This window comes from Trueperella abortisuis, from assembly GCF_030811095.1.
Classification (GTDB): domain Bacteria; phylum Actinomycetota; class Actinomycetes; order Actinomycetales; family Actinomycetaceae; genus Trueperella; species Trueperella abortisuis.
Window position 1 is genome coordinate 1,087,536 of sequence record NZ_JAUSQL010000001.1, and the last position, 57,671, is coordinate 1,145,206.

Consider the following 57,671-nt stretch of genomic DNA (forward strand, 5'->3'; position numbering starts at 1 on the left):
CGCCCGGCCCGCGGGGTAGCCCGTCGGCAAGATAGGCCCGTGCACGGCGCTTGGCAGGCACAGGATCGGTGGCCGTCAGGAGGTCGGCCAGGTGGGTGACCCCGATTCCGCCTAGCCGGGAGAGGATGGCGTGGAGCAAGTCGACGGTGGCGTGCGCGTCGTCGAGAGCCCTGTGGCTGGGCTGAACCTCGGCTCCACAAACGCGGGCCAGTGTGGAGAGCTTATAGTTCGGGGTCTCGTCCTTGGTGAAGACCTTGCGCGCTAGCTTGACCGTATCGATCACCGGGTGGGCGGGGAAGTGGTAGCCAAGCTCCCCGCAGGCGACCTTGAGGTGAGAGATGTCGAAGCGCGCGTTGTGGGCCACGAAGACGGCCGGTTCGTGGCCCACGAAGGCGAGGAACTGCGCCATGACCTGCGCGAGGTCCGGGGCAAGAGCCACCATCGAATTTGTGATTCCCGTCAGCCACGTGATGTGCCCGGGGATGGGCACGTGGGGGTTGACCCGCGAGGAGAACTCGCCGATGATGTCCCCGCCGCGCACCTTGACGGCACCGAACTCGGTGATGGAATTGAGGCCGGGCCCGCCGCCCGTCGTCTCGAGATCCACTACCACAAAGGTCACGTCGAAGAGGGAGGGGCCCAGTTCGTCAAAGGCGAGCTGGACGGGCGTAGGCGGAGCCATCCCCTCGCGATGCGGGCGCGCGGGGGTGAGGTCAAGGGAGCGGCCGGGCCGTGAATCAGTCATGAAACCATCGTAGAATCGGCTTCCGACAATTAAACGCGCGTGCCGTCGTCGTCGTGGCGATGCGACCACGGGGCGCTGAAGTAGACGCCCGCCGCCGCGGACACCAGCCCGATCGTGCCGAAGATGAGCCACCAGTCGCGAGAGAAATACAGGACGTTGGCGAGCCCGAGCACCAAGAGAACCGCCACCGCCGCCGTCACGAGGAAGAAGAGCCTGGCCAGCTGCGGCTGGGAGGCGGGGGCGACGGGCTCGGCCTCCGGCAGGTCAGCGGGGTCGAAAGGATCCTCGTCAACCTCCTCCGCCGGGGTCCACGTGCGAAACCCCTCCCGCGGGCCCTGCTCCATCTCCCGCTGGAGCCTGATCCACTCGCCATCCCAGTCGTGGTTATCCTCTTCACGCATGTGCTCACTCTACAGCCTGAGGTGTGCGGTAGTCCCAAGCGGTGAATGCAACACGTAGGAGGGGGGTTGTGACGAGGGCGCATGAGGATGAGTCACGCATGCCGCCTGGTCAGGATTGGATAATTGCAAAGGCCCGCATCCTGCCGGAGGAGACCTATCTCAACCGTTGCCAGCCTCCTTGGAAATCGCACTTTGGCCTATCGGGCTAGGCCTAAGTGCGCGCACCTCGTCCACGTTTGACGGTAGGATTGGTTTGGGCAGATATTTCCCCGCTTTAAGGAAGGTACCTATGACTATTCGCCGCATCGCATTGCTGACCGCAGGAGGCTACGCCCCCTGCCTCTCCACCGCCGTGGGTGACCTCATCGAGCGCTACACTAAGGAGCTCCCGGACGCCGAGATCATCGGGTACCAGCATGGCTATCACGGCCTGCTGACGGGCAACTTCGTGGTCTTCGACGACGAAGCGCGCGCCAAGGCACACATCCTGACCAAGTTCGGCGGCTCGCCGATCGGAAACTCCCGCGTCAAGCTCACCAATTCCCAGAACCTGATCGATCGCGGCCTCATCAAGCCCGGCGAGAACGCCCTCGAGGTGGCCGCCGAGCAGCTGCGCAAGGACGGGGTGGACGTGCTCCACACCATCGGTGGAGACGACACGAACACCACAGCCGCTGACCTGGCCGCCTACCTTCACGAGCACGACTACGAGCTGACCGTGGTGGGCCTGCCCAAGACGATCGACAACGACATCGTCCCCATCCGTCAGTCCCTCGGCGCCTACTCGGCCGCCGAGCAGGGCGCGCTATTCGCCCAGAACATTGTCGGAGAACACCGCGTCAACCCGCGCATGCTCATCATCCACGAGATCATGGGCCGCGGCTGCGGCTACCTGGCGGCGGAGACCAGCCGCTACTACCGCCAGTGGATCGAGGAGCAGAAGTGGGTACCCTCCGCTGGCCTGTCGAAGGAGCGCTGGGACATCCACGCGCTCTACCTGCCCGAGATCACCTTCGACCTCGATGCCGAAGGCTCGCGCCTGCGCAAGATCATGGACGAGCAGGGCAACGTCAACATCTTCCTTTCGGAGGGCGCGGGCGTGAACGAAATCGTCGAGGAGATCTTGGAAGACGGCGGCGAGGTTGAACGGGACCCGTTTGGCCACGTCAAGCTCGATTCGATCAACCCGGGCGAGTGGTTTGCGAAGAAGTTTTCCAAGATCATCGGCGCGGAAAAGGTCATGGTTCAAAAGTCGGGCTACTTCTCCCGCTCGGCGAAGTCGAACGAACGCGACCTGAAGCTGATCGGCCAGATGTGCGACCTCGCCGTCGAGTCGGCGATCAAGGGCGTCTCCGGCGTCGTCGGCCATGACGAGGAGAACGGTGATGTGCTGAGCACTATCGACTTCAAGCGCATCGCTGGCCACAAGGCGTTCGACGTGACCCAGCCCTGGTTCGCGGAGCTCATGGAGGCCATCGGCCAGCCGTGGCAGCCACAGCCTAGCGCTGAGTAACGACGCACGGGGAAGGCGGGGAGCACGCAGCTGCCCGCCTTCGCCATGCCGGACTCCGGACCGAGTTCGCCCCGCACGGGATTTTGCCTAGAATCGTTCTATGTTTGAAGACGCAGATGAGATGACACGCGAGATCCTGTCGGCATGGAAGAAGCGCCCGGCCAAGCACCAGCCGGCCTACCCGGATGCCGCGTTTCTGAGCACGACCGTCGACTATCTGCGATCCCTGCCCCCGCTGATCTTCGCGGGTGAGGCAGATTCCCTCACTGCGGAGATGGCGCGGGCCTCCCGCGGTGAAACCTTTGTGCTCCAGGGCGGGGACTGTGCGGAGTCCTTTGCGGACGCCACGGCGGACCGCATCCGCGCCAAGATCCGCACGATCTTGCAGATGGCGGTGGTGCTGACGTACTCGGCCTCGGTGCCGGTGGTCAAACTCGGCCGGATAGCCGGTCAATACGCGAAACCGCGTTCGAACCCCATGGAGAGTCGCGATGGCCTCGAGCTACCCTCTTACATGGGCGACGCCGTCAACGGGCACGCCTTCACGCCCGAGTCGCGCACGCCGGACCCGCATCGCCTGGTGGAGGCCTACCAGCATTCGGCGGCCACCCTCAACTTGATTCGCGCCTTCACGGGCGGCGGATTCGCGGACTTGACGAAGGTCCACGAATGGAACCGTGGCTTCTCCGCCAATCCGGCCTACCACCGCTACATGGCGATGGCGCGCGAGATTGACCGCGCCATGCAGTTCATGCGGGCCGCGGGCGCGTTCACCGATTCGCTGAAGACGGTCGACTTCTACTCCTCCCACGAGGCGCTCCTGCTCGACTACGAGGACGCGATGACCCGCATCGACTCGCGCACCGGGTTGCCCTACAACACCGGCGCGCACTTCCTGTGGATCGGGGAGCGCACGCGCGACGCCGACGGCGCACACGTGGAGATGCTCTCCCACGTGCAGAATCCGATCGGCGTGAAGATCGGCCCGAACGCCACCACGGATGAGGTGCGCGCCCTCGTGGACAAGCTCAACCCGGAGGGCAAGGAAGGGCGCCTGACGATCATCACTCGCCTCGGCGCCGACAAGGTGGAAAGCCACCTGCCAAAGATCATCGAGGCGGTTTGCGCCGACGGTCGACCCGTGACGTGGATGTGCGACCCGATGCACGGCAACACCATCTCCGTGGGTGGCTTCAAGACGCGCCGGCTTGACGACGTGCTCGACGAGGTGCGCGGCTTCTTCCGGGTTCACCGTGAGATGGGTACGATCCCGGGCGGCCTCCACATCGAGCTGACCGGTGACGACGTCACCGAGGTGCTCGGCGGCTCGGAGGCTGTCGTGGCGGACAGGCTGGGCGAGCGCTACGAAACCCTGGTCGATCCCCGGCTCAACCACCAGCAGTCCCTCGAGCTGGCCTTCCTCGTCTCCGAAATCCTACGTGAGGACTTCTAACCCGGCCTCGCTAACCCGGCCTCGCTAACCCGGCCTTGCGCTAGCCCGGCTCCTTCTAGACGATCGTGATCGTGATGACGGATCCGGGCTTGACCTTCTCCCCGGCGCCGGGCGACTGAGCTCGCACGGTCCCGAAGTATCCGCCGAGGAAGCGCTCGTAGGCGACGACGAACCCGGCCGACTCGAGGATCTTGGCCGCCTCGCCCTCCTGTTTGCCGAAGACGTTGGGTACCTCGATCAGTTCCGGTCCCTTGGATACCGTTAGCGCGATGGCGTCGCCGCGATAGCGGGACTCGCCGGCTGCGGGGTCTTGGCTGATGACGACGCCGGCCTTCACGGTGTCGGAGTATTCCTCGGTCACGGAGCTGGCGAGCCCGAGTTCTTTCAGACGCGCGTTGGCGGAGTCGAGCGTGTCGCGGGTCAGGTCCGGCACCGAGATAGGCTCGCGACCGAGGGAGACGGTCAGCTTCACCGGGCTCGAGTGCGGCACGGACTGGCCCGCTTCCGGGGTCTGGGAGATGATGGATCCTTCTGGGACTGTCTCCGAATAGGCTTGCGTGGGTTCGGAGGTGAGGCGTGCGTCGTTAAGGATCGTTGTCGCCTCCTCCTTCGTCTTGCCCACGACGTCGGGCACGTTGACGTGTTCGACGCCAAGGGAGACCGTCATGGTCACGAGCTTGGAGGGATGGATGGGCTCGCCGACGTCGGGGTCGACGCGGATAATGAATCCTTCTTCGATGTCGTCGGAATAATCCTTGGCCACCTCGTAAGTGAGCCCGGCGTCGGTGAGGGCCGTCTCGGCGTCCGCCTGGGTGAGATTGATGACGTTGGGGACGTTGACACGCAGGCCGGGGCCCTCGGTGTAGTACCACCACAGCCCGTAGCCGGCGCCACCGATGAGTGCGATGAGGACCACGAGCAGGATGGGCCAGCGCCGGCGGCGCGGCTTGCCGGGACTAACCTGAGTGTGGTGACGACCCTCCTCGAGGATCGCGGTGCGCGAGACGGCGGGCGGGATGCTGGCCGGCTGAGCGTTCATCGCGGATCCCGCCGCGGCGGTCGAGCCAACCGAGCGCCCCTCGGATTGCGATGCCGGGGCAGCTGGGGCGTCGTCGTCGGGTATCGCTGACGTGCCGCCCGAGGGGATCCGCGCAGGCTCGGTGGGGAAGACGGGGATGCGCCGGATGAGCGTCTCCTCGGGCAGGGATGCGATCACGTCGGTCAGCGCATCGAGGGCGGCCCGGGCGTTGATGGGGCGCTTGGATGGGCTCTTGGCGGTGAACAGCGCAATGAGGGAGTCCACGGCGGCGGGCATCCACTCGGCCTGGTCGGCCAGGCGCGGCATCGTCTCGTTGACGTGCTTGAAGGCCACGTTCATCGCGGTCTCGCCGCGGAAGGGCAGTTGGCCGGCGATCAGCTCATAGAGCATGACGCCCACCGAGTAAATATCGGCCGTCTTCGACGTGGTGCCGTCAGAGATGAACTCGGGAGCCACGTAGCCGACCGTGCCAAGCATCGAGTTCGTGTGGGTTGAGGTGGCGTCGCTCGCGGCGCGGGCTAGGCCGAAGTCGGTGAGCTTGGCCTGGAAGCGGGGTTCGAGCGACGTCGTGACGAGCGGCTCGGTGAGCAAGACGTTTTCGGGTTTGATGTCGCGGTGAATGATGCCGGCGTCGTGGGCGACAGCGAGCCCTTCGAGAACCTGGCGGGTCAGTTCGAGGCTGATGCCGAGCGGGAGGGAGCCGTATGTGTTCAGCTCCGAGCGCAGGTCCGGCCCGGACATGAGCTCCATCACGAGGTAGGGGCGGTCGCCGGTGGGCAGGGAGGCGACCCCCTGGTCGTGTACGGCAACGATGTACTGGCTCGACAGTCCGGCGGCGGCTCGCGCCTCCGAGATGAAGCGGCGCACGAAGTCGGGCTGCTCGGCCAGGTGGGCGTGGATGACCTTGATCGCGACCTTGCGCTCGAGGCGCCGGTCCGAGGCCTGGTAGACGGTCGCCATGCCGCCGCGCGCGATACGCGCACTGATAACGTAGCGCTCGTCAATGACCTCGCCGAGGAGTGGATCAGGTTTCACGCTTCCTACCTTAGCGAAAGCCGGTCACTCCGAAGAAGAGTGACCGGCCGTGTCTTTCGCCGATGTTAGAAACGGGCCATCGCGGCCTTGACCTTCGCGACGTACGCGACAGTGTCGGGGCGCATGCCGTACTTGCGTACGCCGCCCAGGCCCTGGTAGTAGCCGGCGATGCCCTGGTCGAGGTTCGCGGCGGAGCTTTGCAAGGAGCGGATGATCGCCACGCCCGCAACGACGTTGTCGTAGGGGTCGAGCAGGTCGAGGTTGCGTCCCACCAGCTGGGAGGCCCACTGGCCCGAGGACGGGATGACCTGCATGGTGCCGACCGCATTGGCGGGGGATACCGCCGTGGCGTCGAAGCCGGACTCGACGAAGGCGTGCGCGAGGGCGAGCTTGGGATCCACGCCTAGCTGCCGGGCGACGCTGACGATCATCGACTGGACCTCGGCGCGCGAGGGCTGGTCGCGGTTGATGAGGGCGTACTTGTTCTCGTTTGCCGCGTTCACCGTAGAGTCGGCGTAGGTGTAGCCGGGGAAGTTGTTCTGCACCAGCTGGGGCCTGGCCGACGACGTCGACTGACCGGTCACCTGCTGAGGTGCGGCCTGCGGGGCTGCTGCCGGGGAGGCGGCGCCGATGAGGAGCTTTTGGCCGACGCCGATCCGGTTCGGGTTAGAGATGCCGTTGGCGGCGGCGATGGCCGCGACGCTCGTGCCGTGCTTGGCCGCAATTGCCGAGAGTGTATCGCCGGCGCGGACCACGTAGGTGGTGGCGGGGGTGGTCTCGGCCTTCGGGGCTGAGGCCGGGGCCGGCGTCGTGGACGCGGCGGCGGGGGAGGCTTGTGGCGTCGTCGACGTTGCGGCAGAAATGGTCAGGCGTAGGCCGACGTGGATGAGGTTGGGGTTGGCGATGGAGTTATCGGCGGCGAGCTTGGCGACCGTCGTGCCGTGGGCGGCGGCGATCTGGCCTAGCGTATCGCCGGCCTTGACCACGTAGATCGTTGAGGTTGCGGCCGGCGCGGAGGCTGGCGCGGAGGTCGGCGCGGAGACGCTGGTGGCGGCGCTCGGAATCCTCAGCTGCTGGCCGGGGAAAATGAGGTTGATCGAACGCAACGAGTTGGCCTGTGCGATGGCGTTGACCGTGGTGCCGGAGCGCTTGGCGATCGAGTAGAGCGTGTCACCGGGCTTGACCTGGTAGGTCATCTCGGGCTGCTTGACAACCGGGGACTTGAAGACCGGGCTCTGCGGCGCCGGGGCAGTGGCGGCCTGCGCGGTTGGCGCAATGAACGTGGCTGCAGTGGTTGCTGCGAGTGCGGCACCGGAGCGCCGAATCCATGAGGACATGGAACCTCCATACGTTCGTTACAAATGCGACGATTGTGTAACGAGATGAAATTGTTACTGATGATTCATCTGAGACAATAGTCGACTTGCCGGCGTGTTGCCACCCAAATTTCAGAAAGTGGGCTATATTGTGCCCGTGTTTGATGAGCTTGAATTTCTGTCCGTGCCCGAAATTGGCCATAAACTGGGGATTCGCCAGCAGGACGTGCGCGCAATGCTGCACGATCGTAAGCTACTTGCCGTGCGCCGCGGACCGAATCGCGCCCTCGCGATCAGCGTTGACCAAATCGTAACCCGAGATGGGCTCGACACGGCTCTGCCATCTCTGCACGGCACGCTCACCATGCTCGCCGACCGTGGTTACGACGACGAGGAGGCCTTCGCCTGGCTCCACGCCCCGGAGGCGGAGCTGGGCACCACGCCGATCGAGGCGCTACGGCGCGGGCACCACAAGGCCGTTCGCCGCGTCATCCTCGGCCTCGGATAACCGCGGTTCGGCCTCGGATAACCGCGGGATGAGTCGAGGACTTCGCGCCTAGAAGCGCCGCTCCTCGAGGTTGCTCATCGCCGCGCGCAACATCGGCGCCTCGGGTAGCTGCGCGGCAGCTACCAGGGCCCGCTCCTCATAGTCCCGGATCATCTTCTCGTGCGCCTCGAAGGCTCCCGATGAACGCACAATCTGACGTACCTGCTCGACGCCGTCCTCGCTCAGGTCGTAACCGAGGGCGGCGTCGATGACGGCGCGGTCGGCGTCGGTGGCCATCTCCCGTACGAGGGCGAGCAGAACAGTGTGTTTGCCCTCGCGGATATCGCCGCCGGCCGGCTTGCCGGTCTGTTCGGGGCTACCGAAGATGCCGAGCTCGTCGTCGCGTAGCTGGAAGGCAATGCCAAGCGGGCGGCCCACGGCCGAGAGGGCATCAATGCCCGCGGGGGAGGCGCCGGCGAGCGCGCCGCCGATCATGAGGGGAAGCTCGACGGAGTAGCGGGCGGACTTGTGGCGCAGGACGAGCAGGGCGTCGTTCAAAGCGGTGCTGAGGTCATCGGTGAGTGCGCTCGTTTCGGCGCGCAGGTCGAGGTACTGGCCGTATGCGGTCTCGGCGGTCATCTCGTGAAAGAGCTGTCGTGCGCGTGCATGGGCTCCGGGGGAGGTGGCCTCGGCCCGGTCGATCTCGAGGGCTGCCAGGGAGAGGAGAAAATCGCCGAGGAGGATGGCGGCCTTCACGCCGAAGATGTCCGCGTCACCCGTCATGGCGAGGTCGCGATGCGTGGCGGCGAAGGCGCGATGGGTGGCGGGCTTGCCGCGCCGAGTATGGGACTCGTCGATAACGTCGTCGTGAACGAGGGCAGAGAGTTGGTAGAGCTCGGCTGCGGTTCCGGCGTGGACGGGATGGCCGCTGCCGCCGAAGGCCTCATGCCCGGCGGCGATCAGGAGGGCGCGTGTGCGCTTGCCGGAGGCGGCCAGTGTGCGTGCCGGGGCGAGGAACTCCCGCCAGGAGCCGGTTGCGGCGGGGTCGTCGATGAAGGGCGCGGATTGATCAAGCGCGCGGATAAGGCTGTCCGAGACGGCCGAGCGATAACTCTCCATGCCCTGAGCCTAACGGCACGGCCGAAAATTAACCACATCCTGCTATCGCGCGTAGGCTATCCACATTTGTGGGTATACCCGGCCGGTGGAGGGGGACGAGTCGTCAATACTTGCGCTATGGACACAATACGACTGAACCACCCTCATGAAATCCTGGCACTGTTCCCCTACCTCTTCGGCTTCACTCCGAAAGACTCGATCGTGCTGGTCGCCCTCAAGGGCTCACACGGCATCCCAGGCGGACCCGTCGCTCGCGTGGACGCGCCCACAGTCCAGGCCGGTCTGATCGACCTCGCCCTCGAGTTCATTGACACGTTTTGCGTGCAGGACCTCTACATCGGCTGGTACGGCGCGAACCTACGCGACATGCTCGATGACCGCGAGTCGGTCGACATCCTCGACACCGTCGGTCTTGCCAGCCAGCACTTCGTCGCCATGCGCACGGGTGGGACGGGCATGGTTAACGTGGGCTTGACCGACTACGAGTCGTGGGTGACGTGCATCGACGCCCGCGCAGGCGTCTGGGAAGAGCTGGCAGGCGCGGACCTCGTCAGGCCTTTCGGCGAGCTCCAGGCCGCCCCGGCCGTCGCCCAGGCCGTCTTCGACGGGGTAGCACCTGTGGGCAATCAGCCGCTGCGCTCCCGCGAGCGCCTCGCCTGGTCCGAACGCAGGGAGGCGGTGATGGCCTCGCGGGCCTGGCGGGCGAACAAGCGCCGCGGGGTTCGCCTGTGGCAGGAGGTGCTCGATCAGCTGGCCGCCGGGGCCGACTACGTCAGCGCCGTCGGAACCGAGGAGAAGGCCGGCCAACTCAATGCCGCGCTCCGCGACGTCCTGCTTCGCGACCAGCTCATCTTGTTCGGCGTGGACGAGGGCACCGTCAAGATCGGCGGCATCTCGGCCCGGCAGCTAACGAAGAAGCTCGCCGCCGTCGGGGAACCATCCCCGACGCGTATCGCGTTGATGATGGCCCTGTTCGAGTATCTGGCCGAGCGTTCCGACGACGACGACGCGGCGCCGTCCGCGATCGCCGGCTACCTCGCCTGGTGGCAGGGAGATACCGAGCGCGCGATGAGCAACGCGGCTCAGGCAATGAACTCCGACCATCACTACCCGCTCGCGAAGCTCGTTCTTCACGCCTTGCACGTCAACCTGCCCTCGCCGAAGGACATCGCGTCCAAGCCCAGCCGCGAGTGTGAACCGTCTTGGAATACGGCCGAATAAACGTGTACATTTACGAATAAATGTGACAAGGAAGGTGCGCCATGCCGGTAATTGTTCCTGTCAGCCGCGGTGAGCGCGACGATGCGCTCGCCAGCGCGATCGACCTGTGTAGGCGCGAAGACCGCCTGCTTATTGCTCTTCTTCATCGTCCCCTTGGTCACTTTGACCAGGAGAGTATCGACGCGGAGGTCGACGAGCTTACCGATCGCCTGGATAGCGCCGACATCGGTTTTCGGATCGAGGTGCGCGTCGATGAAAAGGATCTGGCCAGGCAGATCTCGGATCTGGCGCAGGATGGCTCCTCGCTCGTCGTCGTCTCGCTTGCGCACAAGCCCGCCGGCGGAAAGCTGATCCTCGGCTCACAGATTCAAAAGCTTCTTCTTGAGTGCCCGTGTTCGGTGCTTGTGGTGCGAGAGCAGCCACATGAGGGGAATATGTAAGCTCTTTGTGCGTTGTCCTTGGTGGCGGAATAATGATTTATCACTATTGGCGCTATAATGGGCGAGTTGTACTACGAAAGGTTGCATGTGGCCGCATCAAAGTCTCAGGCTGTTACCCCCTCTTCTGCATCGGGAGAGGTCTCGGTTGATGTCGCTGCGTTGCCGGAGATGAAGGTCGCCGAGCTACGCACGCTGGCAAAGGAACTCGGACTTCATCTGAACTCACGCGCGGTCAAGGCAGTACTCATCGAGGCGATCAGCGAGGCCGTATCCGCCGCGGGCGCGGCTACCGCTAAGGATAAGGCTTCGAAAGAGGCCGAGCCCGCTGCGAAGGCGGCGCCCGCCAAGAAGACCCAGACCGCTGCGAAAGAGGCGGCGGCGAAGCCCGCCGCGGAGGAAAAGGGCGCTGGCGAGGGCACCTTGAACGAGCTTACGGTGGGCGAGCTGCGCACGAAGGCCAGTGAACTCGGCCTGTCCCGCGTGTCGAAGATGCGCAAGGCGGAGCTGATCGAGGCCATCCTTGCGGCAACGCCCGCCGAGGCCCCGGCCGCGCCCGCGGTCACCCAGGAGGAGGACGACCTCGACAAGAGCCCGGCCACCCCGGACGAGCCGGAGATGGACGAGGAGGATCTGGACGACCAGCTTGACGATCACCTCGAGCTCGATGATGACCTCGACGCCGATGACGAGGAGGATTCCGCGGACGAGGACTCCGAGGACGAGGACGAGGACGAGTCGGACGCGGAGGATTCCGCGGATCAGTCCGTCGTCATCACCGCCAACGCGGCTAAATCCTCCAGGGGAGCCTTCGTGGTGAAGGACTCGGATGACACGGACGAGCCGGCCCAGCGCGTGCTCGTTGCGGGCGCGACAGCCGACCCTGTCAAGGACTACCTCAAGCAGATCGGCAAGGTGCCGCTGCTGAACGCGGCGGAGGAGGTCGAGCTCGCTCAGCGCATCGAGGCGGGCCTGTTCGCCCAGCACATCCTCGACACAACCGAGATCGAGGACCGTAAGCACCGCCGGGAGCTGGAGATCATCGCCCGCGACGGCCGCAACGCCAAGAACCACCTCCTCGAGGCGAATCTCCGCCTCGTCGTCTCACTCGCCAAGCGCTACACCGGGCGCGGTATGCTCTTCCTTGACCTCATCCAGGAGGGCAACCTCGGCCTGGTGCGCGCGGTGGAGAAGTTCGACTATGCCAAGGGTTTTAAGTTCTCCACCTACGCCACGTGGTGGATTCGTCAGGCGATCACGCGCGCCATGGCTGACCAGGCGCGCACGATCCGCATCCCGGTCCACATGGTCGAGGTCATCAACAAGCTTGCGCGTGTGCAGCGTCAAATGCTTCAGGATCTCGGCCGTGAGCCGACAACCGAGGAACTCGCGCGCGAGCTCGACATGACCGAGGAGAAGGTCATCGAGGTGCAGAAGTACGGTCGCGAGCCAATCTCGCTGCACACGCCGCTGGGCGAGGACGGCGACTCGGAGTTCGGCGACCTCATCGAGGATTCCGAAGCCGTGGTCCCGGCCGACGCCGTGGGCTTCACCCTGTTGCAGGAGCAGCTCCACCAGGTTCTCGACACGCTCTCGGAGCGCGAGGCCGGCGTGGTCTCGATGCGATTCGGCCTCACCGACGGCCAGCCGAAGACCCTCGACGAGATCGGCAAGGTTTACGGCGTCACGCGCGAGCGCATCCGTCAGATCGAATCCAAGACGATGTCCAAGCTGCGCCATCCCTCGCGCTCGCAGGTGCTGCGCGACTACCTGGAGTAGTGCGGGCCGGGCACCCCACGCGATGTTACGCGCCTGGAGCGGGCCGCTTGCTGTACTTGCTGTACGGCGGCGCCCAGCCCCGGGCGCGTCGCCATTGGGCGGGGTAGACGGGTAGCGCCTCGCGGTTGGTGGCGGCGTCGGTGTACCGCTGGCCGCGGTCCTCAAGCTCAACGTAGCAGCGGAGCAGGCGGGCGCAGGTTTCGGCGTCGCTCATGGCACGATGGCGAGTGGCGGGGGAGAGGCCGAGCCGTTCGGCTACCCCGCGCAGTGAGTGCGGCCCTGGAGGCAGGTAAATGCGTGACTGATCCATCGTGCACACGCACGCATCCTCGTCGGGACCGCCCGCATATCCGGCGCGCGTGAGCTCTCGAGTCAGAAAGGCTCGTTCGAAGGCGGCGTGGTGGGCCACGAGCACGCGCCCGGTCAGGAGGTCGACAACGTGTTGTGAGATTTCGGCGAAGCGCGGCGCGTCGGCGAGCACGGCGTCGCCCAAGCCGTGGATCTCGACCGCTGCGCTGGCGCGACCAGGGTTGACGAGGCTCTGCCAGCGCCCTTCCTCCACCAGGTTGTGATTGAGGAGGATAACCGCGATCTCGACGATGCGGTCGGCACTACGGTCGAGCCCGGTGGTCTCGACGTCGACGACGGCGAAGGAAGTCATGGCCCCATTCTCCCACACGGGCATTAGGCCGCCGGCGAACGGGGATGAGATAAGAGGAATAAAGTCGGGCACTCGTGCTTTGATCGTAGTGTGAATGCAATACTTGACACTCCAGTTCTTACCGCTGCTGACCGTTGCGACGCCTGCAACGCGCAGGCCTATGTGCGCGTTGAATTGTCGTCAGGCCAACTCCAGTTCTGTGCCCACCACTGGCGCAAGCACATGCCAGCGTTGGAGAAGGTGGCCATCAATATCATCGACGAAACGGATCGGGTCTAGACCCGCTTCGACAGGCCGGCGTGAGCCGGCCTTTTTCTTTGCCCGGACGGGCATCAATCCGGTCCGCGTGGCGCGTTCCTCCCCGCGAGCGTCCCTCACTGGCGGGGGTCGAGCGGCTATCATGCCAAGCGTGTCAAGTACCAAAAAGCAGGAATACAACGCCCGCCACCTGTCCGTTCTCGAGGGCCTTGAGGCTGTGCGTAAGCGCCCGGGTATGTACATCGGCTCCACGGATTCGCGCGGGCTCATGCACTGCCTGTGGGAGATCATCGACAACTCGATAGACGAGGCGACGGAGGGGTATGCCACCTCCATCCGAGTCACGCTCTACCCGGATGGTTCGGTGGAGGTGGAAGACGACGGGCGTGGCATCCCTGTCGACGAGGTTCCGGGCACGGGCGCCTCCGGCGTTGAGGTGGTCTACACGAAGCTGCACGCGGGTGGAAAGTTTGACTCGGCCAACTACGGGTCGGCGGGTGGCCTGCACGGCGTGGGCGCCTCGGTGGTCAACGCCCTCTCCCAGCGCCTCGACGTGGCGGTCAAGCGCGAGGGAAAGGTGTGGGAGATGTCCTTCAAGCGCGGCGAGCCCGGCGTTTTCGACGACGCCGCCGCACCCGCCCCGGACGCTCCCTTCACCCCGTTCACCACCCATTCCAAGCTACGCGTGACCGGGAAGGTCGCGAAGAAGACCACGGGTACGCGGGTGCGCTACTGGGCGGACCCGGAGATTTTCCCCAAGGACACCCAATTCAGCTACCAGCATCTCATCGAGCGCGTCCGCGAAAAGGCCTTCCTCGTGCCCGGCCTTGAGGTGGTCGTTCGCGATGAGCGCGGACTTCCCGAGCGCGCCGACGCGCCGGTGGAGGAGGTCTTCAAGTACGACGGCGGGGTGGTGGACTTTGTCGACCACCTGGCCACCGACCCGGCGGTCTCCCGCACCATGCACCTGAGGGGCCAGGGCACGTTTGACGAGACGGTTCAGGTTCTTGACAAGAACTCCGGACACTTGCGCCCGCGCGAAGTCGAGCGCGTGTGCGACGTCGACATCGCGCTACGTTGGGGCAACGGGTACGACACCCGCGAGGAGACTTTCGTCAACATCATCGCTACCCCCAAGGGCGGCACGCACTTGACGGGCTTCGAGCAGGGCCTGGTCAAAGTGGTCCGCGCCCAGATCGAATCCAAGTCGCGCCAACTGAAGGTCACGGCGCGCGATCCACGCATCGAGAAGGACGATATTCTGGCGGGCTTGACCGCCGTCGTTGCCGTGCGCTTCCCCGAGCCGCAGTTCGAGGGACAAACTAAGGAGGTTCTGGGCACGGCGCCGATCCGGGGGATCGTGGCGAAGGTGGTGGAGGAGGAGCTCGGGCGCGAGTTTTCCTCCACCAAACGCGACGCGAAGAGCGAGAACCAGCGCGTTCTGGAGAAGGTGGTGGCGGAGATGCGCGCCCGCGTGGCCGCCCGCACCCAGAAGGAGATCTCGCGTCGCAAGAACGCCCTCGAGACTTCCTCGCTGCCCGCCAAGTTGGCCGACTGCCGCTCGGACGATATTGAGCACACTGAGCTGTTCATTGTCGAGGGCGATTCTGCCCTCGGTACCGCAAAGCTCGCTCGCGACTCAGAGTTCCAGGCGTTGCTACCGATCCGCGGCAAGATCCTCAATGTCCAGAAGGCCTCCCACGCCGACATCCTCAGCAACCAGGAGGTCTCATCGATCATTCAGGTGGTCGGGGCCGGCTCGGGCCGCACCTTCGATCTTGACGCGGCGCGTTACGGCAAGGTCATCTTCATGACGGACGCCGACGTCGACGGCGCCCACATCCGCACCTTGCTCCTGACCTTGTTCTTCCGCTACATGCGCCCACTCGTGGAGGCCGGGCGCGTGTACGCGGCGGTGCCCCCGCTCCACCGGGTGGAGGTGGCCGGTCGCGGAGGGAAGAAGGGGGAGTATATCTACAGCTATTCCGACGCCGAGTTGCACCGCACCCTGGCGCGGCTGGAGCGGAGCGGGCGCACGTACAAGCAGCCGATCCAGCGCTACAAGGGCCTGGGAGAGATGGATGCCAACCAGCTGGCGGAGACTACGATGGATCCGAAGCACCGCACGCTTCGCCGGGTCTCGCTTGCCGATGCCGAGGCGCTCCGTTTCGCGGAGGATACCTTCGAGCTTCTCATGGGCTCAGAAGTGGCGCCGCGGCGTGATTTCATCGTTGAGGGCGCGGGCCACATCTCACGCGAGCAGATTGACGCATAGGAGTTGCGCGCCGCCCTTGGTAGACTGGGGCATATGCAGACAGGAAAGATCACGGGACGTTCGCTCGAGCAACGTTTGGCGGCTCCGAGCGAGCTGGCGGGGCCAAGCCCCCATCTGGGGCTGTCGTGGAAGCAGCTCGCCGCGGGTGATCTCGATGAGCTCGCGGATCTTTTGCGGGAGTCGGCGGATCCGGAGATCTGTGATGAGTTGCGCATCCTTCAGCAGGTCACGCCCTGGGTCAGGGCCGCCGAGGCCGACCGGAGGAACATGGACGCCATTGTGGGCCGCGACACGAACGGTCAGCTACAGGCGATGGGCTTTGTTTTCAACAACCCCCACCCGCTGACGGAGGCGCAGGCCAACATCTACGGCGTCATCCGCCCGCACTGGCGCAGGCGCGGTATCGGGCGGGCGCTGCTCGAGTGGCAGGACGGGCGGGCGCGCCAACTCATGCTTGCTAATGGTTACGACCTGCCGGCCTCGATCCGTTCCCGCGTGAGGGTGTCGAACATGGAACGACGTCGCCTGCTCGCCGCTGGCGGGTTCTCCCCGCACACGCGCTGGACATCGATGGATGTGAATCTCGGCGCTGAGCACGCCGAGTACGCGCGGGCCGCGAGGGAGCGCCTGGAGGCGCGCGGCATGGAGCTCGTCACGTTTGACGAAAAGCACTCGGGAGAGGTGTTGCGCCTGCACAACCGTATCTCGATGGTGATGGACCGCCGCCAGCCGATGTCGCAGGCGGAGTGGGATGAGTGGATGACGCCCGAGGATCGGGCCGCCTCCGTCCTCCTCACGGATGGCGCTAACCTGGTGGGCTATTCGCTGAATTCCGCGCGTGATCAGGCGATGTGCGTGAAGTTTTACGGGGTGGAACGCGACTTCCGCCACGAAGGTGTCGGAACGGATCTCATCGTGTCGCAGATGGGTGAGGCGCTGGAACGCGGGATCACGCGCATGCGGGTGCCGGTGATCTCCGAGTCCGCCCCGGCCACAGATTTCCTCACGCGTTACGGCTTCTTCGAAGGCTCGGCTCAGATCCTCTACTCGATTGATATCTGATGGCGGACTGGACGTGGACCGCGCTGAATGCGGACGATGCCCCTCACGTGTACGCGATCATCGCGGCGATCGAGGAGGCGGACGCCTCGGCCATTCGCACGACCCGGCGCGAGGTGGAGGGCTATTTCGCCGATTCCCACGCTTGGCGTGCACAGGGCGCATGGGAGGGGCAGGATCTCGTCGCCTTCGGCCTTGCCCGCACACCGGCCGGCAACGCGGGCGAGTCTCCGATTACCATCTCCGGCGGGGTGACGCCCACGTGGCGTGACCACGGGGTGGGCCATGATCTCTTGGAGCGTCAGCTTCTCACGGCCCGCGACCTCGCTTCCGAGCTGGGCCTGGACGAGGCTCTTGTCCAGATGTATGTGGATGCCTCGCAGGGCGCGCTGTTCGAGATGGCCATCCGCTTCGGGTTTCGAAGCCACTCGCGCTACGTCCAGATGCGCCGTAGCCTCGATATCCCTTCCCAGGTCTCGCCGACATCCTCCTACATACAGATCGTGAAGATGGGCGCGGACTGGATCAGGGATTCGCGTAAGGCTCACAACCGCGTGATGGCGGAAAACGAGGGGGCCGCGATGGGCGGCAAAGCATGGGCGAGGCGCCTGGAATCGATGGACGAGGACCTGTGCCTGGTCGCGCTTGACCTTTTCGGGGATCGCCCCCGGCTCGCCGGTTACGTGCTGGCCTCCCGTTTCTCCTCGGGGCTGGAGGACGCGCAGGACGCGGACGGCGTGCAGGACGAGGGCTACATTGAAGAGATCGTGGTGTTGCCCGAGTGGCGGGGCAAGCACGTGGCTTCCAACCTTCTGGCGACGGCGGTGGAGCGCTTCCGCGCGGCGGGCCTGAGCTACATTGGCCTCGACGTCACCGCTGACGGCACGGACACGGACCTCGTAACCGTCTTTGAGCACTTCGACTTCATCCGAGTGGCCGAGACGTACATCATGACCACCCGGGTCTAGTCTTTCATCCCGGCCTAGCCGATGGCCGTTACGACGGCGGCCAGCTCGGTGCCCGAGCCGTCGCGGCGCTCGTCGACGTCGGGAAGCGCCACAGGCTTGCCGTTCGAGCCGATCGCGCGTGGAGGTAGCTGGCCCACCCAGGCCAGCTGAAGCTGATCCTCGCCGCTGCGGAAGCGTTGCGTGCGAACGCCTCCGGTGCCGCGGCCCTTGGCGGGGTAGCGGTCGAGCGGGGTGACCTTTGCCGAGCCGGGCGCAGTGCCGGGCAGCGAGCCGGAGGAGCCGGCGATGGTGACGACGCCGTGGGCGGCAACGTCATTCGCGGGCACGACGCCGAGGGCGATCACCCGAGCGTCGGACACTCGGATGCCGGCAACTCCCTGGCCGGCACGACCCTGCGGGCGCACGTCGGCGGCGGGGAAACGCAGCAACTGGGCGTTGGAGGTTACAAGCACGATCTCGTCGTCGTCGGAGGCGGGGGCAGCGCCGATCACGGCGTCGCCGTCGGCGAGCTTGATGATGTCGATCGCGCCGCGGTCAGGGTAGTCGGGGTTGACGCGCTTGATCTTGCCCTGTGCTGTAGCGAGGGCAAGGATGGGCGGGTGATCGAGGTCGACGAGCCCGACCACGGTCGAGCCTTGGCCTGCGAGCAAGAGTTCCTTAACTGGCGCGCCGCCGGAGAGTCCCGGCGCTGTCTGAGTTTCGGGGATGGCGGGGATGTCGAGGACGTTCAGTCGGGTGACCGACCCATCGGAGGTGATCACCCCAATGGAGGACAGGTTGGTCGTCCTGACCCGGGCGACGACGGCGTCGTGACGCTGGCGCGGGCCGGAGTGGGAGGGCTCGGTGGCGGTCACGATCCGGGCGATGAGGCCGTCGCCGGACAGGAGCACCCAGCATGGGTCGTCCTCGACCTTGAGCGCGGAGGTGGGCTTGGTGGCATCGGACTCGAGCAGAACCGTGCGGCGCGGGGTGGCGAACTCGCGGGCGGTTTGGGCCAGCTCGGAGGAGACGAGGGCGCGTAGCTTGACGTCGGAGCTGAGGATCTCGCCGAGGCGCTCGATCTCGCTTTCCAGCTCGTTCTTTTCCTGCTCCAGCTCGATTTGGGAGAACTTCGTCAGCCGGCGCAGCCGCAGCTCGAGGATGTAATCGGCCTGGATCTCTGTCAGATCGAATACCTTCATGAGGCGATCCTTGGCTGTGGCGGAGTCATCGGAGGATCGGATGAGGGCGATGACCTCGTCGATGTCGAGGATCGCGATGAGGAGACCCTCCACCAGGTGAAGGCGGTCCTTGGCTTTCTGCAAGCGGAAGGCGGTGCGCCGGCGAGTGACGGTGAGGCGGTGGTCGAGGAAGACCTCGAGCAGGGCCTTGAGGCCGAGGGTGTGCGGCTGGCCATCGACGAGGGCGACGTTATTGATGCCGAAAGAATCCTCGAGCGGGGTGTGCTTGTAGAGGGCGGCAAGCACGGCCTCCGGGTTGAAGGAGTTCTTCACCTCGACCACGAGCCTGGTGCCGTGCTTACGATCGGTGAGGTTCTGTACCCCCGTGATGCCCTGCAGCTTCTTCGACTGCACCCCGTCCTTGATCTTGTCAATGACCTTCTCCGGGCCCACGAGGTAGGGCAGCTCGGTGAAGATAATGCCCTTCTTGCGGGCGGTGACGTTCTCGATGTGGGCGGTGGCGCGGGTGCGGAAGATGCCGCGCCCGGTTTCGTATGCCTGGCGGATCCCATCGAGCCCCACGATCTTGCCGCCCTCGGGCAGGTCGGGCCCGGGGATGTAGCGCATCAGCTCGTCGAGGGTGGCCTCGGGGTGGTCGAGGAGGAAGCGTGCCCCCGCGATGACCTCGCCGAGGTTGTGAGGCGCCATGTTGGTGGCCATGCCCACCGCGATGCCCGACGAGCCGTTGACGAGCAGGTTGGGGATGGCGGCGGGAAGCACCTCAGGCTGAAGGTAGGTGTTGTCGTAATTAGGCACCATGTCGACGACGTCCTCGTCAATATCCGCCGTCATCGCCAGCGCCGCCGGGGCCATGCGCACCTCGGTGTAGCGAGGAGCCGCGGGCCCGTCGTCGAGCGAACCAAAGTTGCCGTGGCCGTCGACCATGGGCAGGCGCATGGTGAAGGGTTGGGAGAGGCGGACCATGGCGTCGTAGATGGCCGAGTCGCTGTGCGGATGCAAGCGGCCCATGACCTCCCCGATCACGCGCGAGGATTTGACGTGGCCACGGTCGGGGCGCAGACCCATGCGATCCATCTGGAAAAGGATACGGCGCTGGACCGGCTTGAGGCCGTCGCGGGCGTCGGGCAGGGCGCGGGCGTAGATGACGGAATAGGAGTATTCGAGGAAGGATGTGCGCATTTCCTGCGACACGTCAATGTCAACGATCTGCTCTGTGCTGGCCATTATTCCATTATCTGGCCGTTCGGTTCGCGGCCGGCGAGCGCGCGCCCCGTGTTGCCGTGATGTTGGTGACCCGACTTCTCGCACAGGCGCCGGTTTTGGGACAATGGGGCAATGATCGATATGCGAAACGACCTCGATGCGGCGCTGTCAAGCTTGGTGGCGCCAGAGTCGCCCGTGCTTGCCGACATCCGCCAGGCTCTGGGCGAGGACGTCGTGCGCGCCTTCTATGTGCGGCCCGAAACTGTCTTCGACGCGGACTCGGTCTATGACAGGATCGTCGCCTTCATCGTCACAGCTACGCGCCTCGTCCTCGTCTACTCGGACACGAACTACGAGATGGACACTCGCGGCGAATATGTGACGACGGCGCAGTCGGTCCGCCTCGACAGTATCAGGGAGCATCACGTGGTTCGCCGCCGCGAGTTCCGCGGCAAGCGCGTGGGTCAGCTCAACTCCATCCTGCTACGCCTGCGCTGGGGTGCAGCCTTCTCTCAGGACCTCCAGCCCGGCGCGTGTGACGACCCCACCTGCACGAACGATCACGGCTACGTGGGCGTGGCGACAAACGAAGACCTGCAGCTCTTTCTCGACCGCCACGTGGACGCGACCCACTTCGCTGAAGGGGTGGCCTTCATCGATGAGGTCGAACGTATCCTCGGGCAACTCGCATGATCGTACCGCACAGGGAGAATCTCGCCGAGGTGTTGCCGGGCGTATTGCGCTCTCTCGGTCAGGCACGCCAGTCCGTGTTCAACCTCCCGGCCGCCCGGCGCGCGTGCGTGGTCATGGTCGACGGCCTTGGCTTTCACAACATCGACCAGCGTCGCGGGCATGCCCCCACCCTTCGCTCCCTCGACATGCGCGCGATTACCACTGTGGTGCCGTCGACGACGGCGGCCGGCATTAGCGCGCTCGCAACGGGCGCCATGCCGGGCCAGACGGCGATGGGCGGCTATGCCCTGCGGGTACCCGGCTCCGATGAGGTCTTCAACCTCATCGGCTGGAATACGTCCAGCGTTGATCCTCGCGCGTGGCAGTCCGTGCCCACGATCTTCGAGACGACGGACCTCGACGCGGTCAAGATCCACCCGCGCCGCTTCGTCGACTCCGGACTGACTCTCGCGGCCTTGCGTGGCGGGCGCACCGTCGTCGCCGAGAAGCTAGAGGCACGCGTGGATGGCGCGGTCGCGGAGCTGAAGTCCGGGGCCGACCTCGTCTACCTGTACTGGGGCGACATTGATTCAACCGGCCACCATGCCGGATGGGAATCGGAGGCGTGGATTGGCCAGCTCGAACACTTTGACTCGGAGCTCGGCAGGCTACGTCGCCTATTGCCGCCCGATACGCTCCTCGTGCTCACAGCCGATCACGGCATGATCGACGTCGCCGAGCGCTACGACATCGCATGCGTGGGCGAGCTTACCCGTGGAGTCGACGTCGTGGCTGGGGAATCCCGAGCGCTACACCTGTACACCGAGGAGCCGGAGGAGGTTTCTGGGCGCTGGCGGGAGGTGCTGGGGGAGCGGGCCTGGATCTACACGCAGGCCGAGGCTGAGGAAGCTGGGCTTTTCGGGCCGATGGGCGACTTTGCCCGCGAGGTCTTCGGCGACGTTCTCGTCTTCGCGAAAGACCGGCTCGCGATCGTCGACTCGCGCTACCAGAGCCAGGGAGCGATCGGACTGGTCGGTGTGCACGGCTCCCTCACCGAGCAGGAGATGATGATCCCGCTCGGCATTGATCTTATCTAGCTGTAGTTTTTTTGGAGGTTGTGACCGGTGTCGGGGCGCATCTGGCGGACGCCTTGCATCTCGGCAAAAGGTAGCCTTCCGGCGCCATTGGCGGGCTAACCGGGGCTAGTCGTCCTTCGAGTAGCCGAAAACGATCTCGTCCCACGTGGGCATTGCCGGGCGGTTGCGCCGCTTCTTCGGCTTGTCCGGCTTGGCGGCCTTTTGGGTGTCTGCCGCGACGCCGGGAAGGGCCTGCTGGCCGTCGCCTTCACTGGGGGCGTCGGGCTCTTCCTCCTCGGCGGAGGAGGTGGGCAGGGAGAGAATCGTGGCGTCCTGAGCCGCCTCGGGTTCGGAGTCCGCAGGGTGGGCGCCGTCGAACTCGGGCATGGGTTGGGCCTGGCCGCGCTTGGAGTTGAGGGAGGCGAGCATTGAGTCGATGTCCACAGCGCTGCCCGCAGCCGCCGGCTGGGCGTCGATGATGGAGGCCTTCCGCTCCGGTTCGGCTGGCGGGGTGTTGGGCTTGCGCCACGGGTTGGCAGGAGCGGGGATTTGGTTCTCGGTGAGCCAAGTTGCCTCGTCGTTGCGTGCCTGGAACGTTTGCGTCTTCGTGTTGACGGCCCATCTGGCCACATTGACGACGCCGCCGCTGGTGTAGGTGGCCGTCAAGATCCACGGCTCGCCGTGCTCGCGACGTGCATCCCATTCGACGTCGCTCGCTTCGACCCCGCGGCTGACCAGCCGGGAAGCGACCAATTCTTCGAGAGTCATGCCGCCGTCCTCGTGCCCGAGGCGGTACAGGCGGGCATTCTGGGCAACGTACTCACGCTCGGCGAAGATCGGGTAGGCGAGATTCGTCAGCTGCGAAGGGGGTAGAGAGGAGATTTCGGAGACTTCGGCCACCGTGCGCCCGGCACGGAAATAGGCCTGGATCTCGCGCGGGGTGATCGGCTTCGGCGTGTCCTCGCCCTGCGAGGTTACGTCGGTGCGCAGGGCCGCGCGAAGTTCGTCAGTGATCGGAAGTACGTAGCGGTTACCCTGTGAATCATTCAGGCTCAACTTCTGCCCGTCTTGAAGCCCCAACAATTCGAGCTCGATCATGTTTGCCTCCTCCGGTCCTGCAACAAGGGTGCCACCTGGCGACGAGAAATGGGGTCACAGGCGGCGGTGTGTTGGCGAATGTGAGCCAAATGGTCTCACGGATTCGCCAATTCAGAACCGGTGTTGTCAAACGTGGCAAGCTTTGGTAGAAAGTGCGTGAACATTGACCTATTCAAGGGGAGATCATGGCCACAGATTACGATGCGCCGCGCAAGCAGGATGAGGAGCTGAAGGAGGATTCCCTAACCCAGCTTAACGCGCGAAATAACAGTCACCAGTCTAACTCTGTTGACGAAGACGAAGTGGAGGCTGCCGAGGGTTTCGAGCTTCCGGGTGCCGACCTGTCTAACGTCGAGCTTTCCGTCGCAGTCGTTCCCGCGCAGGATGACGAGTTCACTTGCTCGCGCTGCTTCCTCGTCCACCACCGATCCCAGCTGGCATACGAGGAGGACGGCCTGCCCGTCTGCGCTGAGTGCGCGTCCTAGGAGGAGCGATCATATGTGGCTCTTCGGGAAGAAGAAGCACGATAGGCACGAGGCGGCGAACGCCGAAGATCCGGTAACGGCCGACGACGACGTCGAGTCGGCACCGCCTGCCACCGGCCCGTGGGATTCCGATGAGGTTGCCATCGGCGACAGGCTCGATGCCGGCTCCCTGTGGATCCCCGTCATCCCTGGGACGACCCTCCAATTCACCCTCGACCGGCGGCGCCAGCAGGTGCTCGGCATCGTCTACTCGAAGGACTCCTCGGCGCTCCAGCTACAGGTGTTTGCGGCTCCGCGTTCGGCGAAGCTGTGGGAAGAGGTGCGCCGCGACATGCGCACCTCCATTGCCCAGCAGGGCGGATTCTCTCAGGAGGAAGAGGGACCGCTCGGCCCCGAGTTGCACGCGCAAATGCCGGTGCCGGGATCGAAGGCAATGGCTCCGCACCGGTTCCTCGGGATTGACGGGCCGCGATGGTTGTTGCGTGCGACGCTGTACGGCAAGGCGGGTGCCGACGAGGCGGCGGCCAATGAGATGATCGAGATCGTGCGCGAGGTGGTCGTCAACCGGGGCCAGGCCCCGCACCCGCCACGTGAGCTACTCCCGCTCGAGATTCCGGAACAGGTCACGGCGCAAGAATGACGCGGCGGCGCGAACTGGTCGGCACGATCCGTTCCATCACCTATCCCGGCGCGGGGCTTGAGCGGCGCGTGCTGGTTCGTCTCGAGTGCGACGAGGGGCCGCTGACACTGTATTTCATGTCGAGGAAGAACCTCGAATGTGTGGATATCGGGACGAGAATTCGCGTGGCCGGCGCGATCACGTGCCATCGTGGCGTGCCGACCATGTTCAACCCCATCATGGAAGTGGAGAACGACGATGACTGAGCCTCACGCGACCGGCATGCGCGCCCTCGTCGAGGACGATTTTGACGTCATGGCTGCGGTGGGTGGTCCGCGTGGGATCGTGGAGGCCACGATCCCCACGATCCTCTTTCTCGTTCTCTACACGCTCACCCATGGCCTCAACCTAGCGGTGGGCGTCTCGGTGGTTTCCTCACTGGTTTTCATCGTGATCCGTGCGCTCCAGCGTATTCCGGTGACCCCCGCGTTCGGCGGACTATTCGCCATCGCGCTGTCCGCCTTCGTTACCTGGCGCAGTGGGGAGGCGTCGAACTTCTTCGTGTGGGGGCTGCTGACGAACGCCGGCTACGGCGCGGCCCTGCTCATCTCGATTCTCGTGCGCTGGCCCGCCCTCGGCCTGCTCATCGGCTTCCTGCGCGGGGACGCCACGGGCTGGCGGCATGACCCGGACCAGCAGGTTACCCGCCGTCGCTATCTGCTCATCACCTGGATGTGGCTTGGCCTGTTCCTGGCCCGGCTCGCCGTTCAGGGCCCGCTCTACCTCGCCCACGCCACCGAGGCGCTGGGGATCGCCCGCCTTTTCATGGGTGTTCCGCTCTTCGCGCTGATCGGCTGGTTCACCTGGCTACTCGTCAAAGGCTTACCCGAAGTTCCGGTAACTGCTACGGGCGCGGAGACCGAGGGCGGGGTGACCGAGGCGCCGGGCGCCGAAGCGCGCTAGAGGATTTCCTCGATATCGGCCAGCCCCTCCGAGGCGTTGGCACCCACGAGGAAGATGAGCTGGTCGCCGGCGTCGATGGACATGTCGGAGCTGGGGAAGAGCGGTACGCCGTCGCGCACGATGCCCGTGACCATGATGTCGGGCGGCAAGGCGATCTGGCCCAGGGCGTGTGCGGTAAAAAGAGAACCCTCGGAGACGGTGGCCAGGTACATTGTTGCCCCGGATTGAAACTCCATGCGGCGCACGAGCTTGCCGACTGTGACCGCCTCGGAAATGATGCCGGCCATGATCTGCGGCGTGGAGACGGCCACGTCCACGCCCCAGGATTCGTCGAAGAGCCAGGCGTTGGAGGGGTTGGACACGCGGGCGATGACGCGCGGCACGCCGAACTCGGTTTTAGCAAGCAGGGACAGGACAAGGTTGGCCTTGTCGTCCCCGGTTGCCGCGACGACGGCGTCGGTCTCCTCCAATCCGGCCGTTTCGAGTACGGAGAGCTCGCAGGCGTCGCCGAGGATCCAGTCCGCCTCCGGCACCGATGCCACGCGCATCGCCTCGGGTTTGATGTCGATGAGGGTCAACTCGTGCCCGGCCTCGCTCATTTCGCGGGCGAGCGAGCGCCCCACGGAGCCAGCTCCAGCTACAAGAATCTTCATGTCACCTAGCCTTTGCCGGATGGTTGGTCACGTGTTGGATGGCCTGCGCGTCAGCGAGCGCCGCGATGAAGCGCAACTCGTCACCGTCTTGGATGACCGTGGTGGCGGTGGGCAGGACCAGCTTGAGGTTGCGGGTGATGTAGGCCACGCGTGCCCCGGTCGCGGCCTCGATGTCGGCGATGGTGCGCCCATACCAAGACGTGTCGAGGTCGACGAAGAAGAGGGCCGTGCCGGTGGCAGAGTCGACGTGCTCGACGTACGGCCCGAGCGGGATGAGATTGCGCATCACCTGGTCGGCCGTCCAGGACACGGGGGCGACCACGTCGATGCCGAGCTTGTTGTAGACCCCGGCGCGTGAGGCGTCGTAGATGCGAGCCACGACGTTGTCCACGCCGAAGGTCTCGCGCACCACGCGGGCCGCAATGATGTTGGAGTTATCTCCGGAAGACACGGCGGCGAACCCGGCGGCGTCCTCGATGCCAGCCTGGCGCAAAGCGCCCCGGTCGAAGCCCACGCCGGTGACGGGCTGTCCCTGGAAGTCATCGGGCAGGCGTTGGAAGGCATGAGAGTTTTGGTCGATGATGGCCACCGAGTGCCCACGATCGGCGATGTTGACGGCGAGGCTCGCGCCCACTCGGCCGCAGCCCATAATGACGAAATGCACGACTTAGACGTTACCCCAAATGCGTTTACAGCGTAACCTAACCATGTGAACCTACAAGCCTCGCAACGCGCACAGACCATCGTTCGCTCGATCACCAGGTCGACGTCGGTGTCCATCATTGCGCTGGGCATGGTGCTTGTACCGCAGGTGGTCTTGCGTTCGGCGTCCTACTCGGAGCGGGCCACCGCCATCTTTATCGCTCTCGTGAGCGCGTTCCTGTCGCTGGCCGTGGCGCTGTTTTTTGCGGGGCTACTGCACAGGTACGTCCCCCAGAAGGCTTCTCATCAGCTCGCGGATTGGTACCTGGGCCACTGGGCTGGCCTGCTTGTTTCCGCCGCCCGGATCCTGGCCTATGCGCTGGTGATGATCCTCGGGGTCGGGCTCGCGGTGACGTCGGTGGACGCGCTCATTGACATCTCGTGGGACTGGGCTCTCGAATCGGTCCTCATCTTGCTCATATCAATCCCGGTGCTCGTGGGGAGGGTCCGGCACGTCCAGAGGTGGGGTCTCGTCTTCGCCGCGGCCGCCGTGTTGGGGATGGTCTTCCTCCTCGGCTACGGCCTCATCCTGGAGGCCACCGGTTCGATTGACTTTGAAAATATTCGCCTCGCCCAGGAGAACTCGCTGACCTCCGACCGCGTGACTGGCCTGACCAACTCGTATGTGGAGTCCGCGTTGGCGGGTGCGATGGTGGGCGCGATCGCGACCCTCATCTCGGAGCGGGTCATGAAGGATTCCAGCGAACGTCGGGTGAGCAGGCGGCGTTTAGGCGCCTTCATGTTGATTGCCTTCCTCGTCATCGCGCTCATGTTCTACTTCATCGTGACGTTGCGTATGCCCGGCCATCGTGAGGCCCTGCCGTCCTTGACGATGTCCTACGCCTTCTTCGGGCCGGTGGGCCGGATGGTTTACGTGACGCTTTTTGCGCTGCTCGGCCTGGCGGTGGCCACCGCCGCCTACGGTGAGCTGCCCCGCCTGTTGCGCGAACTCGCCCTCGACGGCCTGTTGCCGCGCAAGCTCGCCGCCGCCGACGCCGTGGCTCCGCGCCGTGCCATCGTGGCGCTTATCGCCGCCCTCGCCGCGAGCGTGACCCTCGTTTTGGATTCGGTCCGCTCGATCGCGGCTGTCTTCGTCTTCATCGTCTACATCATCATCGCCTTCGTCAGCGTCGCGATGGTCTCCCGCTCGCGCACCATCCTCACCGACTCCACCGACGGCGAGGAGCGTAGCGTCGCGCGGGGACTGGGCTGGCTCTTCGCCCTCTACGGGGTGGCTGCACTCGGGGTGGCCGGCCTCCTCGTCTACGCCCAATCGAGGTGGGCGTTAGCCGGCGTCCTGGCCCTGTCAGTGCCGGGGCTGTTCCTCGTGGTCTATTCGCGCGGGCAGTCGAGGGTGCGCGAGCAACTTGAGTTGGGAGACGCGAGCGAGGGGCGCCATCTTCCTACCCGCGTGCACGGCGTGGTCCTTATCGATCGGGTGGACGCGGCGACGATCTCGGCGGTGACGTGGGCGCGGGCGATGCGCCTGTCCTCGCTCACGGCGGTGTGTGTGGATATCGACCCGAGGCAGACCAGGCGGATCCGCGAGGCGTGGGAGGCCTCCCTTGTGCCGGTGGACCTGACCATTCTGGGCGAACCCAAGGGGGCCTGGCGCGGGCCGGTGGTTGACTACATCCGCTCCCAGCTGGCACAGAGTCCGCACGACATCATCGACGTCATCATCCCCCGCGTCATTTATTCCAGCGCCTGGGAGCGCTTCTTCCTGCGCCATTCCACCCCGCGGGTGATCTCAGATCTGCGTTTTGAACCGCGGGTGATGATCACGGAGGCGCCCTACAGGCTAGGGGAGGCGGAGGCATGATCCTCGACATCACCGACATTGGCCACGGCGGCGTCGGGATCGCCCGACACGAGGGCCGGGTGGTCTTTGTGCGTGGGGCAATTCCCGGTGAGCGGGTGAAGGCCGAGCTGACCTCCAGCCGCTCACGCTACGCCACGGCCGTGGTGCGCGAGGTCGTTCAGGCCAGTCCCGAGCGAGTAACCCACCCGTGGCCCGAGGGCGCCGCCGGGGTCACAGGCGCCGCCGACTTCGGCCATATCACCCTCGCCGGCCAGCGCTCGCTCAAGGAGCGTGCGCTCCTGGGTAACCTCCGCCGCATCGGAGGCCAGGAGCTCCTCGAGACGGCACTCGGTCTGGGCCTGTCGGTTGCCGCCGTCGACGACACGGACGGTTGGGGCTCGCGCACCCGCTTCGACGTCGTAAAGCTTGAGCGGGGAGTGGGGATGTACCGCGAGGGCACGAAAGAGCTCGTGCCGATTACCTCCATGCCGTTGGCGCTACCGGAGCTCGAGCGGCTCATTTTTGACCCGGCCTGGGATCGGGAAATCGCCCCCGGCACGCGTGTGCACGTGGTGGGCCCGGCGTCGGGGGAGGACGTCGTGGTAGCCGACCGCGTCTACACTGCACCCGGGCGCAAAGGGGAAAGCCACATCTGGGAGCGCGCCACCACGGAGAGGGACGTCTTCGACTATCGGGTCTCGGCGTCCGGGTTCTGGCAGGTCCACGCGCGCGCCCCGCACACGCTGCTACGCGCCGTCATGAAGGCGGCCGGTGTCCAACCCGGCGAGTCTGTCCTCGAGCTGTTCTCGGGCGCGGGGCTCTTCACCGTGCCGCTGGCTAAGGCCGTGGGGCCCACGGGTCGCCTGCGGGCGATCGAGGGCTCGCAGCGCGCCGTCGCCGACGCGAAGGCCAACCTTGCGGGCATGCCGTGGGCGAGCGTGCGGATGGCAAGGATCGACGAGCGGACCGTGCGCGAGGTGAGCGCCGACGTCGTCGTGGCCGATCCCCCGAGAGCCGGGCTGGGCAGGAAGACTGCTGGCGCACTGGCCAAAAGCCCCGCGCGGATCGTGCTCGTCTCCTGCGACCCGGCCGCGATGGCCCGCGACGTGGCAGAGCTGGTGGCGGGTGGAAGGACAGTGGAATCCATGGCGGCCTTCGACATCTTCCCGCACACGCACCACGTGGAGACGGTGGTCTCGATTCAAGGACAGCCCGCAAAGGCTTGAAGCCGGAACGCGTGATGGGCCGCGGGGCGGAGACCTCACCGTCGTCTGTACACCTTAAGAACTCCATTATTGAGAGCCACGCCGCGCTCGCGCCGTTATGATGATGGTGGAGGTGCCATGGGCAAACGGAAAGACGTCACAATCTACGACATCGCACGGGCCGCCGGGGTCGCGCCGTCGACGGTCTCTCGCGCCTTCAACTCCCCCTCGCGCGTGAGCGCAAAGACGCTGGCGAACATTCATGCCGTCGCCCGCAACCTCGGATTTCACACCGAGGGCTCCACATACTGGGACGACGACGGCCCCACGGCTCTCGGCATTGTCGTGCGAAACACCGGCAACCTGGTCTATTCAGATATCATTACAGGCTTCCAGACGGGTGCGGCACGCGAGGGATACTCGGTCATCGTCGTCGCATCGGACTCCAACACGCGCCAGGAGGAGAGGGCGATCGACACCATCGTTCCCCACGTCGCGGGCATTGCCTTTCCTGCCACCCGGCTCTCACAGCGCGCAATTGCCCGATATGAGCGCACCTTGCCCATCGTCCTCGTCAACCGGGTTTCTCCCGGACACAACTGTGTGGTGGCGGATATCGCGGGTGGCATGACGGCGACGTTCGAGCACCTGACCTCCCTCGGGCACCGTGAGCTCCTGTACCTGTCCGGCTCCGATGAATCCTGGGTCAACGCGATGCGTTGGCGGATGATCCGTGAGATTGCGCCCCACTATGGCCTGAGCGTCTATCAGCTCAAAGCACGTGGCTCCGGCGTCGACAGCGGGGCGGCGGTGGCAGGGGAGTGGATCAACCGTCCCGTCAGCGCCGTCATCGCGTTCAATGACTTCGTGGCGATCGGATTCATGCAGGCGCTTCAGCGCGCCGGCTACCGCGTCCCCGGAGACGTCTCCGTCATCGGCATCGACAACTCGGCCATCTGCCGCCTCACCCTACCGGCCCTTACGTCGCTGTCCTCGGGCGGAGCGCTCATCGGTGAGAAGGCAGCCGAGCTGCTGATCTGGCAGGCAAGGAACCGCTCAAATACGAAGCGCGGCCTGCACAAGGTTCCCGCAGAACTGACTGTGCGGGAGTCCACCGGCCTTAACGAACCGACGAACTCCCGCACCGCCTATGCTTGAGCTAGGTCTTTACCAGCCCTGCTCCTCCTTGAGACGCAGCCAGCGGTCGCGGACGGCGTACGCGTTGAGCTTGGACTGACGATCGCGGGTGAACATGCCCTTCTTGTTTCCGCCCACGCGCATGATGCCCGGCGTGGTCTGGAAGTCGGCAAAGTTCCACATCTGCTCGCCCTGGACCTCCGGGTAGTCGTCGAAGACCCGCATGAACATGGCGATGTTGTCCTTCTGGAACTCCTCGGACCACGGGCGGCGGAAGAAGTCCTTGTTGCCGTTGAGCGTGTCCGGGCCGAACTCGGTGAAGATGATCGGCTTGCCGGGGTAGTCGGCGATCCACTGGTCGAGCTCGGAGCGGAGGGCGGCCTCGGCGTCGGCGAGGTCGCCGGTATTGACATACCAGCCGTAGTAACGGTTGAGCATGATGACGTCGAAGAGGTCGGTGATCTGCTCGACGTCGGGGGTCGAGAGCATGACGTTGACGTAGCCGACCGGGCGGGTCGGGTCCGCCTCGCGCGCAACCTGCGCAAGCGGCTCGAAGTAGGTGCGCGATGCGGGCGTGTTGGTCTCCGGCTCGTTAGCGATCGACCAGATGACCACGCACGGGTGGTTCTTGTCGCGGGCAATGAGGTCGCGGATCTCGCGGGCATGAACCTCTTGGGTAGCCTTGTTCACGGTTTCTTCGGAGAAAGTTGTGAAACCCTGCGAGCCGAAGATGCCGCCGCCAAGGCCCATGTTCAAACCAACGGCCGGGGTCTCGTCGATAACCACCCAACCCTGCTCGTCGGCGTAGTCCATGACCTCCTCCGCGTACGGGTAATGGGAGGTGCGGAACGAGTTCGCGCCCTGCCAGCGCATGATGTCGAAGTCGTTAATCATCGACACGTCGTCGTGCTGCTTGCCTCGGATCATGTTGTCCTCGTGGCGGCCATATCCGCGGAAGTAGAACGGCTTGCCGTTGATCTTGAACACGCCGTCCTCGATGGCGACGGTGCGGATACCGAAGCGCTGCGGGTAGACGTCCGAACCGGCGTGAATCTCGAGCGTGTATAGCGCGCCATGGCCGGGAGCCCAGAAGTCGGCGTCGTCGATGCGGACGGTGCCCGTTGCGCCCTCCGCGCTCGCGACCTCGGTGCCATTCGGGTCGAGAACCTTGACGGCGACGTCGGCGCCGGCGGTCACGTCGTAGTTCACGACGCCGGTTGTGCCGTCGATGTCGGTGGTGATGGTGACGTCGGTGACGGCGTCGACCGGGCGGGTGTAGAGGGAGACCGTGCGATGGATGCCGGCGTAGTTGTAGAAGTCGTGGAAGTAGAACTGGACGTCCTTACCCTCGGAATTCTGGCTGATGTACCCCGGGGGAATGGTCTGCCAGCTCAGGCGGTTGTCGGCGCAGACGGTGACCGTGAACTGCTCGCCAGGCTTGACGAGCTCGGTGATGTCGGCCTCGAAGGGGAGGTATCCGCCAACGTGGTGGGCCACCTCGACGCCGTTGATCCACACGGTTGCCGCATGGGTCACCGAGCCGAAGTGAATGAAGAGGCGGTCGGCGCCATACTGCGGGGCGTAGGCGCTGCGCTGGTACCAGACATAACCGACGTGGTCATGGACCTCGTTGTCGATGAAGACGTCGTTGTAGCTGGCGGGAACGGCCATCTTGACCGAGGTGGGCAACTTTGCTGCGTAGAGCTCTCGCTCAAAGCCCGAATTATCAGTATCGACGAAGAAGTCCCACGTCCCATTGAGGATCTTGACCTGACGTGAGGGGGATTCTTGAACTCGTAACATATCGGCTCCTTTACCGGTTGGTTACTGCCAGTATCTCGAGCCAAGTTTCGCAGGGTGAAATGTTGCCATGAGTTGCCGTCCACTTTAGCGACACCCCGCCACAGACGGCCTGAGGCCGAGAGCGGTGGCAACTTATGGCAACGTCGGGGGAGCGCGCATTTGGCGTGGTTTTATAACCTTATGTCGTTGGCGCGAAGGAGCGTCACACTGATACGAACCTGCAACGTTGCACGGGGAGGGAAAACATGACAGTTACAACACCCAAGCGTTCCGCAAGGCCTTTCGGCTTTAGGGACAAGATCGGTTACATGTTCGGTGATTTCGGAAATGACTTCACCTTTCTTTTGCAAGCGATGTTCTTTACGCTCTTCTACACCAACGTTGTTGGCATCCAGGCCGCACACGTGGGAACCCTGCTACTGGTCGCCCGCATCGTAGACGGCTTCACCGACGTCGGCATGGGCATCCTCATCGACCGCCTACCGCTCAAGCCGGGTTCGGACAAGTTCCGCCGCTGGATCAAGCTCATTGCGATCCCGGTGACCGTGGCCTCCGCGCTCATGTACATGTCCTTCGTCGCTGACTTCAACTCCTACGGGATGAAGATCGTGTGGATGTGTGCCACCTACTTCCTGTGGGGCTCCCTGTGCTACACCGCGATCAACATTCCCTACGGCTCGATGGCCTCCGTCATCTCCGATAACCCGGATGATCGCGCCCAGCTTTCGGTGTGGCGCTCCACGGGTGGCACCCTCGCCCAGCTCATCATCATGTCCGTCCTGCCGCTGATCGTCTTCGTGACGAACGAGGCCGGCGTCTCGGTCATGTCGGGTCCGCGCATGACCTACGCCGCCATTGTCTGCTCGATCCTGGCGGTCGTGTGCTACACCATCTGCTACAAGCTTTCCACCGAGCGCATCACCGCCGCCGAGAGCTCCTCCAATCCCGTCAGCATCGGCACCATGCTCAAGACGGTCCTGACCAACCGCGCCCTGCTCGGCCTCATCGCCGCGGCCCTGCTCCTCCTCGTCGCCAGCCTCTTCCTCGGGCAGATGGTCTCTTACCTCTTCCTCAACTGGTTCGGTAACGGCAAGATCGTCTCCGCGGCCAACATGGCGGGCCTGATCCCGGCCCTGTCCCTCATCATCCTCGCCCCGCTTGCCGCCAAGCGCTTCGGCAAGGCCGAAGTCGGAGCCACGGCGATGTTCGTGGGCGGCGCTATCCTCATCGTCATGTGGGTGGCCAAGATCCAGAATGCCAGCGTCTGGATCGTCGGCTACGCCCTGGCCATGTTCTGCATCTCTACCTTTAACTACCTCGTGTGGGCGTTCATCACCGACGTCATCGACTATCAGGAGGTTCGCACCGGCAACCGTGACGACGCGACCGTGTACTCGGTTTACTCCTGGGCCCGCAAGCTCGGCCAGGCACTGGCCGGCGGCCTCACCGGCTTCGCCTTGACCGGAATCGGCTACGACTCCGTGATCGCGACCAAGGGCCTCGAGCAGTCGGAGTCGGTCGTGAACTCGATCTACACCCTGGCCAACCTCGTCCCCGGCATCGGCTGCGTGCTCGTCGCCCTCGCCCTCATGTTCCTCTACCCGCTCAAGCGCAACGCGGTTGCGAAGAATGTTGAGTTCCTCCGCGCCAAGCGCGCCGGCACCGAATCCCACAGCATCGAGAACTAAGGAGTGATCATGGTTGATCTCACCGCAAAGCCCTACAACCTGTCCGAGGAGGACATCGAGTGGGTCAACACGACCATCGAGTCTATGAGCCTCGATGAGAAGATCGGTCAGCTCTTCGTCAACATGGGAGCCTCCCGCGACGAGGAGTACCTGACCTCGGTCCTCGACACCTACCACATCGGCGCGGTGCGCTACAATCCCGGCACCGCCGCCGAGGTGTGGGAGCAGAACCGCATCCTCCAAAGCAACGCTAAGATCCCGCTCCTTATCGCGGCGAACACCGAGCGCGGCGGCGACGGCGCGGTCACCGACGGCACCTACGTTGGCCACGCCGTGAAGATTGCCTCCACCAACGATCCGGTCTACGCCTACGAACTGGGACGAATCTCCGGCGTGGAAGCCGCCGCCGTCGGCTGCAACTGGTCTTTCGCCCCGATCGTGGACATCATGCGCAACTGGCGCAACCCCATCATCTCCAACCGCGCGTTTTCCGCGGACCCCGACCAGGTCCTCGAGCTTTCGCGTGAGTACATGCGCGGAATCATGGAGTCGGGCATCATGCCGGCCGCCAAGCATTTTCCCGGTGACGGCATCGACGAGCGCGACCAGCACCTGTCGGCGTCGGTCAACTCCTACTCGACCGAGGAGTGGGACGAGACCTTCGGCAAGGTCTACCAGGGGCTGATCGACGACGGTCTGCCGTCGATCATGGCCGGCCACATCATGCTTCCCGCCTACCAGAAGCACTTCAACCCGGACATGACCGAGGATGATCTGCTCCCGGCCACCCTGTCCAAGGAGATTCTGACAGACCTGCTTCGCGGGAAGCTGGGCTTCAACGGCGTCGTCGTCACCGACGCCTCGCACATGGTTGGCCTGACCGGCGCGATGGCCCGCAAGGACCTCCTGCCCGCATCCATCGCCGCCGGCGCGGACCTCTTCCTCTTCTTCAACGACCCCGACGAGGACATGACCTGGATGAAGGAGGGATACGAGGCCGGCGTCATCACCGACGAGCGCCTGACCGAGGCCCTTCAGCGCATCCTCGGCCTCAAGGCTCGCCTCGGGCTTCACAAGACGCCGCGCGAGCAGCTCTTCCCTCCCAAGGACGAGGCGCTGGCGAAGATCGCGACCCCCGAAAACGTCGCGGTGGCGCGGAAGGTCTCAGAGGCCGGCATCACGCTGGTGAAGAACAAGCAGGACGTGCTGCCGATCTGCCCGGAGAAGAACAAGCGCGTGCTCGTCATCGCCGTTGGCGGCCCGGCCAATCCCATCTCGCGCGCCTTCGGCGCGGGAGGAGCGGTCAAGCACCCGGCCGACGTCGTCGCCGAGATGCTCCGCGAGCGCGGCTATGAGGTGACCCGCCACGAGTCCCTGCTGGACAAGCTGGCCAAGATGAGCCCCGAGGAGCAGGCGGAGGCCGTCAAGAATATCTACGCGGGCAAGGCCCCGATTTCGGCGCTGACGGACAATTACGACCTCGTCCTCATGGTCTCGAAGATCGACGGCCTCATGCAGCCGACCGAGCGCGTGGCCTGGCCGGCGACCAAGGGCACGGTGGATATCCCGTGGTACGTCCACGAGATCCCCACGATCTACGTCTCAACGGCGACCCCCTACGCGCTGGTGGACGTCCCGCAGGTCAAGACCTACATCAATGCCTACGACGACCGAGACGACACCCTTGAGGTGCTACTCGACAAGCTCGAGGGCAAATCCGAGTTTGTGGGCGTCAGCCCCGTGGACGCCTTCTGCGGAAAGATTGATACGAGGATCTAATGAATCAAGCTCAACCGCTCATTGACCATCAGCCGACGAAGGATTTCTTCGTCGGGATCGACTCCGATGGTTGTGCGATCGACGCGATGGACATCAAGCACTACGAGTGCTTCACGCCGTGTTACATCAAGTACTTCGACCTGCAGCCCATCTCGACCTTGGTGCGCGAGACGGCGATTTACGTCAATCTCCTCTCCACTACGAGGGGGATGAACCGCTGGGTCACCCTCGACCTCATCTTTGATCGGCTCAAGGAGCGTCCGGAGGTCATCGAGCGCGGGGTGAGGCTGCCGGAGGGCTCGCAGCTGAAGGCCTTCCTCGCTTCGGGTCTGCCGCTGTCCGCGGACGGCATTCGCGAGTTTGCCGATGCCCACCCCTCTGAGGAGATCGAGCGCTGCATCGCGTGGGGCGAGGGCGTGAACCAGCTGGTGGAATGGATGGTGCACGGCTGCGCGCCATTCCCCGGCGTCGAGGATGCCTTCAAGGTGATGAGAGAGAAGGCCGACCTCATGACGGTCTCCGCCGCCTCAGCTCGCTTCCTCGAGCGCGAGTGGGCCGAGCACGGCCTTGACCGGTATATGACGGTCATGGCCGGTCAGGAGATGGGCACGAAGGCGGACCACCTTAGGCTCGCGGCTAAGGGCAAGTACGACGACGAGCGCATCCTCCTCATCGGCGATGCGCCGGGTGACCGGGCCGCTGCCGCCGAGGTGGGCGTGGCCTGGTACCCGATCATCCCCGGCAAGGAGCGTGAGTCATGGGCAAGGTTGCGCACCGAGGCCTTCGACCGCTTCCTCGCGGGCACCTACCGCGGTGACTACGAGGATTCGCTCAAGGCGGAGTACGACGCCGTCCTGCTCTCCACCCCGCCGTGGGAGGTGATCGAGCGCTAGCGCTCCGAGGTCTTCGGAGCTGTATCGATGCTCTGGCGAAGTGGTCGGGATGTCGTTTGGCATCCCGACCACTTCATCTGTGGTGTGTAAAATCGGTAGACAGGCTCCCCGGAGGCTGATAGTTTGATATCGAGATAATTAAATCTGTGATGCTTAGGAGAGCTATGAGCATTGATACCTTTAAGGCCAAGTCCACGCTCAGCGTGGGCGGCAAGGATTACGAAATCTTCCGGCTCGATGCCGTACCCGGCACCGAGAAGCTGCCTTATTCGCTCAAGGTCCTCGCCGAGAACCTCCTACGCACCGAAGATGGCGCGAACGTGACCGCCGATCAGATCAGGTCGCTGGCCAACTGGGATCCCTCGGCCGAACCCAGCCACGAAATCCAGTTCACCCCCGCGCGCGTGGTGATGCAGGACTTCACCGGAGTACCGTGCGTGGTCGACCTCGCCACGATGCGCGAGGCCGTCACCGAGCTGGGAGGCAACCCCGACCAGATCAACCCGCTCAACCCGGCCGAAATGGTCATCGACCACTCCGTCCAGATCGACGTCTTTGGCACCGCCAACGCTCTCCAGCGCAACATGGAGATCGAGTACGAACGCAACCAGGAACGTTACCAGTTCCTGCGCTGGGGCCAGAGCGCCTTCCAAAACTTCAAGGTGGTCCCGCCGGGCACCGGCATTGTCCACCAGGTCAACATCGAATACCTCGCGCGCGTGACGATGGCCCAGACCAACGACGGCGTGCTACAGGCATACCCGGACACGTGCGTGGGCACCGACTCGCACACCACGATGGTCAACGGCCTGGGCGTGCTCGGCTGGGGCGTGGGCGGCATCGAGGCCGAGGCGGCCATGCTCGGCCAGCCCGTATCCATGCTCATCCCGCGCGTGGTCGGTTTCAAGCTCTCGGGGGAGATCCCCGCGGGTGCCACCGCCACCGACGTCGTCCTCACCATCACCCAGATGCTGCGCGAGCACGGCGTGGTGGGCAAGTTTGTGGAGTTTTACGGCGAGGGCGTAAGCGCCGTGCCGCTGGCTAACCGCGCCACCATCGGCAACATGTCCCCGGAGTTCGGATCCACCGCCGCGATCTTCCCCATCGACGACGTCACGCTCGCCTACCTGCGCCTCACCGGGCGCTCCGAGGAGCAGATCGCCCTGGTGGAGGCCTACGCCAAGGAGCAGGGCTTGTGGCACAACCCGGCGGTCGAGGTGGAGTACTCCGAGTACCTCGAGCTGGACCTGTCCACGGTGGTCCCGTCTATCGCCGGCCCGAAGCGCCCGCAGGACCGCATCGTCCTATCCGAGGCCAAGTCCGCCTTCCGTAGCGTACTTCCTAGCTACGCCAAGGATGAGATCGACGAGGAGATCGACTCCGCGCTCGAGGCGACCTTCCCGGCATCCGACCCGGTTGCCCCCGGAACCGAGGACGAGCACCCGGCACCCGTGGAGGAGCCGGGTGGGCGCCGTCCACACCGCATCACCCCGGTCACGCTCGCCGACGGAACGAAGACACAGCTCGATCACGGTGCCGTGGCGATCGCGTCGATCACGTCGTGCACCAACACCTCCAACCCGTCGGTCATGATGGCGGCCGCGCTGTTGGCACGCAACGCGAACAGCCGGGGTCTCAAGCCCAAGCCCTGGGTGAAGACCTCCATGGCGCCGGGCTCGCAGGTGGTCACCGACTACTACGAGGCGGCCGGGCTGTGGGAGGGCCTGAACGCGCTCGGCTTCAACCTCGTCGGTTACGGCTGCGCCACCTGTATTGGTAACTCCGGCCCGCTGCCGGAGGAGGTGTCTCAGGCCGTCAACGACGCCGACCTCGCCGTCGTCTCGGTGCTCTCGGGCAACCGCAACTTCGAGGGGCGCATCAACCCGGACGTGAAGATGAACTACCTCGCCTCCCCGCCGCTCGTCATCGCATACGCGCTGGCCGGCACGATGGACTTCGATTTTGCCACCGAGCCGCTCGGACAGGATCAGGACGGTAACGACGTCTACTTGGCCGACATCTGGCCCGATGCCAGCGAGGTGCAGGCGACGATCGACGCCTCCGTCAACCGCGAGATGTTCACCTCCTCCTACGCGGACGTCTTCGCGGGCGACGAGCGCTGGCGTTCGCTCGACACCCCCGAGGGCTCGACCTTCGCCTGGGACGGGGAATCGACCTACGTGCGCAAGCCCCCATACTTTGAGGGCATGACGATGGAGTTGACGCCGGTGGGCAACATCGAGGGCGCGCGCGTGCTGGCCAAGCTTGGCGACTCCGTGACCACCGACCATATCTCCCCGGCCGGCGCGATCAAGTGGGATTCGCCCGCGGGCCTGTACCTGGCGGAGAAGGGCGTGCAGCGGCGTAACTTCAACTCCTACGGCTCGCGCCGAGGCAACCACGAGGTCATGATCCGTGGCACGTTCGCCAACATCCGGCTGCGCAACCAGCTCCTTGACGGCGTGGAGGGCGGCTACACCCGCAACTTCCTCTCCGGCGAGCAGGAGACTATCTTCGACGCCGCGCAGGCATACCGCGAGGCGGGCGTTGCGCTGGTCGTGCTTGCCGGTAAGGAGTACGGCTCGGGCTCCTCGCGTGACTGGGCCGCGAAGGGCACCGCGCTACTGGGCGTCAAGGCCGTCATCGCCGAGTCGTTCGAGCGCATCCACCGCTCGAACCTCATCGGCATGGGCGTGCTCCCGCTACAGTTCCCGGCCGGTGAGAGCGCCGACTCGCTCGGCCTGACCGGCACGGAGGTCTTCTCCATCGAGGGTATCGACGAGCTCAACGAGGGCCGCACCCCGAAGACGGTGAAGGTCCGGGCCGACAAGGACGGCGAGACGATCGAGTTCGACGCCGTGGTGCGCATCGACACCCCCGGCGAAGCGGACTACTTCCGCAATGGCGGCATCCTGCAGTACGTGCTGCGTAATCTCGCGCGCTCCGCGTAAGGGGAAGGGGGCGGTGGCCGGGGAGGCCACCGCCCCTTTTTCGTCCCCGGCCTGCGCATGTTCTTTCTTGCAGGGAGGGTAGGGGAGCAGACGATGGACAGGGACGGTGGTAATCTCTATGGGTAGTTTAAGGAGCCCTAGTGATTCTTGATTCGATTACTTGTCCTGCGGACCTCGCCTCGCTGAACAACAAGGACCTTACACAGCTTGCGGCGGAGATCCGCCGCTTCCTCGTGGTCAACGTGGCGAAGACGGGCGGCCACCTCGGCCCCAACCTCGGGGTCGTCGAACTGACAATCGCCCTGCACCGAGTCTTCGATTCCCCGCGCGACGTCCTCGTGTGGGATACCGGCCACCAGGCATACGTGCATAAGATTCTCACCGGCCGGAAGGACTTCCAGGGCTTGCGTCAGGAGGGCGGGCTTTCGGGTTACCCGAACAGGGCCGAATCCGAGCACGACGTCGTTGAGAACTCCCACGCCTCGACGGCGCTGTCCTGGGCGGACGGGATCGCGCGCGGCATGCAGATGTCAGGTCAAGACCACCGAGTAGTGGCGATCATCGGGGATGGCGCGATGACCGGCGGCATGGCCTGGGAGGCGCTGAACAACATCGCGGAGGATCCCAACCGCCCCGTCGTCATCGTCCTCAACGACAACGGCCGCTCGTATGCGCCAACCGTGGGCGGGATCGTGCGCCGCTTCGACCCGGTTCGTAAGCTCGACGCGGTGCGCGTCAACCGCGACTACGAGAACTTCCTCGACTGGGGCAAACGCACCCTTCAAGACGGCGGACTGCCGGGCAAGCTCACCTACGACACGCTGCGCGGCATCAAGAAGGGCATGAAGGAGATCCTCTTCGACGCCGGTATCTTTGACTCGCTCGGGCTGAAGTACATCGGCCCCGTCGATGGCCACGACATCGCCAGCCTTGAAGAGGCATTCCGGATGGCGCGCGACTTCGGCGGACCCGTCGTCGTCCACGCCATGACGGAGAAGGGACGCGGCTACAGGCCGGCGGAGGAGAACAAGGCCGACCGCTTCCACGCGGTGGGCAAGATTCATCCCGAGACCGGCCTGCCCATCGAGCCCTCCCGCTTCGGCTGGACCTCGATCTTCGCCGAGGAGATCCTCGACATCGCCCGGAAGGATGCCGCGATCGTGGGAATCACCGCCGCGATGCTCCAGCCCGTGGGCTTGTCCCTCATGCGGGAGGAGTTCCCGAGGCGCGTCATTGACGTAGGGATCGCCGAGCAGCACGCCGTGACGATGTCGGCGGGTCTGGCTAAGGCCGGCTATCACCCCGTCATCGCGCTGTACGCGACGTTTCTCAACCGCGGCTTCGATCAGCTACTCATGGACGTGGCCCTCCACGACGCGCCCGTCACCATCTGCCTCGATCGTGCGGGCGTGACCGGTGATGACGGTGCCTCCCACAACGGCATGTGGGATCTGTCGATGGCGGCGATGATCCCGAACCTGTCGGTGGCCGTCCCGCGTGACGAGCCGCGCATGCGCGAGCTCCTCCGCGAGGCCACGGCTAGCGCGGCGCCGACCATCGTGCGCTACCCGAAGGGTTCGGTCCCGCCCGAGCTGCCAACCCTGCGCAAGGCCGGCAGCCTCGACGTCGTCTACGAACGCGACGAGGGTGGAAAGCCGCTCGTCCTCGTCGCCGTTGGCCCGATGGCACACGCAATGGTCGAGGCCGCCGAGCGGATAGAGGGGTCGGTATTGGTGGTCGACCCGCGCTGGGTGCTTCCCACAAGCCCCGACCTGGTCGAGCTGGTTGCTGGCGCGGATGGCGTGATCGTCCTCGAGGACGGTCTCATCGACGGCGGCGTGGGTGACGAGCTACGCTCCGCGCTGGCACGCGCCAATTCGGACGTGCCCGTACGCAACCTCGGCATCCACAAGGCCTTCCTCAAGCACGCCGCCCGGGCGGCAATCCTGCACCGCGAGGCAATGGACGCCGACGCCGTGGTCGCAACGGCAAAGACGCTGCGTTAGCCGGCCGCTACGGCGTCGTGAATGCGGCGTGCCGTCAGCTCGATCTGCCACGGGCGAGCGCCGTCACCTGCGAGGATCGCCTCGAGCTGGGGCAGGCTATCCCAGCCGTTCCATGCCGCAATCTTCTGCGTGCGCGGCTTGAGAACGACCTCCTGGCGGATGGCGAGCTCGTCGGCGATCTCCAGGACGGTCGGGCGCAAGATCGCCCACCGGTGCGCCGCCTCGGGCCTCTTGTGTTCCCATTCATTCGTGGGAGGAAACGGGTCGCGATGCTCGGTGAACCTGCGCTCGGGCAGGGCACGCTCGTCGAGGTGCCAGGCGATATCGATGGCGCGCCACCACGTGTCGACGTCGCGCCGACGCGAGCCGGTGCGCAACAGTGAGGAGTTGGCCACGTCGGCGCGCGAGCGTGGCTTGCGCTTGGCAAGTTGGGCCAGCACATTGTTGGGGATCACCTTGTGCGGCGCGAGATCACGGCGTCTGGCCAGCTCATCGCGGGCCGACCAGAGCTCGCGCAGCATGGCGAGCGCGCGCTGGTCGCGGATCCCCGCTTGGCGTGAGGATCTCCTCCAGGGCTGTTGACGGGGCGGGGGCGGCTTGCGCAGGCGCACCTCCTCGCACTCCTCGAGGAACCACTCGTAACGGCCGGCCTCCTTCAGTTCACCCGTCATCACCTCGCGCAACTCGCCAAGGAGCTCCACGTCGAGTGCTGCATAGGTGAGCATTGGTAGAGGAAGGGGGCGCTGGGCCCAGTCCGAGCGAGAATACTCTTTCGCCAGTGTCCAGCCGAGCGCCCGCTCGCACACCGCCTGAAGGGAGACCTTGTCGTAGCCGAGGATGAGGGCGGCGATCTCCGTGTCGAACACCTTGGTGGGCCGCAACCCGAGCTCGGCAAGGCACACGAGGTCCTGATGGGCTGCGTGGAGGATCCACTCCTGCCTCATGACCTCCGCCAGCCCGGCCATGCGATCCTCAATGCCGAGCGGGTCAATGAGGACCGTCCCGGTCCCTTCCCGACGGATCTGGATGAGGTAGGCGCGCGAGGAATAGTGCATCTCATTAGCGCGCTCGGTATCGACCCCGAAGGGGCCGGTGCCGGCAGCGAGACGGGCGACGGCGTCGTCGATGTCGTCGCCCGTGACGGGCGGCAGGCCATCGCGTGGCTTATCGAGTAGGCGGGCGGGTGTGGGCTGTGTCAAATCTTGTCCACCTTACGCCCGATGCTTCGTACTGTCTCACTCCACGGGCCCAGGCCCGCCATGGATGCCGCGAAGTCGGCCCAGGCGTGTAGATGCTCCGTCAAGTAGACGGTCTGCGGTGTCCACGACGCGCGAAGCTCGAGCTCGACGCGCGAGGAATTGAGGTAGAGCCCGCCGAAGGTTTCGTTGAACACGCGGGTGACGGTGCCGTTGAGGCTGTGATAGGAGGCGCCGTTGCCGTCGAGGGCGTCCGCCAGCCACGACCAGGCGACCTCTCCCAGGAGCGGGTCGTCGCCCATGGCGGCGTCCATCGCGGCCTGGGCGTGAATGACGATGCGGAACGTGCCGTTCCAAGCGGGCTGACCCGCCGGGTCGTGCAAGACAACAAACTTGGCCGAGCCGCGCAGGTAATCCGGGTCCAGGGTGGGGGAGTCATTCACCTCGGCCTGCAAAGCCACCGCCCACGGCGCAATCCTCGTGGGACCCGGAATCTGGGCGACGTGGATCTCGGGACGAAACTGCTGGCCCTTGAGGGACTCAAGCGCAGTGACAAACTCCGAAGGCGGCTGTTGATTGGTCACACTCCGACTGTAGCGGCGTGCGGGCGCGCTGTGGCCGCGGCACGCCGGCAAAAGGCGCCAAACTTAGCGAAAGACGGCCACCCCGGGCCCGTCGAAGCGCACCTTGCCGTCCGCGAGGTCGGGGGTGGACCACGCAAGCACGAGATCACCCGTGGGTGCGGGAAGCTCCCGCGGGCCAGCGGCAATGGAGAAGACGACCGTCGCCTGCCCCCGCCGCATCCACCCGGCATCGCCGGCGAGGTGGAACTCCGTGCGGGAGCGGTCGCCGGAGGCAAGATCGGGATCGGAGCGGCGCAACGCGATGAGGTCACGCACGAAGTTGAACATCCGGCAATGATCCGGCTCAGCGACCTCCGCCCAGTCCAGCTTGGAGTCGAGGAAAGCCGCCTCCGATTGCGGGTCCGGCATGGAAACCGGCTCGTCTCCATAGACGGAGGCAAGATCCCAGGTGGCGAACTCCGCTTCGCGGCCGTCCTTGATGAGGGGGCCGAGCTCGGCGCCGTGGTCAGTGAAGTAGTTAAACGGGTGCGACGTTCCCCATTCCTCGCCCATGAAGAGCATCGGCGTGTAGTGCGAGAGCAGGATGAGCGCGCGAGAGACGGCAAGCACGCAGGGGGAAAGCTTGCGCGAGGGGCGGTCAGAGATGAGACGGTTGCCCACCTGGTCGTGGTTTTCATCAAAGACGACGAAACGGTGACCGCTCATGCCATCCGGGATCGGTAAGCCGCGCGGCGCCGGGTCGAACTGGAGCTCCTGGCCCACCCTCACGAATCCGTGTTCGAAAGCTTGGCGCATCGTTTCGCGGCCCGTGTAATCGACGTAGTACGCGTTCGTTTCCCCGGTCAGCCACACGTGAAGGGCATGGTGAACGTCGTCGGCCCACTGCATGTCCATCCCGAACCCGCCCGCCGCGGTGGGGGTGACCATCGCCGGATCGTTAAGATCGGACTCGGCGATGAGCGTCAGGCGACGCCCTAGACTGCGGCCAAGCTGGGCCACCTCGTCGGAGAGCTGAGCGAGGAAGTGATAGCGAGAGTCGTCGCGCAGATGGGGGACGGCGTCGAGACGGAGCGCGTCGAAGTGGTAGTCGCGCAACCACTGCACGGCGTTGTCAATGAGGTATCGGCGCACGTGGGTCGCGCCGTCGCCGTCGAGGTTGAGCGCCTCGCCCCACGGCGTGTGGTGGCGGCTGGTGAAATACGGGCCGAACTGGGCCAGGTAGTTCCCGTCCGGGCCGAAGTGGTTGTAGACGACGTCAAGGCAGGCCGACATCCCGCGTGCGTGGATCGCATCCACGAGCGCCGCCAGGTCCTCCGGGCGCCCGTAGGGGTGGTGGATGGCGTAGATGGAGACCCCGTCGTAGCCCCAGCCGCGCTGTCCGGGCATGGGCGCGATCGGCATGAGTTCGACGACGTCGACGCCGAGGGTGCGCAGGTGGTCGAGCTTTCCGATCGCGGCGCGGAAGGTGCCCTCATCGGTGAAGGTGCCCACGTGTAGCTCATAGAAGACCTTGCCGGCTAGGTCCTCGCCGTGCCAGTCGGCGTCCGTCCACATAAACGAGGCCGGGTCGACCAGCTCGCTCGGACCGTGTGGGCCCTCGGGCTGACACATAGAACGCGGGTCGGGTAGGCCCATCCCGCCGTCGACCCGCAGATGGTAGCGCGTGCCGGCGGGCAACGTTTCGGGCAGGCCGAAGCGGCCATCACCCTGCCGCTCAAGGGTGATCTCGCGACCCTCGACGACGGCGGCGACGGACTCGGCCTCGGGTGCCCAGACGGCAATGCTAGGCATACATCTTCTCCAGGACGGCGGTGGGGAATCGGCCGAGGACCTCGCCCAGATCCTGCGTGCCGCCTTCGAGCTCGGCACCCGTCAGCACGTTGTGCCAGCTACCCTCGGGAAGAACCACGGTGTAGTCGCCGGTGAACTCGGGCACGTGACGCATCGCTACCGTGACGAGGATCGGCTCCTCCGCGCGGGTGCGGGCGAAGGCGAGAGCATAACCGGTGGAGACGGGCAGGGCCTGGTAGCCGCACTCCGCCGAGGCGAGTTCGGGCAGCTCGCGGCGCAGTCGCGCGAGCCGTGAAGTGATCCACAGCTTCTCCTGGTCGAGGTTTGGAGCGGAGGGCAGTCCGTCGCGATCGAGGCGGGCGAGCATCTTGGCCAGCCCCGCGAAGTCGACCGGGCGGCGGTTGTCCGGATCCACGAGCGAGGTCTGAGTGACCTCCTCGCCGTTGTAGGTGTCCGGCACTCCGATCCCCGTCATCTGGATCGCCTTCTGGCTCAGGATCATCGTTCGCACCGTCGGGCGGGTCAGCTCGTGAAAGTCGGCAAGCAAGGCGAGCACGTCCTCGTTGGCCATGATCGCGTCCACGTACTCGAGCAGGCCCTGCTCGGCGGCTTCGTTTTGCTCGGTCCACGTCGTCCACGACTTTTGCTCGCGGGCCGCCTTGAGCAGGTACGCGTCGAGTCGCTTTGCCTCAATTGGCCCCTCGTCCCAGGTGCCGATCAGCGTCTGCCACACCAGGTTCTCGATTTGCCCGTCGAGGTCAGCTGGGCGCTCGCCCGCCACGAGATCCCGGGCCTGGGTGAGGGTGGAGACCCATTCTTGGGCGTACTGCGAAATTGGCGCGATGCGTGCGCGCACGTCCTCGCACCGCTTCGTGTCGTGCGTAGACAGGGTCGACATCGTCACCGGCCACGTGAGGAACGTGCGCATCTGGAAATCGTGGAACTGGTCCGGTGTCGTCGTGAAGTGGTTCGGCCCGCCGCCCACCTCGTTTGCGCTGGTGAGCACGGTGTAGCGGTAGAAGGTCGTGTCCTCAACGCCCTTGGCCATGACGGCCCCGCACGCCTGCTGGAAACGTACGATCACCTCGTTGCGACGCGCCTCGTGGGTGCGTCCGGCTGAGCCGATCTCGTTGCCGAGCAAAATGTCGACGACGACGTCGAGGCTCTCCTGCCGATCCGGGTCCAGGTTGCGGGCGGCGCGCTCGGCAGCTGCACGCAGGACCCGCTCGTCCTCGGGATCGGGGCGCTCGCCCGGAACCACGTAGGCGCGGTAGCGATCCATATGGATGACGAGCTCGACCACGACGTCGCGCAGCGAGCGGAAGGTATGGTCGCGCAGCCGCACATCAGAATGACAAATGTCGGCCAGCAGGCTGGCCAGGCGGTCGACCTCGGCAAACAGCGAGGTCTCCACGATCTGCCGCTTGGCCTTGACCTCCACCGTGGACACGGAATCCGTAGATCCCGACATCTCGCCATAGAGCTGGGTCAGCGCGGAGAGCCCCTCCGGGTCCGTGAAGAGCCCTTGGAGGCGCGCGAGCGTGTCGTAGCCCGTGGTACCAGCAGCCGGCCAGTCGGTGGGCAACGTCTCCTCGCCCTCCAGGATCTTCTCCGCAACCGACCAGGCCCCGCCCGACGCGGCATGCAGATTTCGGAAGTAGCCGCGCGGGTCGGCGAGCCCGTCGGGGTGATCGATGCGGAAGGCGTCGATGAAGCCCTCCTCGAAAAGGCGCAACAAGAGCGCGTGGGACTGGCGGAAGACCGCCTCGTCCTCCACGCGGATCGCGGCGAGCGTGTCCACGTCGAAGAATCGCCGGTAGTTAATCTCCTCGTTGGCCACCCGCCAGTGCGCCAGACGGTAATACTGGGCGTCGAGCAGCTCCACGAGTGGCAGCGCCTCCGTGCCCCGCCGGACCGGGAAAACGTGGTCAAAGTAGCGCACCACCTTCGTCGGCCCATCCTCCTCGAAGCCGGGCACCACCATCTCCTCCACCGTGATCTCGCCTGCGGCGAGCACCTGGCCGATGCGGTTGCCCAGCACCGGCATGAGCAGCCCATCCCCGGAGTCGGAGAGCGCGATGTCGAACCACGCGCGGTAGGGGGAATTCTCCCCGTCGCGCAATGCCGACCACAGCGCCCTGTTGTGATACAGCGGCGTGGGAACGGCCATATGGTTGGGGACGATGTCGACGATAAGGTGCATCCCGGCGTCGTGAATCGCCTTCGAGACGCTACGGAAGGCCTCGATGCCTCCGAGGTCGGCGGAGATGCGTTCGTGATCGACGACGTCGTAGCCGTGCATCGACCCGGGCGCCGCCTGAAGAATGGGGGAGAAGAACACGTCGGTGACCCCGAGGCTGGACAGGTAGGGCACGACGGTCTCCACCGCAGCGAAATCGAAATCAGGACTGACCTGGATGCGGTAGGTCGTCACCGGCTGGCGGCGGCCTTCGGATGGGACATGAGAATGGTGTCGGACGACTTCTTCGGCAGTCATAAAACTCCTCCGTGGCGAACTACCAGTATAGGCCAGCCCCCGAAACAGCCTCAACGGCTGACGGGGGCTGGCTGCGACCTACTTGTGTGGAGCCGATATGTGCTCGCGAACGGCCCAATCAGATACCGTTCCCACGGCCGGGGCGGTCTCCGCGCTGGCGGCGTTGAGTGCCGTGCGCAGGTCGCCGTCCATGAGCCCGTGCTCGGTGTTGCAGCAGCGCATGAGGATCGTAATCGAGCGCGATGTCACCGTGAAGGTGTCCCCGCCGCCGTAACCGCTGCCACGATCGCGTTCCGGGTCCGTGCACAGGATCACGTTCCACACCGCATCGGTGTCGGTGCTGGGGATCGTGAAGTCGAGATCCTCCTCTGAGGCGTTGTAGGCCAGCAGGAAGTCGTCGTCGATCACGCGCTCGCCGCGGGCATTCGGCTCCGCGATGCGTTCGCCGTTGAGATAAACCATGACCGAGCGCGCGAACCAGGTGTCCCAGTCCTCGTCCTCCATCACCTCACCGTTGTTGGCAAACCACATGATGTCCCCGCGTTCGGACTCGCCGCCGCGGCCGGCGTCGCCCATGAAGAATCGACGACGCCGAAACACCGGGTGGTCATGGCGTAGCTTGATCACCTGTTGAACGAAGGCATGCATGTCGAGCTGAGCCTCATCCAGGTCCCAGTTCACCCACGACAGCTCGTTGTCCTGGCAGTACGTGTTGTTGTTGCCCTGCTGGGTGCGGCACAGCTCGTCGCCATGCGAGATCATCGGCACGCCCTGGGAGGTGAGCAGCGTGGTGAAGAAGTTCTTCATCTGCCGGGCGCGCAACTTGTTGATCTGAGGGTCATCCGTGGGGCCTTCGGCGCCCATGTTCCACGACTTGTTGTTCGACGATCCGTCGGCTCCGCCTTCGCCGTTGGCCTCGTTGTGCTTCTCGTTGTAGGACACGAGGTCGGTCAGCGTGAAGCCGTCGTGTGCGGTGATGAAGTTGATCGAGGCGAACGGGCGGCGTCCGGAGTGCTCATACAGGTCGGAAGATCCCGTCAAGCGTGAGGCGAACTCGGAAAGAACCGAGGGCTCGCCACGCCAAAAATCGCGCATCGTGTCGCGGTAGTCGCCGTTCCACTCCGTCCACAGCGGTGGGAATTCGCCGACGTTGTAGCCGCCCTCGCCCACGTCCCACGGTTCGGCAATGAGCTTGACCTGGGAGATGATCGGGTCCTGCTGGATGATGTCGAAGAAGGCCGACAGTTTATCGACCGCGTGTAGCTCGCGCGCCAGGGTGGAGGCCAGGTCGAAGCGGAATCCGTCCACGTGCATGTCCACCACCCAATAGCGCAGCGAGTCCATGATGAGCTGCAGCGAGTGCGGGGAGGACATGTTCAGCGAGTTGCCCGTGCCCGTGGTGTCGAAGTAGTGGGCGAGATCGCCGTCGACGAGCCGGTAGTAGGCGCGGTTGTCGATGCCGCGGAAGGAGAGAGTGGGACCCATGTGGTTACCCTCGGCCGTGTGGTTGTAAACCACGTCGAGGATCACCTCGATGTCGGCGTCGTGGTAAGCCTTGACCATCGCCTTGAACTCCTCCACCTGGGAGCCCATCCCACCCGAGGAAGAGTAGGTGTTCTGCGGTGCGAAGAAGCCGATCGTGTTGTATCCCCAGTAGTTGGACAGGCCCTTGTCTTGAAGGGAAGTGTCGTTAACAAACTGGTGAACCGGCATGAGTTCGACGGCCGTGATCCCCAATTCCTTGAGGTAGCGAACCATCGCGGGGTGGGCCATACCCATGTAGGTGCCACGGAGGTCTTCCGGGATGTCCGGGTGGAGCGCCGTCATGCCCTTCAGGTGGGCCTCGTAAATGACGGTGTTGTGGTATTCGTGCTTGGGTGGACGGTCGTGGCCCCAGTCGAAGAAGGGGTTGACGACGACGGAAAGCATCGTGTGGCCGAGCGAGTCCACCCCGGCAAGCTTGCCCGGATCGTTGAAATCGTAGGAGAAGTTGGCCTGGTGGTTGGCCACCTGGCCCTCGATCGCCTTTGCGTAAGGATCAAGGAGGATCTTGGACGGGTCGCAACGGTGGCCGTTGTCTGGCTCGTAGGGGCCATGGACGCGAAATCCGTAAAGCTGACCCGGCCGTACCCCCGGCAGGTAGCAGTGCCAGACGTGGGCGTCGACTTCGCGCAACTCGACGCGCGACTCACCTCCCGCCTCGTCGATCAGGCTAAGTTCGATCTTGTCTGCCACGGAGGAGAAGATCGCAAAGTTAGTGCCGGTGCCGTCGAAGGTGGCGCCGAGCGGATACGGTTTTCCTGGCCAAATTTCCATACCTTTAGAATCTCATGTCTGGGAGAAATTTTGGTAATAATGCGCCAGAGCGCGGAAAACTCCGGCATCTCTTAGCGTGTCGCAAGGAAACCGTGTATGGCGCAAAAGGGGCATGCCGGGCGTCGCCGGCAAGTGACAGGAGTGGGCGGCGGCAAACGGAGACGCCTATGCGGCACGCGGCCAGAAGGTGTGTAAAGCAGGGGATGTGCGGCACGCGGCCGCGAGAAAGAAATGGTGGGCGATACTGGGATCGAACCAGTGACCCCTTCCGTGTGAAGGAAGTGCGCTACCGCTGCGCTAATCGCCCAAAGATCAGGTGATCTCTGCTCAAAGACAGTAGCCGACGAAGGCGGGACGAAGCAAACGCAATGGGCGTAGTGCACGTCACGTTATCCTGATTAGACACCGGTCGGCGATTGTGGCTATATTAATCAGGCAGTCAGCGAGACGGGAACCGTCGAGTTGATATGCGGATGTAGCTCAGCTGGTAGAGCACCACCTTGCCAAGGTGGGGGTCGCGGGTTCGAATCCCGTCATCCGCTCGAAGGCCAAGTAATGTAGAGTTACTTAACCACTTGGTGGGTTGGCCGAGAGGCGAGGCAGCGGCCTGCAAAGCCGTATACACGGGTTCGAATCCCGTACCCACCTCTCGTATGGGCGATTGGCGCAGATGGTTAGCGCGCTTCCTCGACACGGAAGAGGTCGCTGGTTCGAATCCAGTATCGCCCACCAGATCCCCGGAACTCCGGGGATTTTTCATGCCCGCAGGCTATGGGCGTAGGCGGGGGCTTATAGGACGTCCTCTTCTGGCTTGTCCGTTCGACGGAACGCGCTCATGGCCAGTAGTGCCGATACGGTGAATAGCATGATGACGACGACAATGCGGACGTCGATCGCGGCGCCGGCGGCGCGGGTGATGCCGGTGGCGGCAAGAATGAGTGCGAGTGAGCCGAAGATGGCTGTGCTGATACGCATGTTAGTTTCCTTCTTTCGCGGGTAGGGAGCCGACGAGCACGGTCCCGTAGGAGTAGGTGATCTTGATGGTGGTGGCATCTTCGGGGTTAGCGACGGCGGCGGGGGAGAAGATACGGAGGGTCTTGCCTTCGTTGACAGGCAGAGACGCCCACCACCTCCCGTCGGAATACTGGACAGTGGGATTGGCGGGTTCTTGCCACCTTTTGCCGTCGACCTCCACTTCCCAGGCCTGCCACCCGTTGAGGTTTGCGTAAGAGGTGCCGTAGGATCCCTCGCGCCGGGTGACCTCGATGATGACGGGGTCTGATTCCCTAAAGGTGTAGGGGTTGTCCGCATGAATGAAGGTGTCGACGGAGTAGGTGTGCGGCGTGGCGGTGTCAGTCTTGAAGGTGGCGCCCGCGACCGAGAAAAACGAAGGGCCATCGTAGGCGCGGGACGACGCAAGGACGAGCTTGGGCGAGGTGATCATGTGGGTGGGCATGATGAGTGCCAGAGCGAGCATTGCCGCGGTGGGCAAACCGAGTAGCCAGGTGAGGGCGGTGAGCCACGTGGCCCGCAAGCCCCGCACGCCGGCATACATGACCCCGACGGCGACGACGGCGAGCCCCACGCTCAGTGCCATCAGGACGGCGGCGAACCGGCCGGGCACGGCAATGAGCGCGATGGCGGTGGCAACGAGCGCGGTGGCGAGGATGAGCGAAATCGCCCGCCCGCTCAGTGCCGGCTTCTTGACTTTGGGTGCCTTGGTGGGCCGTGGAGCGGAGAACTCGGGTGCCGATTTGAGGGCCGCTTCGGCATCGGGATCGAATTCGTATTGCGCTGTGGTGTACGGGGTTGGACCGTGCTGTGCCGTGTGGTACGACGCCGTCTCGTCCTGTGTCGTCGCGTACTGGACCGTGTCGTATGGCGCCGTCGCATGAGTGGCGCCCTCGCCTTGGGTTGCGCTGAACGGTGCGGGTTGACTGTACGCTGGCCCTGGCTGAGCGGCGCCGTAGCCGGCGGGGCCGGGGCGCGCCGGCCCGTATGGGGGCTGCGTGGAGCGACCTCGCCAGAACACCCAGAACACCCCGGCGAGGAGGACCAGCCCGACCACCGGGAGCGTTGCTGGTGTCCGATGGGCGATGAAATTTCCCCAGATCGCGACGAACGGCATGAACATCACCGCGCCGACCAGGATAAGGATCACGGAGGCGGCGAAGGCCGCGTCGGGGCTGCGAAGCGCGCCGTCGGCCACGATGTCCTCGGTGTCGTAATCGGGCAGGAGGAGCCAGCCAAGCCCGTACAGGAGGAAGCCGAGGCCGCCGAATGGGACAAGCACGATGAGGCCCATGCGGACCAAGATGGGGGAGATACCCCAGCGATGGGCGAGGCCGGCGCAGACGCCACCGGCGAGCCTGTCGGGCGTGCGCCGCAGGGGCTGGGAACGAAGGGAATCGAAAAGGTCCATGGCCTCATTCTTCGCTATCCGCACGCCCAAAGCGTCCCTGAACACCCCTGAATAAACCCTGATTCCTCCCTGAAAAGCCCTGAATTGTCCGCCGCATGGTTGGGTTTGGGTCTCCGGGGTGAGACGATCGAGGCATGGATGCGGATTATGCAGATCTTCGGGCGCCGTGGGCGAGGCAACGCCTGCCCCTCGAGCGTCGTGAGCCAAGCCGGCTTGCCGGAGTGTGTCAGGGGCTGGCCGGTCACCTCGGCGGGCCCGTACGCGCGTGGCGCTGGGCCTTCGCTCTCCTATCCTGGACGATCGTTCCGGTCGTGGTCTACGTGGTGCTCGCGTTGGCATTGCCTCGAGCGGGCGTCGACACCAGCCGACGCAGGCTGATCAAGCCGCTCACCCCCGGACGGGACTCTCGGCCCGCTACCTCCGTCGCCCTCGGGGCGATAGGCCTCGTCATCCTCCTAGTGGTTGCGGGTTACTTCCCGCTCGCGCGCTGGGCGCTCCCCATCGCCTTAGTCCTCGCCGGCGGCGCGATCGCGTGGTCCGTCCAAGGCAGGTGGTCCAACGTCGCGCTCGCCGGCGGGCTCGTGCTCGCCACGCTAGGCGCCGTCGTCGTGGTCGGTAACGTCGTCGCCGACGCCGACATCGCGACCGCGTTCGCCACCGGGCTCGCCGCGCTCGCCGGCGGCGGCTTCGTGCTCTACCCCTCCCAGATGCGATCGCGCGTGCGGGCACAGGAGCAGAACGCCCAGCTCATTCGGGAGGAGACCCGAGCCGACATCGCCGCGCACCTGCACGACTCCGTCCTCCAGACGCTCGCCCTCATCCGCTCTCGCGCCGAGGACGCCGACGCCGTCCGTCTCCTCGCCCGCCAACAGGAGGCAGAGTTGCGCGACTACCTTTACTCGGACCGCCGTGACGAGACCTCGGTGGCCACCGTCCTGACCCGTCGCTCCCGCGATGTGGAGGCGACGTACGGCGCCCAGATCGACGTCGTCATCACCGGCGACACCGAGGTCACCGCGCGAACCCAGGCGCTCATTGACGCGGCGGGGGAGGCGCTGACAAACGCCTGCAAGCACGGCGGTAGCCCGATTTCGGTATACGCAGAGCTCGGCGAGCGCGCCGACGTCTGGGTGCGCGACCGCGGGGAGGGCTTCGATGTGGATAGCATTGGTGAGGATCGGCGAGGAGTGCGTGACTCGATCTACGGACGAATGGAGCGCGTGGGCGGGCACGCGAGCGTGCGCTCGCCACTGCCCACGGGAGGAACCGAGGTTCACCTCGGGGTCGGCGAGGAGGAAGAATGAAAGTCATTGTGGTCGACGATCATGCCCTGGTCCGAGCGGGCATCATCGCCCAGATCGACGGGCACGAGGTCGAAGTGGTGGGACAGGCCGCGAGCGTGGAGGAGGCGATCGATGTCATCCGAGCCGTAGACTGCGACGTCGTCCTTCTCGATGTCCATCTGCCCGGCGGGGCGGGCGGGGGAGGCGCCGAGGTCATCCGTGCCTTCGCCGGAAAGAACGGACCGCGATTCCTCGCGCTGTCGGTGTCGGACGCGGCGGAGGATGTCGTCTCCGTGGTGCGTTCGGGGGCGCGTGGTTACGTCACCAAGTCGATCAATCGCGACGAGCTCATCGAGGCGCTCGAGCGGGTGGTGGCCGGCGACGCCGCCTTCTCACCCAAGCTTGCCGGCTTCGTTCTTGACGCCTTCGGCACGTCCCGTAGCGCCGTGGCCGAACGCGACGAGGAGCTCGACCGGCTCTCAGCCCGCGAGCAGGACGTCATGCGTCTGATTGCCCGTGGCTACACCTACAAGGAGACAGCCTCGGAACTGTTCATCTCGGTCAAGACGGTCGAGACGCACGTGTCGGCCTGCCTTCGCAAACTCCAGCTGTCCAATCGCAAGGAGCTCTCGCGGTGGGCGGCGGCCCGGGGGATCTAGCGGGGGAACCTGGGCGCTGCGGGCGTCAGCAGGCTCGGGCCTGTCAGGAACGGGGCATCGGAACGAGCGGTGTTGCGGTTCTTAACACTCGATGACGTTGACGCCCACGTGGACCGCCAGGCCGCCGAGCGCCGTCTCCTTATACTTGGCCTGCATGTCCTTGCCCGTCTCTCGCATGGTGGCGATGACGGAGTCGAGGGAGACCATGTGGGAGCCGTCCCCGCGCAGGGCGGTGCGGGCGGCGGCCACGGCCTTGATCGCGGCGATCGCGTTGCGCTCGATGCAGGGGATCTGCACGAGGCCACCCACGGGATCGCAGGTGAGACCCAGGTTGTGTTCCATGGCGATTTCGGCGGCGTTCTCCACCTGGCGCGGGTTGCCGCCCAGCACGGCGGCAAGGCCGGCTGCCGCCATCGAGCATGCGGAGCCCACTTCGCCCTGGCAGCCGACCTCGGCGCCGGATATGGAGGCGGTGGTCTTGAAGATCATCCCGATGGCGCCGGCGGTGAGGAGGAAGGTTTCCACGGCGTCGGCGTCGAGACCGATGAAGTCGCGGCAGTAGTGCATGACGGCGGGGATGATCCCGGCGGCGCCGTTGGTCGGTGCGGTGACGACGCGGCCGCCCCCGGCGTTTTCCTCGTTGACGGCGAGTGCGTAGAGCCCGATCCAGTCCATGGCCCGCAGCGGGTCTGCCGCGTCGGATTCGGCGAGGAGGGCGGCGTGCAGCTTTGGGGCGCGGCGCAGCACTTGCAGTCCGCCGGGAAGAACTCCGCCGTGGTCGAGGCCCGCAGTGACGCAGCTTTGCATCACCTCCCAGATAGCGGCGAGTCCGCTGGAGATCTCTTCGCCCGTGTGGAGGGCCTCCTCGTTGGCGCGTGCCACGTCGGCGATCGACATGCCGGTGAGCTGACAGATGAGGAGGAGCTCGTCGGCGGTGCGGAAAGCGTGGGGAAGGTCGGCGGTGGGCGCGATCCCCATGTCGGCGTCCTCCTCGCACACCACGAAGCCGCCGCCCACGGAGTAATAGGTGCGCTCGAGGATAAGCTCCTCACCGTTGAATGCGGACATCGTCATGGCGTTGGGGTGCCCGGGAAGCTCGGTATGGCCCAGGAGTTCGATGTCTGTAGCCGGATCGAAGCAGATGGTGATCTGCCCGGCGGCCGTGGCGAGCGGGAGGCGGCGCTCGGCGCGGACCCGCCCCACGGCGTCGGCGACGCGTTCGGGCCGTACGCGCGCCGGCTCGAAACCCATGAGGCCGAGGATGACGGCCTTGTCGGTGCCGTGACCGATGCCGGTGGCGCCGAGCGAGCCGTACAAGCGAACCCGGACTCGGCTGACCGAGCCGGGCAGGTGGCCGGCGAACATGTGGGCGGCCGTCATCGGCCCGGAGGTGTGTGAGGAGGAGGGACCGATCCCGATTTTGAACAGGTCAAACACGCTTAAGCTCATGGGACGATAGTAGTCGTATGTAGGGCTTCACATGAAGGCGAGAAAAGGGAGGTTGGCGGGGCGGGGTATGATGGCGACGTGCGTACCTTGTATGTGCGTACCAGATGTGAGAGGAGCCACTGTGCCCAACCTAGTGATTGACGGAGACTCGCTGCAGATCAGCGAGTCCGTGAGCGGAATTGACCACTTCAAGGCCAACAAGGAGATCGTCGCCCTTCGGGTGAACGGCGAGCTGAAGGATCTGGCCACGGATCTGGCCACGTTACCCGACGGCGCCACGGTCGAGGGGGTTACGATCCACGAGCAGGACGGGCTCAACATCCTTCGCCACTCCGCCACCCACGTCCTCGCCCAGGCGGTCCAGAACAAGTTTCCGTCAGTCAACCTCGGCATTGGCCCGTTCATCACGGACGGCTTCTACTACGACTTCGGCAACATCCCGGCCGTCACCCCCGAACTGCTCAAGGAGCTGGAGAAGGACATGGCCCGGATCGTCAAGGAGGGTCAGCGTTTCGTGCGCCGCCCGGTGAGCGACGACGACGCCGCGGCCGAGCTTTCCGATCAGCCCTACAAGCTCGAGCTCATCACCCTCAAGGGTGGCTCGGACGCCGACAACGACCAGGCCGCCGAGGGTGCGTCCGTCGAGGTTGGTGGGGGAGAGCTGACGATGTATGACAACGTCAACCGGCGCGGCGAGGTGGTCTGGACGGACCTGTGCCGTGGCCCCCACCTGCCCACCACGAAGCTGATCGGAAACGGCTTCTCGCTCACCCGCTCCTCGGCTGCTTACTGGCGGGGAGACCAGGCCAACGATTCCCTCCAGCGCATCTATGGAACGGCCTGGCCGAGCAAGGACGAACTCGTGGCCTACAAGACCCGGATCGAGGAGGCGCAAAAGCGCGACCACCGCAAGCTCGGCACCGAGCTGGACCTGTTCTCCTTCCCGGATGAGATCGGCTCGGGCCTGGCGGTTTTCCATCCCAAGGGTGGCATCATCCGGATGGTGATGGAGGAGTATTCGCGTAAGCGCCATTTGGAGGCGGGCTACTCGTTCGTCAACACCCCGCACATCACCAAGGGCAACCTTTTCCAGATTTCGGGCCATCTCGACTTCTACCGAGATGGTATGTACCCGCCGATGCACATGGACGAGGTGGTCGACGCCGAGGGCAATGTGGTCAAGGAAGGCCAGGATTACTACCTCAAGCCGATGAACTGCCCGATGCACAACCTTATCTTCCGCTCTCGCGGACGCTCCTACCGCGAGCTACCGCTACGCCTGTTTGAGTTTGGCACGGTCTACCGCAACGAGGCGTCCGGCGTCGTCCACGGTCTGACCCGCGCCCGTGGATTCACCCAGGATGACGCCCACATCTACTGCACCCGCGATCAGATGAAGGAGGAGCTGACCACGCTTCTCGACTTCGTCCTGTCGTTGCTCAAGGACTACGGCCTGGACGACTTCTACCTCGAGCTGTCAACCAAGAACCCGAAGAAGTACGTGGGGGAGGACGACGTGTGGGAGGAATCCACCCGCGTGCTAGAGGAGGTGGCCACCGCCTCGGGGCTTCAGCTCGTTCCGGATCCGGAGGGTGCTGCCTTCTACGGGCCGAAGATTTCGGTCCAGGCGAAGGACGCGTTGGGGCGCACCTGGCAGATGTCTACCATCCAGCTCGACTTCAACCTGCCCGAGCGTTTCGAGCTCGAATACACGGCCTCCGACGGCTCACGCCAGCGCCCGGTGATGATCCACCGCGCGCTCTTCGGCTCCATCGAGCGCTTCTTCGGCGTGC

At 65.0% G+C, this 57,671-nt stretch carries 46 protein-coding genes and 4 tRNA genes (2 of these 50 cut by a window edge); 30 read left to right on the forward strand and 20 right to left on the reverse strand.

Annotation, left to right across the window (positions count from 1 at the left end; genetic code table 11):
- Together J2S45_RS04820 and J2S45_RS04825 are read right to left on the reverse strand one after the other, a co-directional pair.
- Window positions 1–745, reverse strand: the 5' portion of a protein-coding gene (locus J2S45_RS04820; RefSeq protein WP_307634703.1) for a DEDD exonuclease domain-containing protein. It extends 1,022 nt beyond the left edge of the window; 745 of the gene's 1,767 nt are visible here — the first part of the coding sequence; its start codon is at window positions 743–745; its stop codon lies beyond the left edge, outside the window.
- Between the two features lie 29 nt (window positions 746–774).
- On the reverse strand, window positions 775–1,146 hold the full coding sequence (locus J2S45_RS04825; RefSeq protein ID WP_307634704.1) for a hypothetical protein: 372 nt from the start codon (window positions 1,144–1,146) through the stop codon (window positions 775–777).
- 289 nt (window positions 1,147–1,435) lie between these two features.
- Here J2S45_RS04825 and J2S45_RS04830 point away from each other — a divergent pair, with 289 nt between their 5' ends.
- Both J2S45_RS04830 and J2S45_RS04835 read left to right on the forward strand, forming a co-directional pair.
- Window positions 1,436–2,659 (forward strand): pyrophosphate--fructose-6-phosphate 1-phosphotransferase, encoded by a 1,224-nt coding sequence (locus J2S45_RS04830; RefSeq protein WP_307634705.1) that lies wholly within the window; start codon window positions 1,436–1,438, stop codon window positions 2,657–2,659.
- A gap of 100 nt (window positions 2,660–2,759) precedes the next feature.
- Entirely contained in the window at window positions 2,760–4,112 is a 1,353-nt protein-coding gene (locus J2S45_RS04835) for a class II 3-deoxy-7-phosphoheptulonate synthase (RefSeq protein ID WP_307634706.1), read from the forward strand.
- A 55-nt stretch (window positions 4,113–4,167) separates the two neighbouring features.
- Here J2S45_RS04835 and pknB read toward each other — a convergent pair whose 3' ends face one another.
- Both pknB and J2S45_RS04845 read right to left on the reverse strand, forming a co-directional pair.
- Window positions 4,168–6,186 (reverse strand): Stk1 family PASTA domain-containing Ser/Thr kinase, encoded by a 2,019-nt coding sequence (gene pknB / locus J2S45_RS04840; RefSeq protein ID WP_307634707.1) that lies wholly within the window; start codon window positions 6,184–6,186, stop codon window positions 4,168–4,170.
- Window positions 6,187–6,251: 65 nt separating this feature from the next.
- Window positions 6,252–7,523 (reverse strand): lytic transglycosylase domain-containing protein, encoded by a 1,272-nt coding sequence (locus tag J2S45_RS04845; protein WP_296929053.1) that lies wholly within the window; start codon window positions 7,521–7,523, stop codon window positions 6,252–6,254.
- A gap of 136 nt (window positions 7,524–7,659) precedes the next feature.
- Here J2S45_RS04845 and J2S45_RS04850 point away from each other — a divergent pair, with 136 nt between their 5' ends.
- The gene (locus J2S45_RS04850) at window positions 7,660–8,010 is read left to right on the forward strand and encodes an Rv2175c family DNA-binding protein (RefSeq protein ID WP_307634708.1); all 351 of its coding nucleotides are present in this window, start codon (window positions 7,660–7,662) and stop codon (window positions 8,008–8,010) included.
- Between the two features lie 48 nt (window positions 8,011–8,058).
- Here J2S45_RS04850 and J2S45_RS04855 read toward each other — a convergent pair whose 3' ends face one another.
- On the reverse strand, window positions 8,059–9,108 hold the full coding sequence (locus J2S45_RS04855) for a polyprenyl synthetase family protein (RefSeq protein ID WP_307634709.1): 1,050 nt from the start codon (window positions 9,106–9,108) through the stop codon (window positions 8,059–8,061).
- 117 nt (window positions 9,109–9,225) lie between these two features.
- Here J2S45_RS04855 and J2S45_RS04860 point away from each other — a divergent pair, with 117 nt between their 5' ends.
- The 3 genes from J2S45_RS04860 (at window position 9,226) to J2S45_RS04870 (ending at window position 12,545) form a co-directional block, all read left to right on the forward strand.
- Window positions 9,226–10,329: a DUF4192 family protein gene (locus tag J2S45_RS04860; protein ID WP_307634710.1), complete on the forward strand. Its 1,104-nt coding sequence runs from the start codon at window positions 9,226–9,228 to the stop codon at window positions 10,327–10,329.
- 41 nt (window positions 10,330–10,370) lie between these two features.
- Complete coding sequence (locus J2S45_RS04865) at window positions 10,371–10,769, forward strand: universal stress protein (RefSeq protein WP_270974423.1); 399 nt, start codon at window positions 10,371–10,373, stop codon at window positions 10,767–10,769.
- A gap of 168 nt (window positions 10,770–10,937) precedes the next feature.
- On the forward strand, window positions 10,938–12,545 hold the full coding sequence (locus tag J2S45_RS04870; RefSeq protein WP_307635429.1) for an RNA polymerase sigma factor: 1,608 nt from the start codon (window positions 10,938–10,940) through the stop codon (window positions 12,543–12,545).
- Between the two features lie 25 nt (window positions 12,546–12,570).
- Here the strand turns inward: J2S45_RS04870 and J2S45_RS04875 are convergent, their stop codons facing one another.
- Window positions 12,571–13,206, reverse strand: coding sequence for a 3'-5' exonuclease (locus tag J2S45_RS04875; RefSeq protein ID WP_307634711.1), 636 nt, complete (start codon window positions 13,204–13,206; stop codon window positions 12,571–12,573).
- Window positions 13,207–13,296: 90 nt separating this feature from the next.
- Here J2S45_RS04875 and J2S45_RS11170 point away from each other — a divergent pair, with 90 nt between their 5' ends.
- The 4 genes from J2S45_RS11170 (at window position 13,297) to J2S45_RS04890 (ending at window position 17,766) form a co-directional block, all read left to right on the forward strand.
- The gene (locus tag J2S45_RS11170; RefSeq protein ID WP_270974425.1) at window positions 13,297–13,485 is read left to right on the forward strand and encodes a DUF7455 domain-containing protein; all 189 of its coding nucleotides are present in this window, start codon (window positions 13,297–13,299) and stop codon (window positions 13,483–13,485) included.
- A gap of 121 nt (window positions 13,486–13,606) precedes the next feature.
- Entirely contained in the window at window positions 13,607–15,739 is a 2,133-nt protein-coding gene (locus tag J2S45_RS04880) for a DNA gyrase/topoisomerase IV subunit B (protein WP_307634712.1), read from the forward strand.
- Between the two features lie 33 nt (window positions 15,740–15,772).
- Window positions 15,773–16,801, forward strand: a complete 1,029-nt coding sequence (locus tag J2S45_RS04885) for a GNAT family N-acetyltransferase (protein WP_270974427.1) — start codon at window positions 15,773–15,775, stop codon at window positions 16,799–16,801.
- Window positions 16,801–17,766 (forward strand): GNAT family N-acetyltransferase, encoded by a 966-nt coding sequence (locus J2S45_RS04890; protein ID WP_307634713.1) that lies wholly within the window; start codon window positions 16,801–16,803, stop codon window positions 17,764–17,766. Before J2S45_RS04885 ends, J2S45_RS04890 begins: the two co-directional genes overlap by 1 nt.
- 14 nt (window positions 17,767–17,780) lie before the next feature.
- Here the strand turns inward: J2S45_RS04890 and J2S45_RS04895 are convergent, their stop codons facing one another.
- The gene (locus J2S45_RS04895; RefSeq protein WP_307634714.1) at window positions 17,781–20,171 is read right to left on the reverse strand and encodes a DNA gyrase/topoisomerase IV subunit A; all 2,391 of its coding nucleotides are present in this window, start codon (window positions 20,169–20,171) and stop codon (window positions 17,781–17,783) included.
- A gap of 111 nt (window positions 20,172–20,282) precedes the next feature.
- On the opposite strand from J2S45_RS04895, the gene J2S45_RS04900 reads away from it, so the two are divergent.
- Both J2S45_RS04900 and J2S45_RS04905 read left to right on the forward strand, forming a co-directional pair.
- Window positions 20,283–20,843, forward strand: a complete 561-nt coding sequence (locus J2S45_RS04900; RefSeq protein WP_270974432.1) for a DUF5998 family protein — start codon at window positions 20,283–20,285, stop codon at window positions 20,841–20,843.
- Window positions 20,840–21,919 carry an alkaline phosphatase family protein gene (locus tag J2S45_RS04905; protein ID WP_307634715.1) on the forward strand — a complete coding sequence of 360 codons (1,080 nt, stop codon included), beginning with the start codon at window positions 20,840–20,842 and terminating at the stop codon, window positions 21,917–21,919. Before J2S45_RS04900 ends, J2S45_RS04905 begins: the two co-directional genes overlap by 4 nt.
- A 105-nt stretch (window positions 21,920–22,024) precedes the next feature.
- Here J2S45_RS04905 and sepH read toward each other — a convergent pair whose 3' ends face one another.
- Entirely contained in the window at window positions 22,025–22,996 is a 972-nt protein-coding gene (gene sepH / locus J2S45_RS04910; RefSeq protein ID WP_307634716.1) for a septation protein SepH, read from the reverse strand.
- A 185-nt stretch (window positions 22,997–23,181) separates the two neighbouring features.
- Here sepH and J2S45_RS04915 point away from each other — a divergent pair, with 185 nt between their 5' ends.
- Genes J2S45_RS04915 through J2S45_RS04930 form a run of 4 tightly spaced genes read left to right on the forward strand, consistent with a single transcriptional unit; the run spans window position 23,182 to window position 25,063 of the window.
- The gene (locus J2S45_RS04915; protein ID WP_270974438.1) at window positions 23,182–23,481 is read left to right on the forward strand and encodes a DUF4193 domain-containing protein; all 300 of its coding nucleotides are present in this window, start codon (window positions 23,182–23,184) and stop codon (window positions 23,479–23,481) included.
- A gap of 13 nt (window positions 23,482–23,494) precedes the next feature.
- Window positions 23,495–24,121 (forward strand): DUF3710 domain-containing protein, encoded by a 627-nt coding sequence (locus J2S45_RS04920; RefSeq protein WP_307634717.1) that lies wholly within the window; start codon window positions 23,495–23,497, stop codon window positions 24,119–24,121.
- The gene (locus J2S45_RS04925; RefSeq protein WP_307634718.1) at window positions 24,118–24,366 is read left to right on the forward strand and encodes a single stranded DNA-binding domain-containing protein; all 249 of its coding nucleotides are present in this window, start codon (window positions 24,118–24,120) and stop codon (window positions 24,364–24,366) included. Before J2S45_RS04920 ends, J2S45_RS04925 begins: the two co-directional genes overlap by 4 nt.
- The gene (locus tag J2S45_RS04930; protein WP_296929027.1) at window positions 24,359–25,063 is read left to right on the forward strand and encodes a DUF3159 domain-containing protein; all 705 of its coding nucleotides are present in this window, start codon (window positions 24,359–24,361) and stop codon (window positions 25,061–25,063) included. Before J2S45_RS04925 ends, J2S45_RS04930 begins: the two co-directional genes overlap by 8 nt.
- Here the strand turns inward: J2S45_RS04930 and J2S45_RS04935 are convergent.
- Entirely contained in the window at window positions 25,060–25,716 is a 657-nt protein-coding gene (locus J2S45_RS04935) for a potassium channel family protein (RefSeq protein ID WP_270974446.1), read from the reverse strand. The two genes, J2S45_RS04930 and J2S45_RS04935, sit on opposite strands and share 4 nt — an antisense overlap.
- Before the next feature lies 1 nt (window position 25,717).
- Window positions 25,718–26,380: a potassium channel family protein gene (locus J2S45_RS04940; RefSeq protein WP_296929023.1), complete on the reverse strand. Its 663-nt coding sequence runs from the start codon at window positions 26,378–26,380 to the stop codon at window positions 25,718–25,720.
- Window positions 26,381–26,425: 45 nt separating this feature from the next.
- Here J2S45_RS04940 and J2S45_RS04945 point away from each other — a divergent pair, with 45 nt between their 5' ends.
- From J2S45_RS04945 to J2S45_RS04955, 3 genes are all read left to right on the forward strand, one after another.
- The gene (locus tag J2S45_RS04945) at window positions 26,426–28,240 is read left to right on the forward strand and encodes an APC family permease (RefSeq protein ID WP_307634719.1); all 1,815 of its coding nucleotides are present in this window, start codon (window positions 26,426–26,428) and stop codon (window positions 28,238–28,240) included.
- A complete protein-coding gene (locus tag J2S45_RS04950) occupies window positions 28,237–29,445 on the forward strand; it encodes a class I SAM-dependent RNA methyltransferase (protein ID WP_307634720.1) in 1,209 nt (402 codons plus the stop codon). Before J2S45_RS04945 ends, J2S45_RS04950 begins: the two co-directional genes overlap by 4 nt.
- A 117-nt stretch (window positions 29,446–29,562) precedes the next feature.
- Window positions 29,563–30,582, forward strand: coding sequence for a LacI family DNA-binding transcriptional regulator (locus tag J2S45_RS04955; RefSeq protein ID WP_307634721.1), 1,020 nt, complete (start codon window positions 29,563–29,565; stop codon window positions 30,580–30,582).
- Window positions 30,583–30,591: 9 nt separating this feature from the next.
- On the opposite strand, the gene uidA is transcribed toward J2S45_RS04955, so the two are convergent.
- Complete coding sequence (uidA, locus tag J2S45_RS04960; protein ID WP_307634722.1) at window positions 30,592–32,364, reverse strand: beta-glucuronidase; 1,773 nt, start codon at window positions 32,362–32,364, stop codon at window positions 30,592–30,594.
- 245 nt (window positions 32,365–32,609) lie between these two features.
- Between uidA and J2S45_RS04965 the strand changes: the two genes are divergently transcribed.
- The 5 genes from J2S45_RS04965 to dxs all read left to right on the forward strand — a co-directional run bounded on the left by J2S45_RS04965 (window position 32,610) and on the right by dxs (window position 41,681).
- Window positions 32,610–34,052: an MFS transporter gene (locus J2S45_RS04965; protein WP_307634723.1), complete on the forward strand. Its 1,443-nt coding sequence runs from the start codon at window positions 32,610–32,612 to the stop codon at window positions 34,050–34,052.
- Between the two features lie 9 nt (window positions 34,053–34,061).
- Complete coding sequence (locus J2S45_RS04970; RefSeq protein WP_307634724.1) at window positions 34,062–35,831, forward strand: glycoside hydrolase family 3 protein; 1,770 nt, start codon at window positions 34,062–34,064, stop codon at window positions 35,829–35,831.
- The gene (locus J2S45_RS04975) at window positions 35,831–36,724 is read left to right on the forward strand and encodes an HAD family hydrolase (RefSeq protein ID WP_307634725.1); all 894 of its coding nucleotides are present in this window, start codon (window positions 35,831–35,833) and stop codon (window positions 36,722–36,724) included. The genes J2S45_RS04970 and J2S45_RS04975 overlap by 1 nt, the downstream gene beginning before the upstream one ends.
- 164 nt (window positions 36,725–36,888) lie before the next feature.
- Window positions 36,889–39,675 (forward strand): aconitate hydratase AcnA, encoded by a 2,787-nt coding sequence (gene acnA, locus J2S45_RS04980; RefSeq protein WP_307634726.1) that lies wholly within the window; start codon window positions 36,889–36,891, stop codon window positions 39,673–39,675.
- 140 nt (window positions 39,676–39,815) lie between these two features.
- Window positions 39,816–41,681, forward strand: a complete 1,866-nt coding sequence (gene dxs, locus J2S45_RS04985; RefSeq protein WP_307634727.1) for a 1-deoxy-D-xylulose-5-phosphate synthase — start codon at window positions 39,816–39,818, stop codon at window positions 41,679–41,681.
- Here the strand turns inward: dxs and J2S45_RS04990 are convergent.
- From J2S45_RS04990 to J2S45_RS05015, 6 genes are all read right to left on the reverse strand, one after another.
- Window positions 41,678–42,880 (reverse strand): HRDC domain-containing protein, encoded by a 1,203-nt coding sequence (locus J2S45_RS04990; RefSeq protein ID WP_296929569.1) that lies wholly within the window; start codon window positions 42,878–42,880, stop codon window positions 41,678–41,680. The genes dxs and J2S45_RS04990 overlap by 4 nt on opposite strands.
- Window positions 42,877–43,461 (reverse strand): DUF3000 domain-containing protein, encoded by a 585-nt coding sequence (locus J2S45_RS04995; protein ID WP_296929570.1) that lies wholly within the window; start codon window positions 43,459–43,461, stop codon window positions 42,877–42,879. Before J2S45_RS04995 ends, J2S45_RS04990 begins: the two co-directional genes overlap by 4 nt.
- A gap of 63 nt (window positions 43,462–43,524) precedes the next feature.
- Window positions 43,525–45,252, reverse strand: coding sequence for a malto-oligosyltrehalose trehalohydrolase (gene treZ, locus J2S45_RS05000; RefSeq protein WP_307634728.1), 1,728 nt, complete (start codon window positions 45,250–45,252; stop codon window positions 43,525–43,527).
- Entirely contained in the window at window positions 45,245–47,749 is a 2,505-nt protein-coding gene (treY, locus tag J2S45_RS05005; RefSeq protein ID WP_307634729.1) for a malto-oligosyltrehalose synthase, read from the reverse strand. The genes treZ and treY overlap by 8 nt, the downstream gene beginning before the upstream one ends.
- Before the next feature lie 78 nt (window positions 47,750–47,827).
- Window positions 47,828–50,065, reverse strand: coding sequence for a glycogen debranching protein GlgX (gene glgX / locus J2S45_RS05010; protein WP_307634730.1), 2,238 nt, complete (start codon window positions 50,063–50,065; stop codon window positions 47,828–47,830).
- A gap of 232 nt (window positions 50,066–50,297) precedes the next feature.
- A tRNA-Val gene (locus J2S45_RS05015) sits at window positions 50,298–50,372 on the reverse strand.
- Window positions 50,373–50,534: 162 nt separating this feature from the next.
- On the opposite strand from J2S45_RS05015, the gene J2S45_RS05020 reads away from it, so the two are divergent.
- The 3 genes from J2S45_RS05020 (at window position 50,535) to J2S45_RS05030 (ending at window position 50,797) form a co-directional block, all read left to right on the forward strand.
- A tRNA-Gly gene (locus J2S45_RS05020) sits at window positions 50,535–50,607 on the forward strand.
- Between the two features lie 35 nt (window positions 50,608–50,642).
- Window positions 50,643–50,713, forward strand: a tRNA-Cys gene (locus J2S45_RS05025).
- A gap of 7 nt (window positions 50,714–50,720) precedes the next feature.
- Window positions 50,721–50,797: transfer RNA gene (locus J2S45_RS05030), tRNA-Val, on the forward strand.
- Between the two features lie 57 nt (window positions 50,798–50,854).
- Here J2S45_RS05030 and J2S45_RS05035 read toward each other — a convergent pair.
- Window positions 50,855–51,040, reverse strand: coding sequence for a hypothetical protein (locus J2S45_RS05035; RefSeq protein ID WP_270974472.1), 186 nt, complete (start codon window positions 51,038–51,040; stop codon window positions 50,855–50,857).
- A 1-nt stretch (window position 51,041) separates the two neighbouring features.
- On the reverse strand, window positions 51,042–52,487 hold the full coding sequence (locus J2S45_RS05040) for a PspC domain-containing protein (RefSeq protein ID WP_307634731.1): 1,446 nt from the start codon (window positions 52,485–52,487) through the stop codon (window positions 51,042–51,044).
- Between the two features lie 134 nt (window positions 52,488–52,621).
- On the opposite strand from J2S45_RS05040, the gene J2S45_RS05045 reads away from it, so the two are divergent.
- Both J2S45_RS05045 and J2S45_RS05050 read left to right on the forward strand, forming a co-directional pair.
- On the forward strand, window positions 52,622–53,791 hold the full coding sequence (locus tag J2S45_RS05045; protein ID WP_296929576.1) for a sensor histidine kinase: 1,170 nt from the start codon (window positions 52,622–52,624) through the stop codon (window positions 53,789–53,791).
- Window positions 53,788–54,429, forward strand: a complete 642-nt coding sequence (locus tag J2S45_RS05050; RefSeq protein WP_270974477.1) for a response regulator — start codon at window positions 53,788–53,790, stop codon at window positions 54,427–54,429. Before J2S45_RS05045 ends, J2S45_RS05050 begins: the two co-directional genes overlap by 4 nt.
- 81 nt (window positions 54,430–54,510) lie before the next feature.
- On the opposite strand, the gene J2S45_RS05055 is transcribed toward J2S45_RS05050, so the two are convergent.
- Window positions 54,511–55,878: an L-serine ammonia-lyase gene (locus J2S45_RS05055; RefSeq protein ID WP_307634732.1), complete on the reverse strand. Its 1,368-nt coding sequence runs from the start codon at window positions 55,876–55,878 to the stop codon at window positions 54,511–54,513.
- Between the two features lie 121 nt (window positions 55,879–55,999).
- On the opposite strand from J2S45_RS05055, the gene thrS reads away from it, so the two are divergent.
- Window positions 56,000–57,671: the 5' portion of a threonine--tRNA ligase gene (gene thrS / locus J2S45_RS05060; RefSeq protein ID WP_270974482.1), read on the forward strand. Its footprint extends 344 nt past the window's final position; 1,672 of the gene's 2,016 nt are visible here — the first part of the coding sequence; it begins with the start codon at window positions 56,000–56,002; its stop codon lies off the right edge, out of view.

Coding starts and splice junctions, on each gene's coding strand:
- J2S45_RS04955 (WP_307634721.1), top strand. CDS start 29,563: ATGGGCAAACGGAAAGACGTCACAATCTACGACATCGCACGGGCCGCC.
- J2S45_RS04935 (WP_270974446.1), bottom strand. CDS start 25,716: ATGAAGATTCTTGTAGCTGGAGCTGGCTCCGTGGGGCGCTCGCTCGCC.
- J2S45_RS04970 (WP_307634724.1), top strand. CDS start 34,062: ATGGTTGATCTCACCGCAAAGCCCTACAACCTGTCCGAGGAGGACATC.
- J2S45_RS04975 (WP_307634725.1), top strand. CDS start 35,831: ATGAATCAAGCTCAACCGCTCATTGACCATCAGCCGACGAAGGATTTC.
- J2S45_RS04915 (WP_270974438.1), top strand. CDS start 23,182: ATGGCCACAGATTACGATGCGCCGCGCAAGCAGGATGAGGAGCTGAAG.
- J2S45_RS04860 (WP_307634710.1), top strand. CDS start 9,226: ATGGACACAATACGACTGAACCACCCTCATGAAATCCTGGCACTGTTC.
- J2S45_RS04870 (WP_307635429.1), top strand. CDS start 10,938: ATGAAGGTCGCCGAGCTACGCACGCTGGCAAAGGAACTCGGACTTCAT.
- J2S45_RS04895 (WP_307634714.1), bottom strand. CDS start 20,171: ATGGCCAGCACAGAGCAGATCGTTGACATTGACGTGTCGCAGGAAATG.
- J2S45_RS05050 (WP_270974477.1), top strand. CDS start 53,788: ATGAAAGTCATTGTGGTCGACGATCATGCCCTGGTCCGAGCGGGCATC.
- J2S45_RS05045 (WP_296929576.1), top strand. CDS start 52,622: ATGGATGCGGATTATGCAGATCTTCGGGCGCCGTGGGCGAGGCAACGC.
- J2S45_RS04825 (WP_307634704.1), bottom strand. CDS start 1,146: ATGCGTGAAGAGGATAACCACGACTGGGATGGCGAGTGGATCAGGCTC.
- J2S45_RS04950 (WP_307634720.1), top strand. CDS start 28,237: ATGATCCTCGACATCACCGACATTGGCCACGGCGGCGTCGGGATCGCC.
- J2S45_RS04855 (WP_307634709.1), bottom strand. CDS start 9,108: ATGGAGAGTTATCGCTCGGCCGTCTCGGACAGCCTTATCCGCGCGCTT.
- J2S45_RS04930 (WP_296929027.1), top strand. CDS start 24,359: ATGACTGAGCCTCACGCGACCGGCATGCGCGCCCTCGTCGAGGACGAT.
- J2S45_RS04890 (WP_307634713.1), top strand. CDS start 16,801: ATGGCGGACTGGACGTGGACCGCGCTGAATGCGGACGATGCCCCTCAC.
- J2S45_RS04925 (WP_307634718.1), top strand. CDS start 24,118: ATGACGCGGCGGCGCGAACTGGTCGGCACGATCCGTTCCATCACCTAT.
- J2S45_RS04830 (WP_307634705.1), top strand. CDS start 1,436: ATGACTATTCGCCGCATCGCATTGCTGACCGCAGGAGGCTACGCCCCC.
- J2S45_RS04845 (WP_296929053.1), bottom strand. CDS start 7,523: ATGTCCTCATGGATTCGGCGCTCCGGTGCCGCACTCGCAGCAACCACT.
- J2S45_RS04835 (WP_307634706.1), top strand. CDS start 2,760: ATGTTTGAAGACGCAGATGAGATGACACGCGAGATCCTGTCGGCATGG.
- sepH (WP_307634716.1), bottom strand. CDS start 22,996: ATGATCGAGCTCGAATTGTTGGGGCTTCAAGACGGGCAGAAGTTGAGC.
- glgX (WP_307634730.1), bottom strand. CDS start 50,065: ATGGAAATTTGGCCAGGAAAACCGTATCCGCTCGGCGCCACCTTCGAC.
- treZ (WP_307634728.1), bottom strand. CDS start 45,252: ATGCCTAGCATTGCCGTCTGGGCACCCGAGGCCGAGTCCGTCGCCGCC.
- J2S45_RS05040 (WP_307634731.1), bottom strand. CDS start 52,487: ATGGACCTTTTCGATTCCCTTCGTTCCCAGCCCCTGCGGCGCACGCCC.
- acnA (WP_307634726.1), top strand. CDS start 36,889: ATGAGCATTGATACCTTTAAGGCCAAGTCCACGCTCAGCGTGGGCGGC.
- J2S45_RS04965 (WP_307634723.1), top strand. CDS start 32,610: ATGACAGTTACAACACCCAAGCGTTCCGCAAGGCCTTTCGGCTTTAGG.
- J2S45_RS04885 (WP_270974427.1), top strand. CDS start 15,773: ATGCAGACAGGAAAGATCACGGGACGTTCGCTCGAGCAACGTTTGGCG.
- J2S45_RS04875 (WP_307634711.1), bottom strand. CDS start 13,206: ATGACTTCCTTCGCCGTCGTCGACGTCGAGACCACCGGGCTCGACCGT.
- treY (WP_307634729.1), bottom strand. CDS start 47,749: ATGACTGCCGAAGAAGTCGTCCGACACCATTCTCATGTCCCATCCGAA.
- J2S45_RS04865 (WP_270974423.1), top strand. CDS start 10,371: ATGCCGGTAATTGTTCCTGTCAGCCGCGGTGAGCGCGACGATGCGCTC.
- J2S45_RS05055 (WP_307634732.1), bottom strand. CDS start 55,878: ATGAGCTTAAGCGTGTTTGACCTGTTCAAAATCGGGATCGGTCCCTCC.
- J2S45_RS04900 (WP_270974432.1), top strand. CDS start 20,283: ATGATCGATATGCGAAACGACCTCGATGCGGCGCTGTCAAGCTTGGTG.
- J2S45_RS04880 (WP_307634712.1), top strand. CDS start 13,607: ATGCCAAGCGTGTCAAGTACCAAAAAGCAGGAATACAACGCCCGCCAC.
- J2S45_RS04920 (WP_307634717.1), top strand. CDS start 23,495: ATGTGGCTCTTCGGGAAGAAGAAGCACGATAGGCACGAGGCGGCGAAC.
- uidA (WP_307634722.1), bottom strand. CDS start 32,364: ATGTTACGAGTTCAAGAATCCCCCTCACGTCAGGTCAAGATCCTCAAT.
- J2S45_RS05035 (WP_270974472.1), bottom strand. CDS start 51,040: ATGCGTATCAGCACAGCCATCTTCGGCTCACTCGCACTCATTCTTGCC.
- J2S45_RS04905 (WP_307634715.1), top strand. CDS start 20,840: ATGATCGTACCGCACAGGGAGAATCTCGCCGAGGTGTTGCCGGGCGTA.